The 56,649-nt window shown below is 29.2% G+C and carries 68 protein-coding genes and 3 pseudogenes (1 of these 71 only partly in view); 12 read left to right on the top strand and 59 right to left on the bottom strand.

Translation table 11 applies throughout. The annotated features are described in order from the left end of the window. Positions 1-242: the 3' portion of a glutamine--tRNA ligase/YqeY domain fusion protein gene (locus tag HUU89_RS08495; protein ID WP_032091229.1), read on the top strand. Its footprint begins 1,429 nt before the window's first position; 242 of the gene's 1,671 nt are visible here — the last part of the coding sequence; its start codon lies off the left edge, out of view; the stop codon is at positions 240-242. 68 nt (positions 243-310) lie between these two features. Here the strand turns inward: HUU89_RS08495 and HUU89_RS08490 are convergent, their stop codons facing one another. The 19 genes and pseudogenes from HUU89_RS08490 to HUU89_RS08400 all read right to left on the bottom strand — a co-directional run bounded on the left by HUU89_RS08490 (position 311) and on the right by HUU89_RS08400 (position 16,690). Further along, complete coding sequence (locus HUU89_RS08490) at positions 311-1,915, bottom strand: CTP synthase (RefSeq protein ID WP_032090771.1); 1,605 nt, start codon at positions 1,913-1,915, stop codon at positions 311-313. Between the two features lie 301 nt (positions 1,916-2,216). Next, positions 2,217-4,862 (bottom strand): bifunctional acetaldehyde-CoA/alcohol dehydrogenase, encoded by a 2,646-nt coding sequence (adhE, locus tag HUU89_RS08485; RefSeq protein WP_175301526.1) that lies wholly within the window; start codon positions 4,860-4,862, stop codon positions 2,217-2,219. 116 nt (positions 4,863-4,978) lie between these two features. Beyond that, entirely contained in the window at positions 4,979-5,674 is a 696-nt protein-coding gene (locus HUU89_RS08480; RefSeq protein ID WP_032090773.1) for a glycerophosphodiester phosphodiesterase family protein, read from the bottom strand. Between the two features lie 318 nt (positions 5,675-5,992). Next, a pseudogene (locus HUU89_RS08475) lies at positions 5,993-6,385 on the bottom strand (RNA-guided endonuclease TnpB family protein); the annotation flags it as partial. Between the two features lie 44 nt (positions 6,386-6,429). Further along, the gene (locus tag HUU89_RS08470) at positions 6,430-7,221 is read right to left on the bottom strand and encodes a Cof-type HAD-IIB family hydrolase (protein WP_175301524.1); all 792 of its coding nucleotides are present in this window, start codon (positions 7,219-7,221) and stop codon (positions 6,430-6,432) included. A gap of 42 nt (positions 7,222-7,263) precedes the next feature. Next, positions 7,264-7,818 (bottom strand): transcription termination/antitermination protein NusG, encoded by a 555-nt coding sequence (nusG, locus tag HUU89_RS08465; RefSeq protein ID WP_175301523.1) that lies wholly within the window; start codon positions 7,816-7,818, stop codon positions 7,264-7,266. Positions 7,819-7,820: 2 nt separating this feature from the next. Further along, positions 7,821-8,060, bottom strand: coding sequence for a preprotein translocase subunit SecE (gene secE, locus HUU89_RS15310; RefSeq protein WP_175301522.1), 240 nt, complete (start codon positions 8,058-8,060; stop codon positions 7,821-7,823). 12 nt (positions 8,061-8,072) lie between these two features. After that, on the bottom strand, positions 8,073-8,222 hold the full coding sequence (gene rpmG, locus HUU89_RS08455; protein ID WP_022002628.1) for a 50S ribosomal protein L33: 150 nt from the start codon (positions 8,220-8,222) through the stop codon (positions 8,073-8,075). A gap of 58 nt (positions 8,223-8,280) precedes the next feature. Then, on the bottom strand, positions 8,281-8,868 hold the full coding sequence (locus HUU89_RS08450) for a LuxR C-terminal-related transcriptional regulator (RefSeq protein ID WP_022002629.1): 588 nt from the start codon (positions 8,866-8,868) through the stop codon (positions 8,281-8,283). Between the two features lie 20 nt (positions 8,869-8,888). Next, the gene (rlmB, locus tag HUU89_RS08445; protein ID WP_032090775.1) at positions 8,889-9,611 is read right to left on the bottom strand and encodes a 23S rRNA (guanosine(2251)-2'-O)-methyltransferase RlmB; all 723 of its coding nucleotides are present in this window, start codon (positions 9,609-9,611) and stop codon (positions 8,889-8,891) included. 20 nt (positions 9,612-9,631) lie between these two features. Next, positions 9,632-10,024, bottom strand: coding sequence for a Mini-ribonuclease 3 (locus tag HUU89_RS08440; protein WP_119364007.1), 393 nt, complete (start codon positions 10,022-10,024; stop codon positions 9,632-9,634). Continuing rightward, positions 10,024-11,361, bottom strand: a complete 1,338-nt coding sequence (cysS, locus tag HUU89_RS08435) for a cysteine--tRNA ligase (RefSeq protein ID WP_147580611.1) — start codon at positions 11,359-11,361, stop codon at positions 10,024-10,026. Before cysS ends, HUU89_RS08440 begins: the two co-directional genes overlap by 1 nt. A gap of 249 nt (positions 11,362-11,610) precedes the next feature. After that, positions 11,611-12,132 (bottom strand): hypothetical protein, encoded by a 522-nt coding sequence (locus tag HUU89_RS08430; protein ID WP_175301521.1) that lies wholly within the window; start codon positions 12,130-12,132, stop codon positions 11,611-11,613. Positions 12,133-12,238: 106 nt separating this feature from the next. Beyond that, positions 12,239-12,601, bottom strand: coding sequence for a hypothetical protein (locus HUU89_RS08425; RefSeq protein ID WP_175301520.1), 363 nt, complete (start codon positions 12,599-12,601; stop codon positions 12,239-12,241). Beyond that, positions 12,598-12,753, bottom strand: a complete 156-nt coding sequence (locus HUU89_RS08420; RefSeq protein WP_175301519.1) for a hypothetical protein — start codon at positions 12,751-12,753, stop codon at positions 12,598-12,600. The genes HUU89_RS08425 and HUU89_RS08420 overlap by 4 nt, the downstream gene beginning before the upstream one ends. 45 nt (positions 12,754-12,798) lie before the next feature. After that, positions 12,799-12,897 (bottom strand): annotated as a pseudogene (locus HUU89_RS08415) (type IV pilin protein); the annotation flags it as partial. Positions 12,898-13,007: 110 nt separating this feature from the next. Further along, a complete protein-coding gene (gene glgA / locus HUU89_RS08410) occupies positions 13,008-14,435 on the bottom strand; it encodes a glycogen synthase GlgA (protein WP_032090779.1) in 1,428 nt (475 codons plus the stop codon). After that, positions 14,435-15,547 (bottom strand): glucose-1-phosphate adenylyltransferase subunit GlgD, encoded by a 1,113-nt coding sequence (gene glgD, locus HUU89_RS08405; RefSeq protein WP_032090780.1) that lies wholly within the window; start codon positions 15,545-15,547, stop codon positions 14,435-14,437. Before glgD ends, glgA begins: the two co-directional genes overlap by 1 nt. A 15-nt stretch (positions 15,548-15,562) precedes the next feature. Then, the gene (locus HUU89_RS08400; protein ID WP_117826327.1) at positions 15,563-16,690 is read right to left on the bottom strand and encodes a glucose-1-phosphate adenylyltransferase; all 1,128 of its coding nucleotides are present in this window, start codon (positions 16,688-16,690) and stop codon (positions 15,563-15,565) included. A gap of 189 nt (positions 16,691-16,879) precedes the next feature. Here HUU89_RS08400 and HUU89_RS08395 point away from each other — a divergent pair, with 189 nt between their 5' ends. Then, positions 16,880-17,299, top strand: a complete 420-nt coding sequence (locus HUU89_RS08395; RefSeq protein WP_119364011.1) for a cell wall hydrolase — start codon at positions 16,880-16,882, stop codon at positions 17,297-17,299. Positions 17,300-17,308: 9 nt separating this feature from the next. Then, on the top strand, positions 17,309-17,644 hold the full coding sequence (locus HUU89_RS08390) for a spore coat protein GerQ (RefSeq protein ID WP_022002639.1): 336 nt from the start codon (positions 17,309-17,311) through the stop codon (positions 17,642-17,644). 4 nt (positions 17,645-17,648) lie between these two features. Here HUU89_RS08390 and HUU89_RS08385 read toward each other — a convergent pair whose 3' ends face one another. The 14 genes from HUU89_RS08385 to HUU89_RS08320 all read right to left on the bottom strand — a co-directional run bounded on the left by HUU89_RS08385 (position 17,649) and on the right by HUU89_RS08320 (position 28,327). After that, entirely contained in the window at positions 17,649-18,797 is a 1,149-nt protein-coding gene (locus HUU89_RS08385) for a bifunctional folylpolyglutamate synthase/dihydrofolate synthase (protein ID WP_175301518.1), read from the bottom strand. Next, positions 18,790-19,449: a uracil-DNA glycosylase gene (locus HUU89_RS08380; protein ID WP_175301517.1), complete on the bottom strand. Its 660-nt coding sequence runs from the start codon at positions 19,447-19,449 to the stop codon at positions 18,790-18,792. Before HUU89_RS08380 ends, HUU89_RS08385 begins: the two co-directional genes overlap by 8 nt. Beyond that, positions 19,442-20,269, bottom strand: coding sequence for an HAD family hydrolase (locus HUU89_RS08375; RefSeq protein WP_032090785.1), 828 nt, complete (start codon positions 20,267-20,269; stop codon positions 19,442-19,444). Before HUU89_RS08375 ends, HUU89_RS08380 begins: the two co-directional genes overlap by 8 nt. Positions 20,270-20,271: 2 nt before the next feature. Further along, positions 20,272-21,027, bottom strand: coding sequence for an alpha/beta hydrolase (locus tag HUU89_RS08370; protein WP_032090786.1), 756 nt, complete (start codon positions 21,025-21,027; stop codon positions 20,272-20,274). Positions 21,028-21,063: 36 nt separating this feature from the next. Next, complete coding sequence (locus HUU89_RS08365) at positions 21,064-21,357, bottom strand: FtsB family cell division protein (protein ID WP_032090787.1); 294 nt, start codon at positions 21,355-21,357, stop codon at positions 21,064-21,066. Then, complete coding sequence (gene yabQ, locus HUU89_RS08360) at positions 21,354-21,740, bottom strand: spore cortex biosynthesis protein YabQ (protein WP_032090788.1); 387 nt, start codon at positions 21,738-21,740, stop codon at positions 21,354-21,356. Before yabQ ends, HUU89_RS08365 begins: the two co-directional genes overlap by 4 nt. Continuing rightward, the gene (gene yabP, locus HUU89_RS08355) at positions 21,740-22,033 is read right to left on the bottom strand and encodes a sporulation protein YabP (RefSeq protein ID WP_022002646.1); all 294 of its coding nucleotides are present in this window, start codon (positions 22,031-22,033) and stop codon (positions 21,740-21,742) included. Before yabP ends, yabQ begins: the two co-directional genes overlap by 1 nt. Positions 22,034-22,085: 52 nt before the next feature. Next, a complete protein-coding gene (locus HUU89_RS08350) occupies positions 22,086-22,352 on the bottom strand; it encodes an RNA-binding S4 domain-containing protein (protein ID WP_022002647.1) in 267 nt (88 codons plus the stop codon). Position 22,353: 1 nt separating this feature from the next. Then, entirely contained in the window at positions 22,354-23,994 is a 1,641-nt protein-coding gene (locus HUU89_RS08345) for a putative manganese-dependent inorganic diphosphatase (protein ID WP_175301516.1), read from the bottom strand. Between the two features lie 12 nt (positions 23,995-24,006). Then, positions 24,007-24,669 (bottom strand): transcriptional regulator, encoded by a 663-nt coding sequence (locus HUU89_RS08340; RefSeq protein ID WP_032090790.1) that lies wholly within the window; start codon positions 24,667-24,669, stop codon positions 24,007-24,009. Between the two features lie 129 nt (positions 24,670-24,798). Beyond that, positions 24,799-25,815 carry an alpha-hydroxy-acid oxidizing protein gene (locus HUU89_RS08335; RefSeq protein WP_175301515.1) on the bottom strand — a complete coding sequence of 339 codons (1,017 nt, stop codon included), beginning with the start codon at positions 25,813-25,815 and terminating at the stop codon, positions 24,799-24,801. Between the two features lie 114 nt (positions 25,816-25,929). Further along, positions 25,930-26,253 carry a hypothetical protein gene (locus tag HUU89_RS08330; RefSeq protein WP_175301514.1) on the bottom strand — a complete coding sequence of 108 codons (324 nt, stop codon included), beginning with the start codon at positions 26,251-26,253 and terminating at the stop codon, positions 25,930-25,932. A 29-nt stretch (positions 26,254-26,282) separates the two neighbouring features. Beyond that, complete coding sequence (locus HUU89_RS08325; protein ID WP_147580622.1) at positions 26,283-27,044, bottom strand: ABC transporter ATP-binding protein; 762 nt, start codon at positions 27,042-27,044, stop codon at positions 26,283-26,285. A 5-nt stretch (positions 27,045-27,049) separates the two neighbouring features. Beyond that, entirely contained in the window at positions 27,050-28,327 is a 1,278-nt protein-coding gene (locus HUU89_RS08320; RefSeq protein WP_175301513.1) for an FtsX-like permease family protein, read from the bottom strand. Between the two features lie 136 nt (positions 28,328-28,463). Between HUU89_RS08320 and HUU89_RS08315 the strand changes: the two genes are divergently transcribed. Both HUU89_RS08315 and HUU89_RS08310 read left to right on the top strand, forming a co-directional pair. After that, entirely contained in the window at positions 28,464-29,045 is a 582-nt protein-coding gene (locus HUU89_RS08315; protein ID WP_175301512.1) for a hypothetical protein, read from the top strand. Next, complete coding sequence (locus tag HUU89_RS08310) at positions 29,042-29,662, top strand: LytTR family DNA-binding domain-containing protein (RefSeq protein ID WP_175301511.1); 621 nt, start codon at positions 29,042-29,044, stop codon at positions 29,660-29,662. The genes HUU89_RS08315 and HUU89_RS08310 overlap by 4 nt, the downstream gene beginning before the upstream one ends. A 36-nt stretch (positions 29,663-29,698) precedes the next feature. Here the strand turns inward: HUU89_RS08310 and HUU89_RS08305 are convergent, their stop codons facing one another. The 13 genes and pseudogenes from HUU89_RS08305 to HUU89_RS08250 all read right to left on the bottom strand — a co-directional run bounded on the left by HUU89_RS08305 (position 29,699) and on the right by HUU89_RS08250 (position 42,025). Continuing rightward, complete coding sequence (locus HUU89_RS08305; protein ID WP_175301510.1) at positions 29,699-31,018, bottom strand: replication-associated recombination protein A; 1,320 nt, start codon at positions 31,016-31,018, stop codon at positions 29,699-29,701. Positions 31,019-31,110: 92 nt separating this feature from the next. Further along, on the bottom strand, positions 31,111-31,746 hold the full coding sequence (locus HUU89_RS08300; protein WP_119364021.1) for an SdpI family protein: 636 nt from the start codon (positions 31,744-31,746) through the stop codon (positions 31,111-31,113). After that, positions 31,739-32,008, bottom strand: coding sequence for an autorepressor SdpR family transcription factor (locus HUU89_RS08295; RefSeq protein ID WP_254697736.1), 270 nt, complete (start codon positions 32,006-32,008; stop codon positions 31,739-31,741). The genes HUU89_RS08300 and HUU89_RS08295 overlap by 8 nt, the downstream gene beginning before the upstream one ends. A gap of 92 nt (positions 32,009-32,100) precedes the next feature. Further along, a complete protein-coding gene (locus tag HUU89_RS08290; RefSeq protein WP_147580627.1) occupies positions 32,101-32,526 on the bottom strand; it encodes a helix-turn-helix domain-containing protein in 426 nt (141 codons plus the stop codon). A 79-nt stretch (positions 32,527-32,605) separates the two neighbouring features. Beyond that, the gene (locus HUU89_RS08285; RefSeq protein WP_119364029.1) at positions 32,606-33,478 is read right to left on the bottom strand and encodes a ribokinase; all 873 of its coding nucleotides are present in this window, start codon (positions 33,476-33,478) and stop codon (positions 32,606-32,608) included. 229 nt (positions 33,479-33,707) lie between these two features. Continuing rightward, the gene (locus HUU89_RS08280; protein WP_175301509.1) at positions 33,708-34,187 is read right to left on the bottom strand and encodes an SMI1/KNR4 family protein; all 480 of its coding nucleotides are present in this window, start codon (positions 34,185-34,187) and stop codon (positions 33,708-33,710) included. A 13-nt stretch (positions 34,188-34,200) separates the two neighbouring features. Next, the gene (locus HUU89_RS08275) at positions 34,201-34,785 is read right to left on the bottom strand and encodes an L-2-amino-thiazoline-4-carboxylic acid hydrolase (RefSeq protein WP_175301508.1); all 585 of its coding nucleotides are present in this window, start codon (positions 34,783-34,785) and stop codon (positions 34,201-34,203) included. A 327-nt stretch (positions 34,786-35,112) separates the two neighbouring features. Then, complete coding sequence (locus HUU89_RS08270) at positions 35,113-36,543, bottom strand: 6-phospho-beta-glucosidase (protein WP_032090805.1); 1,431 nt, start codon at positions 36,541-36,543, stop codon at positions 35,113-35,115. Position 36,544: 1 nt separating this feature from the next. Next, a pseudogene (locus tag HUU89_RS08265) lies at positions 36,545-37,660 on the bottom strand (PTS sugar transporter subunit IIC); the annotation flags it as partial. Positions 37,661-37,672: 12 nt separating this feature from the next. Beyond that, positions 37,673-37,879, bottom strand: a complete 207-nt coding sequence (locus HUU89_RS15005) for a hypothetical protein (RefSeq protein WP_254697734.1) — start codon at positions 37,877-37,879, stop codon at positions 37,673-37,675. After that, positions 37,880-38,185, bottom strand: coding sequence for a PTS sugar transporter subunit IIB (locus HUU89_RS08260; RefSeq protein WP_032090807.1), 306 nt, complete (start codon positions 38,183-38,185; stop codon positions 37,880-37,882). A 324-nt stretch (positions 38,186-38,509) separates the two neighbouring features. Continuing rightward, positions 38,510-41,110, bottom strand: coding sequence for a PRD domain-containing protein (locus tag HUU89_RS08255; RefSeq protein ID WP_175301507.1), 2,601 nt, complete (start codon positions 41,108-41,110; stop codon positions 38,510-38,512). 102 nt (positions 41,111-41,212) lie between these two features. Then, a complete protein-coding gene (locus tag HUU89_RS08250; RefSeq protein WP_175301506.1) occupies positions 41,213-42,025 on the bottom strand; it encodes a MerR family transcriptional regulator in 813 nt (270 codons plus the stop codon). 194 nt (positions 42,026-42,219) lie between these two features. Here HUU89_RS08250 and HUU89_RS08245 point away from each other — a divergent pair, with 194 nt between their 5' ends. Then, positions 42,220-42,972 (top strand): SDR family NAD(P)-dependent oxidoreductase, encoded by a 753-nt coding sequence (locus HUU89_RS08245; protein ID WP_117459894.1) that lies wholly within the window; start codon positions 42,220-42,222, stop codon positions 42,970-42,972. A 288-nt stretch (positions 42,973-43,260) separates the two neighbouring features. Here HUU89_RS08245 and rpsI read toward each other — a convergent pair whose 3' ends face one another. From rpsI to HUU89_RS08205, 8 genes are all read right to left on the bottom strand, one after another. Further along, positions 43,261-43,653 (bottom strand): 30S ribosomal protein S9, encoded by a 393-nt coding sequence (gene rpsI, locus HUU89_RS08240; RefSeq protein ID WP_022002675.1) that lies wholly within the window; start codon positions 43,651-43,653, stop codon positions 43,261-43,263. A gap of 11 nt (positions 43,654-43,664) precedes the next feature. Beyond that, on the bottom strand, positions 43,665-44,102 hold the full coding sequence (rplM, locus tag HUU89_RS08235; RefSeq protein ID WP_022002676.1) for a 50S ribosomal protein L13: 438 nt from the start codon (positions 44,100-44,102) through the stop codon (positions 43,665-43,667). A gap of 138 nt (positions 44,103-44,240) precedes the next feature. Next, a complete protein-coding gene (locus tag HUU89_RS08230) occupies positions 44,241-44,429 on the bottom strand; it encodes a PspC domain-containing protein (protein ID WP_022002677.1) in 189 nt (62 codons plus the stop codon). Between the two features lie 2 nt (positions 44,430-44,431). Next, positions 44,432-45,190 (bottom strand): DUF4097 family beta strand repeat-containing protein, encoded by a 759-nt coding sequence (locus HUU89_RS08225; protein WP_175301505.1) that lies wholly within the window; start codon positions 45,188-45,190, stop codon positions 44,432-44,434. Between the two features lies 1 nt (position 45,191). Further along, the gene (locus tag HUU89_RS08220; protein WP_022002679.1) at positions 45,192-45,791 is read right to left on the bottom strand and encodes a DUF1700 domain-containing protein; all 600 of its coding nucleotides are present in this window, start codon (positions 45,789-45,791) and stop codon (positions 45,192-45,194) included. Then, complete coding sequence (locus HUU89_RS08215; protein WP_022002680.1) at positions 45,784-46,110, bottom strand: PadR family transcriptional regulator; 327 nt, start codon at positions 46,108-46,110, stop codon at positions 45,784-45,786. The genes HUU89_RS08220 and HUU89_RS08215 overlap by 8 nt, the downstream gene beginning before the upstream one ends. 94 nt (positions 46,111-46,204) lie before the next feature. Next, entirely contained in the window at positions 46,205-46,936 is a 732-nt protein-coding gene (locus tag HUU89_RS08210) for an alpha/beta hydrolase family protein (protein WP_175301504.1), read from the bottom strand. A 1-nt stretch (position 46,937) separates the two neighbouring features. Then, the gene (locus HUU89_RS08205; RefSeq protein WP_032090821.1) at positions 46,938-47,177 is read right to left on the bottom strand and encodes a hypothetical protein; all 240 of its coding nucleotides are present in this window, start codon (positions 47,175-47,177) and stop codon (positions 46,938-46,940) included. Between the two features lie 190 nt (positions 47,178-47,367). On the opposite strand from HUU89_RS08205, the gene HUU89_RS08200 reads away from it, so the two are divergent. Beyond that, on the top strand, positions 47,368-47,601 hold the full coding sequence (locus HUU89_RS08200) for a helix-turn-helix domain-containing protein (protein ID WP_022002683.1): 234 nt from the start codon (positions 47,368-47,370) through the stop codon (positions 47,599-47,601). Between the two features lie 14 nt (positions 47,602-47,615). Here HUU89_RS08200 and thrB read toward each other — a convergent pair whose 3' ends face one another. Then, the gene (gene thrB, locus HUU89_RS08195; RefSeq protein WP_147580897.1) at positions 47,616-48,509 is read right to left on the bottom strand and encodes a homoserine kinase; all 894 of its coding nucleotides are present in this window, start codon (positions 48,507-48,509) and stop codon (positions 47,616-47,618) included. 3 nt (positions 48,510-48,512) lie between these two features. Then, positions 48,513-49,997, bottom strand: coding sequence for a threonine synthase (thrC, locus tag HUU89_RS08190; protein WP_175301503.1), 1,485 nt, complete (start codon positions 49,995-49,997; stop codon positions 48,513-48,515). A gap of 289 nt (positions 49,998-50,286) precedes the next feature. On the opposite strand from thrC, the gene HUU89_RS08185 reads away from it, so the two are divergent. Beyond that, on the top strand, positions 50,287-51,441 hold the full coding sequence (locus tag HUU89_RS08185; protein WP_175301502.1) for a homoserine dehydrogenase: 1,155 nt from the start codon (positions 50,287-50,289) through the stop codon (positions 51,439-51,441). 13 nt (positions 51,442-51,454) lie between these two features. After that, the gene (locus tag HUU89_RS08180; protein WP_217498463.1) at positions 51,455-52,492 is read left to right on the top strand and encodes an aspartate-semialdehyde dehydrogenase; all 1,038 of its coding nucleotides are present in this window, start codon (positions 51,455-51,457) and stop codon (positions 52,490-52,492) included. Between the two features lie 29 nt (positions 52,493-52,521). On the opposite strand, the gene HUU89_RS08175 is transcribed toward HUU89_RS08180, so the two are convergent. The 3 genes from HUU89_RS08175 to HUU89_RS08165 form a co-directional block, all read right to left on the bottom strand. Beyond that, positions 52,522-53,079, bottom strand: a complete 558-nt coding sequence (locus HUU89_RS08175; protein WP_175301501.1) for a sugar O-acetyltransferase — start codon at positions 53,077-53,079, stop codon at positions 52,522-52,524. Then, positions 53,072-53,536 (bottom strand): RbsD/FucU domain-containing protein, encoded by a 465-nt coding sequence (locus HUU89_RS08170; RefSeq protein WP_175301500.1) that lies wholly within the window; start codon positions 53,534-53,536, stop codon positions 53,072-53,074. Before HUU89_RS08170 ends, HUU89_RS08175 begins: the two co-directional genes overlap by 8 nt. Positions 53,537-53,610: 74 nt before the next feature. Then, on the bottom strand, positions 53,611-54,570 hold the full coding sequence (locus tag HUU89_RS08165) for an ROK family protein (protein WP_175301499.1): 960 nt from the start codon (positions 54,568-54,570) through the stop codon (positions 53,611-53,613). Between the two features lie 112 nt (positions 54,571-54,682). On the opposite strand from HUU89_RS08165, the gene HUU89_RS08160 reads away from it, so the two are divergent. From HUU89_RS08160 to HUU89_RS08150, 3 genes are read left to right on the top strand one after another with little or no spacing between them, the layout of a single operon-like run. Then, positions 54,683-55,054, top strand: coding sequence for a GntR family transcriptional regulator (locus HUU89_RS08160; protein WP_032090829.1), 372 nt, complete (start codon positions 54,683-54,685; stop codon positions 55,052-55,054). 1 nt (position 55,055) lies between these two features. Next, on the top strand, positions 55,056-55,892 hold the full coding sequence (locus HUU89_RS08155) for an ABC transporter ATP-binding protein (protein WP_175301498.1): 837 nt from the start codon (positions 55,056-55,058) through the stop codon (positions 55,890-55,892). A 1-nt stretch (position 55,893) separates the two neighbouring features. Then, on the top strand, positions 55,894-56,556 hold the full coding sequence (locus HUU89_RS08150) for an ABC-2 transporter permease (protein ID WP_175301497.1): 663 nt from the start codon (positions 55,894-55,896) through the stop codon (positions 56,554-56,556). Positions 56,557-56,649: the final 93 nt, after the last annotated feature.

Below are 56,649 nucleotides of genomic sequence, written 5' to 3'. Positions count from 1 at the left end.
TAGTTGATGAAGAAAAAGGTGTTTATAATGAAGATGGATCTTTAAACTTAAATCCTAATTCATTAACTGTTATTGAAGATTGTTATGTTGAACCAGCTATTGAAAAATATAAACCTGGTGATTCATTCCAATTTGTAAGAAATGGATATTTCTGTATTGATACAAAAGATTCTACAGATGATCATTTTGTATTTAATAGAATCGTTTCATTAAAGAGCTCATTTAAATTACCTAAGAAATAAAAATTTGGAGATTGCCTCGACAATCTCCTTTTTTGTATAAGAAAACAATATCTTTCGATATTGCTTTTTTATTTATTATATTTACGATCATGTGCTGCAGAAATTAAACCTTGGAATAAAGGTTGTGCACGGTTTGGTCTTGAAGTAAATTCTGGATGGAATTGACATCCTACATAGTAAGGATGATCTTCTAACTCAACAATTTCTACAAGGTTTCTTTCTGGGTTAAATCCTGCAACTTTTAAACCATTTTCAACTAAAACATCTTTATAGTTATTATTAAATTCATATCTATGACGATGTCTTTCTTTAATCATTTCTTTTCCATAAAGACGATAAGCATGTGTCCCTGGATTTAATTGACATTCATAATCACCTAATCTTTGTGTACCTCCCATATCTTCTAAAGATTGGTCAGACATTAAGTTGATGACTGGATTTTTACATAATTCATCAAATTCTAATGAGTTTGCATCTTTAATACCACAAACATTTCTAGCATATTCAATGGTAATTAATTGCATACCTAAACAAATACCTAAAAGTGGAACTTTATTAGTACGTGCATATTCAATGGCATCAATCATACCAGCAATACCACGATCACCAAATCCACCTGGAACGATAATACCATCAGCATCTTTTAATCTTTCTGCTACATTTTCTTTATTTAATTCTTCTGAATTAATAAAATCAATATTAACTACACTGTTTACATAATATCCTGCATGTCTTAAAGCTTCGTTAACTGATAAATAAGCATCCGGTAATTGAACATATTTTCCAACTAACGCAATATTTAATTCTTGATTTAAGTTTTTAACACGGTTAACTAATGCATCCCATTCATCCATATGAGCCGCTGGTGCATTGATTTGTAAATGTTGTAATACTAAATCATCCATTTTTTGATCTAATAACATACGTGGTAATTCATATAAGTTTTCTACATCATAGTTTGAAATAACATTTTGTGTTGGTACATTACAGAATAATGAAATCTTATCTTTTAATTCTTTTTCAATATGATGTTCACTACGACAAACAATAAAGTCTGGTTGAATACCTAAACCTCTTAATTCTTTAACACTATGTTGTGTTGGTTTTGTTTTTACTTCATGACTTGCTCCAATGTATGGAAGTAAAGTTGTATGAATATAAACGGTATTTTCATATCCTAAATCTAATCTTACTTGGCGGATAGCTTCAATGAAAGGTAAACTTTCGATATCTCCTGTTGTTCCACCAATTTCAGTAATGACGATATCTGCTTTAGAACTACGTGCCGCTGCATAAATTCTTTCTTTAATTTCATTTGTAATATGAGGAACAACTTGTACAGTAGCTCCTAAATAATCTCCACGTCTTTCTTTTGAAATAACGTTACTATAAATTCTACCTGTTGTAATTGATGAGTTTTTATTTAATTGTTCATCAATAAATCTTTCATAATGTCCTAAGTCTAAGTCTGTTTCTGCCCCATCTGCAGTAACAAATACTTCCCCATGTTGATAAGGTGACATTGTTCCTGGATCAACGTTAATATATGGATCTAATTTTTGCATGAAGACTTTTTGTCCTCTTTGTTTTAAAATTCTTCCTAAAGATGCAGCTGTTAACCCTTTACCAAGACCAGACACAACTCCACCTGTTACAAATATGTATTTAGCCATTTTTTATCCTCCTCTAGTATCTATAAAAATAAAAAGTGCCTTCCTATGGAAGACACTGTATTGCCCTTTCTTATTCTAACAATATTAAATATTTATTGCAATAATAAATTTATTATTTTTACACAAAAAAAGGAACACCGTTCCTTTCCTTGCGTATAAGTGATTTTTTGGGAGAGGGGTCACTTATACTTGTTTATTATATTGTCTTCATCTGACATGATTAATATAACAATTCTATATGAATTCATTATGAACTTTCTCTTAAGGTAAAAGAAAAGGTAGGACATGCCTACCTTAACTATTATTTATCAAATTTATTTTTGTAATCGTAAATTTTACGTAAGATATCTTCCATATCTTTAACCATAGGCATTCTAGGGTTAGCTGGTGTACATTGATCTTCGTAAGCATTCATAGCAATTCTATGAACTGATTCTTCCCAAGCTTCTCTTGAGATACCTTGAGATTCTACGTTAGATGCAACACCTACTTTGTGACATAATTCTTCACAAGCATCAGCGAACATTTCAACACCTTCAGCTGGAGTTTTAGGATTTAATCCAATTAATTGAGCTAATTCCATGAATTTAACATCAGCTTTATAGTTTTCAATTTTTGGCCAGATATTTAATTTAGTTGGAATAGTTCCGTTATATCTAATTACGTGTGGTAATAAGATACCATTTGTTCTACCATGAGGAATATGCCATTCTCCACCAATCTTATGAGCTAATGAGTGGTTCATTCCTAAGAATGCATTTGCGAATGCCATACCTGCGATAGTTGCAGCATTATGCATTTTTTCTCTAGCAATTGGAGTACCTTTCTTAACTGATTCTTCTAAGTATTCAAATACTAATTTAACAGCTTGTTTAGCCCATCCATCAGTAAAGTCAGATGCTAAGATTGAAACATAAGCTTCAACCGCATGAGTTAATACGTCGATACCTGTATCAGCAGCGATTGCTCCTGGTAATGACATTACGAATTCAGGGTCAACGATAGCGATAGTTGGTGTTAAAGCATAGTCAGTTAATGGATATTTTTTGTTTTCTTTCTTATCAGTGATAACTGCGAAAGGAGTAACTTCTGATCCAGTTCCTGATGTAGTTGGGATACAGATCATTTTTGCTTTTTTACCTAATTCAGGGAATTTGAAAGCACGTTTTCTGATATCCATGAATTTTTGTTTGATATCATCAAAGTTAACTTCTGGGTTTTCATACATTAACCACATAACTTTAGCAGCATCCATTGATGATCCCCCACCTAAAGCAATGATACAATCAGGTTCGAATTTTCTCATTAATTCTACCCCTTCTCTTACAGTATCAATACTTGGATCTGGTTCAACATCAAAGAATAATTCGATATCTACATGATTACGTCTTCTTCTAATAACGTCTTCGATTTTTTCAACATAACCAAGATTTACCATACTTCTATCAGTAACGATCATGGCTTTTTCCATATGTTTCATATCTCTTAAGTATCTAATTGAATTCTTTTCAAAGTATACTTTTGGAGGAAGTTTAACCCATTGCATATTGTTATTACGTCTCCCTATTCTCTTAATATTGATTAAGTTAACAGCACTTACGTTGTTAGATACTGAGTTATGTCCGTAAGAACCACAACCTAATGTTAATGATGGAATGAATGCATTATATACTGATCCAATACCACCGAATGTTGATGGAGCGTTTTCAATGATACGGATTGCTTTACATGCATGACCGAATTTTTTAGAAATTTCATGATCTTCTGTATGAATTGCAGCAGAGTGACCTAAACCATTAAATTCAACCATTGCAGCTGCTTTAGCGATACCATCATCAGTGCTTTTAGCTTTTAAGATAGCTAATACTGGAGATAATTTTTCTCTAGTTAATGGTTCATTTGGTCCTACTTCTTTACATTCAGCACAGATAATTTGTGTTTCAGCAGGCACTTTGAATCCAGCTTGTTCAGCAATCCATTCAGCAGGTTTACCTACAACATTTGGATTTAATTTAGCTTGAGCAACATTTTCTGAATAAGCTTCTGCACCAAACATGAATTTTTCAAGTTTAGCTTTTTCTTCTTTATTTACAAAGTAAACATGGAATCTTTTAATTTCTTTCATGAAATCACTGTAGATTTCTTGGTCAACGATTGCTGCTTGTTCAGAAGCACAAATCATACCATTGTCGAAAGATTTTGATAATACGATATCATTTACAGCTCTTGGTAATACACATGTTTTTTCAACATATGCAGGTACGTTACCAGCACCTACACCTAAAGCAGGTTTTCCACATGAATATGCAGCTTTAACCATTGCGTTACCACCAGTTGCTAAGATAGTTGCAATACCTGGGTGATTCATTAATGCATTAGTAGCATACATAGATTTAATTGATAACCATTGGATACAGTTTTCTGGTGCACCAGCAGCAATAGCAGCATCTCTAATTACGATAGCAGCTTGTTTTGAACTTTCATGAGCGCTTGGGTGGAACGAGAAAATGATTGGGTTTCTTGTTTTTAAAGCGATTAATGATTTGAAAATTACTGTTGAAGTTGGGTTAGTTGTTGGAACGATACCACAAACAACACCCACTGGTTCAGCAATTTCAGTAATACCAGTTAATGGATCTTCATTGATGATCCCTACTGTTTTTAAATGACGTAAATTGTTAGTAACATATTCACATGCAAATAAGTTTTTAACAGCTTTATCTTCAAATACTCCACGTCCTGTTTCGTTAACTGCAGCTTCAGCTAAAATACCATGATGGTCTAGTCCAGCTACAGAACATTTAGCAACGATGTAGTCTACTTGTTCTTGTGTAAAATCTTCAAATTCTTCTAAAGCTTTTAAAGCTTTGTTTACAAGGTCATCAACATGAGCATCAGTTTCTGCTTCAGTTGGGACAGCTTGTTGTACAGGTTTTTTTTCTGCCATTTTATTTCCTCCATAACTATTGTGAAATTTTTCATTTGTACACAACCATATTACATGAAAAACATACAAAAAACAAGCATTATCGCTCGTTTGATGTAAAAAAATAACGTAGGTGATTACATTTTTAATTTCTTAAAATTTTTATTTGCAATAACAATATTGACACCTTTTTCCTTAAAATAAGCATATCTAAAACGGTTCTTTACACCCCATGTATTGATGTCTAATCCAGCTTTTAAAAAGAGTGCAATTTCATCTTCATCTAGAAAATCTTCACGTGCATGTACATGAAATTTTTGTGTTAAACATAATTGTTTATTTTTTTCATAATCATCTTCAAAAAGATAACCTAAATATAAAGATGAATCGATTGCTCTTAATTTATAAAGAGAATCAACATAAAAACTTGAAAAGAGAACTTGATCTAACATCCCCATTTCTTTGATCATTTGATAGCTTTCTAGTTCTATTCCTGGATATTGAATTTTATTTGTTTTAATTTCTAAGTTGATCTTTACATTTTTTCCTTTACATAATTCCAATAATTCTTTCAACAAAGGAATTCTTTGAGGATTTTCTTTTGTTCCAAAATTATATGCACAAAGCTCTTCATAAGTCATATCTTTAATATAACCTTTTCCATCACTTGTTCGATTGATTTTTTCATCATGACATAAAACAAGAACACCATCTTTTGTTTTATGCACATCTGTTTCAATACCATCAAATCCACTTTCAATAGCTTTTGAAAAAGCTAACATTGTATTTTCAGAATATTGATCACTATAACCTCTATGTCCAAACAACAACATAGTCTCACCTCCAAAGCCTATTTTACTCTTTTTATTGTTAAGAATACACCAAAAAAATGTAATTTAAAAAGCAGACTTTTATAAAGAGTCTACTTTTCATGTACTATTTTAAAAGAATCTAAATAATAAAGTTCAAGATCTTTATTACATTCTAACATACTACATTCACTAAATATTCTTGTTTTGACACTCCCCATGTCTAAGACAGGGGATTCTTACTACCTGCCAACATTGTTGGCTGACCAGTTCATTTCTGATAGGTCGCAGTGCAAGTTAGAGGTATGCCATTGCCCTTCCTAGGGCAGAACCTATAGTTCTCTAGGCAGTATATCTGTTACCAATATACTCAGTTGAGTTGCATATATTTATTGCTCCCAATAAATCCCTATGTGTATGAAATCCACATCTGCACGTATAATTTCTGTCATTTGCATGATGAACACTTCCACATATCGGACAGATCTGACTTGTATATGCTGGATCTACATACTCAACTTCTATGCCTGCAAGTTTTGCTTTGTATTCTATAAATGTAGCTAGTCTATAGAACGACCATGTATGCAGGCTATGATTGTTTTTTCGACTTGTTCTTGTCGTTGAGCGGATGTTTTGAAGTTGCTCTAATTTGATTACGGATACATCATGAGCTTTTGCCGTATTTACGATTTCACGACTTAGCTTATGATCTATATCTTTCATTGTTAATTTTTTTCTTTCATATAATCACCTTTGTCATTATAACAAAAAAATTCACTTTAAATAAAGTCACGTTCCTTCAACCATGTTGTAATTCCATCATCATTGACATCTGGACATATTTCATCAGCCACAAATTTTGCTTCAGGAACCGCATTATCCATTGCAACACCTGTTCCAACAGTTTCTAACATTTCTAAATCATTGCGTCCATCTCCAAAAGCAATCGTATCTTTGATATCTTTATGAAGTGCATCTACTAATTTTTGGATTCCTACAGCTTTAGAAACACCTTTTAATGTTAAATCAAACGAACATCCTGTTTGATGTCTTTGAATATCAAAATATGGAGATAATGTTTCAACTAAAAGAGGAATATCTTCTTTTGAATTGATAACGATCATTCCAATATATGTTTCAATTTCTTGTGGATCAAAATCATCAACAATTGTTTCATCTTTCATTCCCCATACTCTAGCAAATTCTTTATGTTGTGGGTCATTTTTATCTAAGACATAAATATAATCGCTACTTTCAAAATAGAAACTAAAATGATGTTCTTTAGATAATTTAATTGTTTCTTCTATTGCTTTTGCTGGAACAACAGCTTTATAAATAGCATCTCCTTTATATTCTACATAGCCCCCATTACAAGTGACATATCCACTAAAAGGATAATCCATAACACCTTCTGTAATAAAGCATTTGCATCTACCTGTAGCTAGAAATACATCATGACCTTTTTGTTTTAACTGATCAAAGGAATTTCTATTTATTGTTGATATACCATAAAGCCCTTTATTACAATCGATCAATGTACCATCTATATCAAAGAAAAATAATTTAGACATCTTTACCTCCATAATATAAAAGACAAATGTGAATACATTTGTCTAGAATGTTTTTTCTAATGCTACTAAATCAATTTCCATAGGTGTTTGATTACCTAAGAAATCAATAAGTACTTTAGCTGTTTCTTTTTCAAAATCAACCGATTCAACAGTTCCACTTTTACCAGCAAATGGACCTGAAATAACATTTACTTCATCTCCAACAGCATAGTCAATTTCGATTGCTGAAGTACTAATACCCATATTCTTTAAGATTGGATCTAATTCATGTTTTTGAAGTGGGAAAGGTTTTGCTCCTCCACCAGAAGAACCAATGAATCCTGAAACCCCTGAAGTATTACGTACAACATACCAAGCTTCATCTGTCATAACCATTTCTACAAGAACATATCCAGGAAACATATTTGTTACTTTGTTGATTTTTTTACCATCTTTAATAACTGTTTCTACATGTTCTGGAATTATGATATTATATAAGCAATCTTGTAATCCCATTGATTCAATACGTTTTTCTAAGTTTTCTTTTACTTTATTTTCATGACCATTGTATGTACAAACAACATACCATTGTCTTCCTTCATCATTCATTCCTGCCATAATTAATCCATCCCCAATGCTTTCAATATAAATGCAACAACGGCATCTCCACCAAAGAAGAATAACCCCATTACAAAAGTAAACACTAATACAGTTAAAGAATTATTAAATAATTCTTTTTTTGTTAACCAATGAATATTTTTAATTTCAGCTCTGATTCCTTTTAAATTGAACCACTCTTTAAATTTTAATTCATGTTCTACTTCTTCAACGACTTCTGTTTCCGCCTTTTTACCAAACACGACATAGCCTCCTTATTTTGTTTCTTTATGTAACGTATGCTTTCCACAACGTTTACAATATTTATTTAATTCTAATCTTTTTACATTTAATCGTTTATTTTTAGTCATTGTATAGTTTCTCGATAAACATTCACTACACACTAAAATGATTTTCTCTTTCATCTTATCAACTCATTTCTATGCCACTATAATTTAGCATAAAAGCTAGCTATAGTCAATCTTATTTAGATTTGTCCATCTTTTTTTGTAAGCGATATTTCGCATTATAGACACAACGAATATCAATATTCAACAATTCAGCAATTTCTTTACTCTTATATCCTTTCATAAAACAATCAAATATTTTTCTTTCAAGTGAAGAGCTTGCTTTTTCTATTTTATTTAAATAATAACTTTTGTTTTCATTTAACCGTAATTGATATTCCGGTCTATTATAACTTTTTTGATCTGCAATAATATTTTCAATACGCATATTACTTCCATAGATTTCTTGATCTAAAGAAATCGTAGAAATTTTATTACCTCTATTAAGTATTCTTTTTTGTAATTTTAATACATCATTAATCGCATATGAAAAATATGTATTTATAGAAGCATTCTTATCATAGCGATAGCGATCAAAAATTCCAATCAAAACAAGTAACGCCTCTTGACTATAATCTTCTGCAGAAGTTAATGCTGTTTCTCTACAATAACGTTTCACAAAAATTTCAATTTTATTTTTATACTCATCTAACAACAATTTATACGCTATTGAAGAACCTAAATGATATAAATACAATAATTCTTGTTCATTATACGCTATCATAGTTTGTCTCTCCTTTCTTACTATAAAGGATGACGTGAGTTATAGACTTGATATAAAAGAACAGATGCAGCTACTGATGCATTTAATGAATTCACATGTCCTACCATTGGTAAAACAACATTAATATCACAACTTTTCTTTACCAATCTTGACATTCCAAATCCCTCTGAACCAATAACTAATACTGTAGGCATATTGTAATCAACACTTCTATAATCTTGACTGTTTTCTAATTCACAACCAACGATCCAAAATGCCTTCTTTTTTAAATCTTCTAATGTTCTTGTTAAATTTGTTACCTGTGCTACTTTTACATGATGAATAGCTCCTGTTGAAACTTTCGCAACCGTTCCATTCAATCCAACACTTCTATTTTTTCCAATAATAACACCATCAACACCAACAGCATCACATGTTCTCAAAATAGCACCTAGATTATGAGGATCTTCCAAACCATCTAACATAAGTAATAGAGGTTGTTTATTTTCAGGAATATCTTTTAAAATTTCATCAATTGTATAATAGCGATAATTTTCAATATAGGCCATTACTCCTTGATGAACAACCTTTCCTACCTTCTTATCAAATTCTTTTTTATCAACAAATTCTAATGGAATTTGATTTCTTTTACAAATATCAAAAATTTTAGGATCCTTATGCCCATTTAACATATAAATCTTATAAACACTTGCACCCTTTAACGCCTCCATGATAGGGTTCTTTCCATATATATATTGTTTCATATTTTTCTCCATTTTTCGTCTCAAATTTGTCTCAAATTTGTCTCATTTACATATCTTTTGAATTCATCAAATATCTCATAAATTCTATCTTTACATTCATTTAAATATAAATGTCCTATTAAACATTCAAATCCTGTTGAATAACGATGTTCCTTAGTATCTCTTTTAGAAGTTTTTGTATTTCTCCCTCTTTTAAAAATACCAACTTCTTCTTCAGTTAAAAAATCAGTTTCTAATAAATGTAAAATAAATTTTTCATGGGACAAACTACTAACAAAATGAGTTGCTTCTTGGCACAACTCATTTACTTTTTTTAGTTCACTTTCTTTTACTAAATAATCTCTAACTAAAAGTTCTAAAACACTATCTCCTAAATAAGCAAGAACTAATGGATTGATAAAATCTGGATTCATTAAATAATCCCCTTTTGAATTAATTCTGCACGATATTGATCAGCTTTTTCAAAATCTTTAACAACTTTAGCGTCTAACCATTTTGAATATAATTCTAATTCATCTTCATCTAATTGTTTTGGTTTAAAAACAAATCCAATGACATCTGTCATCTTAAGTAAAGTATTATATTCTTTTAAAATTAAAGTATTGTCTTTTTCTTTAACACGCATTGCTTGATTTAATACTTTAACTTGATTTAAAATTTCAGTTAAAGCTAAAGAAGTATTCAAATCATCAGCTAAAGCATCTACCATATGATCAACAGTGTCTTTATTAAAGTCATCACCATCAAGATGATTTACTTGTACATAAAGAGATGTTTGTTTTAAAACGTTTTCTACTTTAGCTACTTCTTTTTTTACACCTTCAATAATCTCATTTGTCATATTTAAAGGATTTCTATAATGGCTTGATAACATAAACCATTTATAAACATTGCATCCAAGTTCTACAATTAAATCTTTAGCCCAAACAACATTACCTAAAGATTTAGACATCTTTTCATTATTAATATTGATCATTTGATTATGCATCCATGTATCTGCAATAGGATGCCCATTTAAAGCTCTTGATTGAGCAATTTCATTTTCATGATGTGGAAATTTTAAATCTTGACCTCCACCATGGATATCAATACGCCCATTTTCAAAAATATCATTGATCATAACAACACATTCTGTATGCCATCCTGGTCTACCTTTTGACCAAGGACTATCAAATTGAATACCTTCATCTGTCTTCTTCCATAAAGCAAAATCAGTTGTTTCTTCTTTAACACCTTTATCTTCAACACGTTCACTTGCACCTGCTACAAGGTCTTCAATTTTAATACCCGATAATTCGCCATATTCCTTTACTTTAGAAACTCTAAAATAAACATCTCCATCAACAACATATGCATAACCTTTATCTACTAATTTTTGAATAAAAGAAATAATTTGATCCATTGTTTCTGTAACTCTAGGTGCATAAGTAGGAAATTCTAAGTTTAATCCTCTTCTAACATCTTCATAAGCCTTAATATATTTATCAGTTAATTGTTTTTCAGTAATACCTTCTTGTTTAGCTGCTTTAATAATTTTATCATCTACATCAGTAAAGTTTGAAACAAAAGTCACTTTATTCCCTAAATATTCAAATGTTCTTCTTAAAACATCAAAAACAATCATTGGTCTTGTATTTCCAATATGAACATAGTTATAAACTGTAGGTCCACATACATAAATACTTACTTCACCTTCTTTTAAAGGTTTAAATTCTTCTTTTTTATTTGTAAGTGTATTAAATAATTTCATAATGTTCCTCCTCTAATAAAAAAAGCATACACTATCTAGACACTGTCGTGTTCTTCCACCAGATAGACGATGCTTATCATGACCTTAACGCAATCAACGTTCTTTCTTTTCAAAAGACTCAAGTAAGTGCATTTCTATTCAATCATTTAGACAATTTCCACCAGCATGCCCTCTCTATAAAATATCATCAATATACTTCTCTTACCTATAATTTTTTTATTGACCTTATTCTATCACAAAATATTTATTTTACAATCCAGAAGACTTCGTAAAAGACTCTAAATAAACAATCATTTTCTTTAAATTCTTTCTAAAATCTTTTTGATTTGCTTCATAACCATAAACATACGTATTCTTATCATCAAAATATACTAAATGAATAAACTTCAATCCAGTTTTTACATAACTTCCCTTATATTCATAACATTTAAGTCCACTTTCTAAAGCTGGCCTTTTAACTTTTAATGATGAAACTTCTGAAGCCTCTAATTCACCTTTATAAAGTTCAGATAATTGATCAGTATCATTATCATATTCATTTTCTTCTACTTTATAAAATAATATTTGATTTTCTTTAGTAAAACGTGTAACTCCATCATTTGGATTACCCTCACTTAATTTAAAATCAGAAGGATAATAAAAAGAAACACCTACACCTGCCTCATATAAAACACCATCTCTATTTGCTGAAACAGTTGTATCTTTTTTCCCACAAGCAACTAATGAAACAACACAAACAAAAACCACCATTAATTTTATTATGCTTTTCATATCATCACCTCGTCTTCTTATTATTCTACACGACTTTATTGATTTTGACAACTCTATGGAAAAGACCATTTTGTTCTTAAAGAAAAAATGCCAGTTTAAACTGACATTAATTGCTTTTATTTCTTATATCATTCCAAAAACCAGGAACATCATCAGAAGCATTAGATTCACCTTTAATATAAGCACAATACAATTGTACTTTAACATCTTGTTTGGTAGAATCCTTTACACCTTTCATACGATTATAGTTAATGCCATTTTCAGCCTTTGTATACATTGCACGCCCCGCTTCTTCTTTAGTATTTGCTCCTCCGCTTTTAGACCATAAGTATTTATGAGACCATATTTTACCATCATAAAACCATGGCTTACTATCTTTTGTTTCTTGATAGATAGCACAGTAAACATGATACATTTTTTCTTCATCTGCACTTCCTTTATAAGAAGTATGGCCCGCTCCAAAAATCAATATATATGGACTTTTCCCAATCCTGCTTTTGATTTTAAATCAGCAGCCTGTTCTTTAGTTAATTTTTTATTTCCATTTTTAGAGCCATTATCATTACCAAATTCACCATCAGTCCCATAAGTTCTAATCAAAGTTGTTTGTGATGCAATCAATGCATCTCTTACTTTATATAATTGTTCAGAATATAATTGTTCAGCTTATTTTGCTTGTTCAACATATCCCAATACTGATGGAACTGCAATAGCTGCAAGTATGACAAGTACAACAATAATTTCTACTAATGTAAACCCTTTTTGTTTCCTTTTTTATTCATGTCAACAACTCCCTTATATTTCATATAATACCCTTATTATCAATACTTTTAAAGATAATAAAAGAAGTACCACCAAGTGATACTCCTCTATTTTTAAAGTAATGACGCAAATAAACGAATGTATTGTTCTGCACTTGCATCCCAATCTAATTTTTCAGCCATTGCACGTTGCACTATTGCATCCCATGCATCTGGATAATCATAGAAAGTATGCAATGCATAATCAATTGTATCCATCATCTCATGTGCATTATAGTTAGAAAAACTGAATCCTGTACCAGTTTGTTCAAATTCATTATATGGTTGAACACTGTCAGCTAAACCACCTGTTTCTCTAACAATAGGAATTGTTCCATATTTTAATGACATCATTTGTGACAAACCACAAGGTTCAAATAATGATGGCATTAAGAACATATCACATCCTGCATAAATACGATTTGACAATACAAAGTCATATTTACATTGGAATGATACTTTATCTTGATGAGCCCATGCTGCACCTTTTAAAGCATCTTCATACATATGATCTCCTGAACCTAAGATAATAATTTGAACTCTTCTTTGGCACATCGCTTCAAATTGATTAATAATCAAATCTAATCCTTTTTGTTCAGTCAATCTTGTTACGATACCGATTAAAGCAACTTTTGGATCTTCTGGTAATCCAACTTGTCTTTGCAATGCTAATTTATTTTCCAACTTACCATTTTTAACTGAACGAGCTGAATATTTTTTAACGATTGTTTGATCTTTACTTGGATTGATAACATCATAATCAACACCATTTAAAATACCATATAAATCATGTTTTCTCATTTCAAGAATAGATTGTAATCCTTCACCATATTGATCAGTTAAAATTTCTTTAGCGTAAGTCGGAGACACTGTCGTAATAACATCACTGTAGAAAATTGCCGCTTTCATCATATTTAAACATCCATCATTACGACAGTTCCCGTTATAATATAAATAACTATCTAACGCAAAGTATTCTTCCAATAATTTTGGATCAGCTTTTCCTTGGAACAAAATATTATGAATTGTGAATACAATTTTAATATTTTGATAATAATCATAATAACAATACCTTTCTTTATAAAGCATTGCAATCATTGCTGTTTGCCAATCATTTAATTGTAAAACATCAGGTTTAATATTTAAATGACTAATTAATTCTAGAACCGCAAAATCAAAGAATGCAAATCTTTCATAATCATCATCATAACCATATAATCCTGGTCTACCAAAATATTGTTCATTATCAATGAAATAGAAAGTTACACCATCTACTTCAGCTTTAAATATACCACAATAGCGTTTTCTCCATCCCATATAGATATCAAAATTTGTTACATATTCAATTTGATCAACAAATTTCATATCTTGATATTTAGGAATAACAACAATACTTTCAACATCTTTTTTTGCTGTTTCTTTTGGTAATGAACCAATAACGTCAGCTAAACCACCCGATTTGATAAAAGGAGTCGCTTCACTGGCAACATACATAACTCTCATTAAACACGGTCTCCTTCTTTAATATAAAGTGGACTTGTTTCTGTTCCTTTTAATTCTAATTTCTTTTCAACTTTTGCACGTTTGTCAATAATTACGTTTTCTAATACTGCTCCAGGAGCAATCTTAGATCCAGAGAAGATAACACAGTTTTTAATAACTGCACCTTTTCCAATTGTAACTTCACGTCCAAGAATACTATTTTCAACAGTTCCATCAATTACTGCACCATTGGCTACGAACGATTTTTTAACATTAGCGTTTTCTAAATATTTTGTTGGAGGTGTGTCGTTTGTATTTGTATAAATTGGCCAATTTGATTTAAATACACGTGATGAAATATCAATATCTAACATTTCCAATGAATATTTGAAGTATGCTTCTGTAGAATCTAAGCATCTAGCATATCCTTTATATTCATAAGTATGAATTTGTTTTTCATCACATAAATATCCTAGAATATCTTTTAAATCATAGAAAGCAGAAATCTTATGTGCCTTTTTCATGATTTCTAATAATTCTTTTCTATTGATTACATAAGTTTCTAATGAAATATTTTGTCTTTTTCTTGTACCTTTGTTAATTGTTTTACCAGTTAATAAACCATCTTTATCTATTTCTAAAACATCACAACCAACCCAAGCAACATCTGCATCTTTTGCTTTACGATAAGTCATTGTGATTGATGCTCCTGATTTTTCATGAGCTGTAATCACATCATTATAATCCATTGTTGTAACGATATGAGCAGGTGCAATCACAACATAATCTGCATTACTTGTTTCTAAGAAATGAATATTTTCAACTAAGTTGTTAATATCATGATTGTATTTAGGATCGTTAGCGTATTTTTCATTATAAAGTAATGAAACACCACCAGCTTTTTGGTTAAAGTTCCAAGAATTACCATTTCCTAAATGTTTAAATAAAGAACGTGGTTTCTTTTGAATCATAACCCCAATTGCATCTATTTTAGAATTTGACATATTTGATAAAACAAAGTCAATAATTCCATAACGACCAAGGAAGCTTACAGAGGCCACTGGTCTTCTTTCTGTTAATCCCGTAAATTCTATATCTGAATGTAAGTTTACTAAACCAATAACTTTTGCCATCTTTACTTCCCCCTCTTATCTACTATTATCGCTCACTAATTCAACTTCTTTAGCTTCTGAATTAATGACAGTTCCAGCTTTAACAACTACATTTTCATCAATAATGGCTTTATAGATTTCTGCCCCTTCTTCTACAAGAACACCAGGCATCAATACAGAGTCAACAACTTTTGCGCCTTCTCCAACATTGACATTATTGAATAAAACAGATCCTTCAACAGTTCCGTTAACCATACATCCTTGAGTAACAAGAGAGTTTTTAACTTCTGCTTTTTCACCGATAATTTGAGGTTTTCCTAAAGTGTCTTCAGTATAGATTTTCCAATCTTTTTTGATATTATATAAATCTAAATCTTTATCTTTAAGTAAATCCATGTTAGCTTCCCATAAACTATCTACAGTACCAACATCTTTCCAATATCCATCAAATTCCCAAGCATAAAGCTTTTTATTATCATTTAACATTGCTGGAATGATATTCATACCAAAGTCATGTTTACTATCTTTATCTTTTGCATCAGCTACTAGATATTTACGTAATTGTTTATAAGTAAAGATATAAATACCCATAGATGCAAGAGTTGATTTTGGGTGTTCTGGTTTTTCTTCGAATTCATAAATAGTTCCATCTTCATGAGCATTCATAATACCAAAACGACTCGCTTCTTTAAGTGATACATTTAATACTGCAATTGTAGCATCTGCACCACGTTGTTTATGAGCTTCTAACATTTGATCGTATTCCATTTTATAAATATGATCTCCTGATAAAATCAAAACATATTCTGGATCATAACGATCTAAGAAATCTAAGTTTTGATAAATGGCATCTGCAGTACCTGCATACCAAGTGGCTCCTACTTCGTCTCTTTCACGTGCTGGTAAAATAGCAGCCAAAGAATTAGCTCCATCTAATCCCCATTTAGTTCCAGCTCCAACATAAGTTCCAAGTAAAACTGATTCATATTGTGTAAGTACACCTACGATATCAATACCTGAATTTGCGCAGTTACTTAGTGGAAAGTCGATGATACGATATTTCCCCCCAAAGTGAACTGCCGGTTTTGCGACTTTTGCTGTAAGTTCTTTTAATCGTGTTCCACGCCCTCCAGCTAAAATCATAGCGACAATTTCTTTTCCCATTTTTAACTCCTCCTATACAAAATGTAAGCGCTTTAATCTACATCTTTATCTTATCATATTTCACTTTATAATTCACGGAATTATTTAAGTTTTTAAGCAATAATAGATCAAATACTTAGGGTAATATTATTGTACTCCTTTTTTGACATAAATTTAAAGGATAATCATAAATTATTTTGAGGTGAAAACATGGCTCGAATTTCATATACCGAAAAAGAAGTCGAATTATTGGCGAGATTGATAAAATCTGAAGCTTTAGGAGAGGGCGAAGAAGGCATGCTCCTTGTAGGAAATGTCATTGTCAATCGTGTTGTCGCAAATTGTGACATTTTTAGAAATGTCAGAACTATTAGTGAAGTTGTCTATCAGACAAATCAATTTGCTGGAGTAGGACAACCGCTATTTAATGAACCTGTGAGTCAAAATGAAAAAGACATTGCCTTAAGATGTATTAATGGCTATCGAAATGAACCCGCCACGAACGCCTTATGGTTTAAAAATCCTGGCACAAATGTTGATTGTCCAGAAACGTTTTATGGAAGACTATCTGGAAGATATAAAAAACATTGTTTTTATAACCCAGGGTTAAAAGATAATTGTGACTTATAGGAGGTCTCTATGGATTATTTTGATGATTTAAACCCTTACTTAGTAAAAGAAGATGATAATGAAAATCTTACCAGGCAACAAACTGTTCCCCCTACTCAACCCGTAGAACAAACATACGTTGAAAACATCTTACGTGTTAACGTTGGTAAAAAAGGAACATTCTATTTTAGTTATACCGGTTCTAAAACATGGAATGATAAGATTTATACAGGAACATTGCAACAAGCTGGTAGAGATCATTTTATTATCGTAACTGATACTGGTAAAACAGTAATGTTATTACTTGTTTATTTATTATGGGCAGAATTTGATGAGCCTTTAGATTATCAATATAAAGTAAAATAAGTGCTTACGCACTTATTACATATTTTCGTACTGTTGATACAAAATGTAATGATCCTGTTACAACAATATTTTGATGTTTAGCCTTCATTATTTCAATAGCTTTTTGATAGGGAATATGTCCTCCTTGACTTCTTTCATCATCAAAATCAGCAATCACAACATCAAATTCTTTCAACATATCTAACATCTTTTGACAATCTTTATCCATCAAAGCACTAAAAACAATTCCAACATCTTCTAACTTTCTTTCTTTGATTGTTTGAATCAATGCCTCTATTCCACTGATATTATGAGCACCATCTAAATAAAGATGTCCAAATTGTTCAAAACGACAAGGCCATTTAAAATCATCGATCACCGCTTGAATATCTTCATCATTTAAATCACATAGATAATCAACAACATTTAAAGCAAGCGTTAAATTACTTACTTGATATGTTGGTAAATGTAATACATATTTTTTTTGATGAAAATGTAGATGATAAGGATACTGATATTGTTTTTCTACTTGTAAAGGATAAAAAGTACTTTGATGTTTTGTACAATAATCTTTAAAATAACTTAATATTTCTTTATTTTGTTCAGTTGTAAATAAAGGGACCCCTTCTTTAACAATACCTACTTTATGCCCGGCTATTTCTAACAAAGTATCTCCTAACATAAATTGATGATCATAACCAATATTACTAATAACAGCTACCTGACTTTGAATGACATTTGTCTTATCATTCAAACCACCAATCCCACATTCAATCACATGATAATCTAAATCTAATTCATGAAAATAATTAAGCATGATTATTGTATCTATTTCAAACATCGAAAGATGTTCTTTTTCTATTATTGGATATAAATCATTGACTAATCGTAACAACTCTTCATCAGAAATAGGTTTTCCATCTACCGAAATTCTTTCATTATGTTTAATAATATAAGGTGATGTAAACGTTCCTACATGATAGCCTTGTTTTACTAGTAAATCTTTAATAAAAGTCACTGTTGAGCCTTTTCCATTTGTTCCTGCTACATGAATAACATTTTTTAAATCAACAGGTAGATGATACCTTTTTATAATTTCTTGAAACTCTTTAAAAGAACGTTTCATTCTTTGTGATTCAATAAAATTCAAAGCTTCATCAATTGTTTTAAACATTGGGAATACTCCAATCAATAGGTGTCATTCCATTTTTAATTAAAAACTCATTTGTTTTAGAAAATGGTCTTGAACCAAAGAAACCTCTATATGCTGAAAGTGGTGAAGGATGCACACTTGTAAGTACTAAATGTCTAGAATCAATGTATTTTTTCTTTTCGATTGCGTTCTTTCCCCAAAGAATAAAAACGAGTGGTTTTTCTCTTTCATTTAAATAACGTACAATATTCAATGTAAAAGTTTCCCAACCTAATCCCTTGTGAGAATTTGCTTTTCCTCTTTCAACAGTCAAAACATTATTAAGTAACAAAACACCTTGTTTAGCCCAATAAGTTAAATCACCATGGTTAGGAATAGGAAGTCCTAAATCATCATGAATTTCTTTATAAATATTCACAAGACTTGGTGGTATACGCACATCTTTGGTAACTGAAAAGGCAAGTCCATTGGCTTGATGAGGTTCATGATAAGGATCTTGTCCTAAAATAACAACCTTTACATCATCAAAGTCACATAAATTAAGGGCTCTAAAGATTTGTTTTTTAGGTGGATAAATCGTTTTGGTTTCATATTCTTTTTCAATAACTTGATGTAGTTTTTGATAATATTCTTTTTGTGATTCTATTTCAACAATGGTCTTAAATCTATTCATGATTTTCTCCTAATACAAATTTTTCAATAACTTCTTTAACAGCCCCTTCATCATAATCTTTTTGTGTCACATATTGAGCAAGTTCTTTAATATCATCACTTGCACAAGCCACTGCACAACCAAGTTTAGCTGTTTTAATCATTTCTACATCATTATAATTATCTCCAATACCAATCGTTTCATCCATATCATATCCTAGATAATTTACTAACCAACGCATCCCATAACCTTTATCAACACCTTTGGTATTCATTTCTAAATAACGTCCACTAGAAAATGCAATACTACATGTTTCTTGAATACTTTCAGGTAATTTTTTAGCAAGTTGTTTTAAATAATCCATGTCTCTTTTTTCATATAGAATCTTTGCAATTTTTTCATCCTTTAGAAAATCAATATCATAATCTTCGATTACTTTAAATTTTGCTTTTTGTGCAATTTTTCTTTGAATTTCATCTTCATCTGCATGAAAAATATAACAACAATCTAAAGTAAAAACTAAAACACAAACATCTAAATTTCTTGCATTTTCAAATATTTCCTTTGCTTGTTTAAAATCTAATCCTTTAAAATGAAGAACTTTATTATCTTTATTTTCAACAATAAGACCTCCATTAAAACAAAGTGAATATTCTCCTGCTTTATCATATGTACCTATTTCTTTTAAAATATCTGGAATCATATTAAAAGCTCTTCCTGTACAAGGAACAAACTTTAAACCTTGTTCTCTTGCTTTTAAAATAGCTTCTTGATTCATTTTTGGTACATGATGATTTACTAATAAAGTTTCATCTAAATCTGAAAACATTAAACGATACATACTTATTCTCCTTTATAAAACATCTTTAAAAAAAGTGGCACTCTTTGTGACCAATCATATTCACTATGTCTTCCCTCTGGAAAGAAATGATATTGAAAATGATCAATTTTTTCTTCAATACATTCCTTTAAATGAAGATTACTTGGAATATATCTTTCATCTTCTTCTTGACCACCAACGTCCATATACAACATATTATGACTTATTGAACTAACTTTCAATAACTTTACAAACTCTTCTTCATAAATCCAAAAAGCTGTTGAAAGAATAGCACATTTTTTAAAAATCGTTGGATATTTTAAAAAAGCATAAAATGAAATCAAAGCTCCCATTGAACTTCCTACAATACCATAATCATCTATTTTAGTAGGGAAGTTTTGATCTAGATAAGGTTTTAATTGCGTTGTCAAAAAAGTAACATAAGCATTTCCTTCTCCTCCTACGAGTCTATGAGTATCATATTCTCTTGAAAATTCTTGATTCATGACCCAAGGACCATATTCATCTTCTCTTTTTAAAGGTTCAAAATTACAGTAGATAGCTACTAAAATCACATCTAATTTCAGCTCCCGTACACTTTCTAAAAATCCCCAACTTTTTCCTATATAAGATTGTTCATCAAAAAAAGCATTTTGGCCATCATTGATTATTAACACAGGATATCTTTTTTTAGCTGATTGATAATCATCAGGTACATAAATATCAATATGTCTTTTTCTTTTCAATGAACGAATATACATTTCTTCTTTAATAATCATAAAAAATCTCCTAAAACAAAAATAAGCAATCTCTGCTTATTTTTCTTGATCTATATCTGGTAAGATGACAACTTGTTCCCCATCTTTTGTGAAAACATAGTTTTCTCTTGCATAACGTGTCACATAATCATCATCATTTAAAAGACTTACTTCATTTTGTAAATCTTTCTTTTCTTTTTTTACTATTGCGACTTCTTTTTCGAGTTTGTCAATTTCTGCTGTTCTTGAAAAAACAGACATGGCTTGAGATAATAAGATGTATATTAAAAAGCATCCAATAAAAAGATAAGCCATTGGTTTATACACTTTTTTTAGTCTTTTTTTTGTCATCTTTTCACCCTCTTTTTTATAGACCCTATTATACCATCAAACTTCAAAAAAACAAAGCGCACAGGTTTAAATAGTCGTGTTAATTTTTGGTTTATTTTAACGATCATAATATACATTTTTTCATGCATCAAATTTTGATAAACAACATATCCCGCCAAAACACTCACTAAAAAATACGCTCTTAAAATACCTTCATTGATTTTTAATAAGCCTATAAAATAGATTGCAGCAAAAATAATACCAAAACAACATTGCATAATAAAATAAATAAATTTGATTTTAATTTTGATGAGATGACTATAAATAAAATGATATACAAAGGTAAAGATAATTCCGTATACAAAAGAATACCCTATTCCTTGTATTTGTGTAATTAAATCCATTATTTCAATAATTTATTTAAAACACTATCTTTACTCTTTGTTGTTCTTTTATTCGATAAGTAAGAAATCGCATCAATATTTCCTTTAATACTGACCTCTTTTTTCTCTTGATCAAAACGCACAAGTGCTAAATCGCTACCTTTAATATTTAAATATCCTAAAGATGTTTCAATTAAAAATTCTAAAGAATCAAAACTTTCAATTTTTTTAATGCCTGTAAGTTCCAATGTCTTACGATCTTTTAAATACACATGATGATAAGGTGTTTGTTCAAAATGTATTTGATTATCCATAATATCCCTCCTCTACATCATATGAAAAAAAGAGAATGTTCATGACATTCTCTTATTCATTTACTTCTTTTCTTTTTTCATCAACAATATCATAAAGCATTGTACTTTCATCTTTTAAAACATGTTCCTTAAGAAGTTTAACTTTAACCGTTAATATCGTTCTTCCAAATTCAATTTCAATCAAATCTCCAACATTTAACTTTGTTGAAGGTTTAGCTACTTTACCATTGACTTTAACACGTTCACTTTGAGAAATTTCTTTGGATAAAGTACGTCTTTTAATAATTCTAGATACCTTTAAAAATTTATCTAATCTCATCTTATTCACTCATAACAGCAGTAATTGCTGGAACTACTTGTTTTTTACGAGAAATAACACCAGCTAATGTTCCTTGACATTCTGTTAATTGAACATTAAATGCTTTTTCTACTAATTCAGGACGTGGTCCACCAACAAAGATTTCACTGTTAGCGTTGATAATATCTGTAAGTAATAATAATGTGAATTCTAAATTATTATCTTCCGCAAATTTATTCATATAATCTAACATATCTTTTTTGTATGGTAAGAATCCTTCAATATCCATTGAGTTTACTTGTGCAACCCCTACTTGTAAGTTATCAAAACTGAATTTTTTGAAGTCTTGGTTAAAGATTTCATCTACAGTTTTACCAACTAAAGATGTTCCTGCTTTAAACATTTCCATTGCAAATTCTTGAATATCAACACCTGCAATTTCAGCTAGTTTCTTAGCAATCTTAGTATCAACTGGTGTACAAGTTGGTGATTTGAATAATAATGTATCAGAAACAACCGCACCTAATAATAAACCAGCAATATGACTTGGCATTTCAACATCTAATTCATCAAAAATTTTAGTTACAATTGTAGCTGTTGAACCTAATGGTTCTCCTCTAAATAATAATGGTCCTACTGTTTGAATATCAGCCACTCTATGGTGATCGACGATTTCCAAAATATCAGCTTCTTCAACACCAGGAATAGATTGACCTCTTTCATTGTGGTCTACTAAAATAACTTTTTTTCTTAATCCTTTTAATAAAGCAAAACGAGAAATACTTCCTACACAACGATTATTTAAATCAATAACTGGATATCCACGATATCTTGTTTCAGACATAACTTCTTTCATATAATCTAAAGTATCATCTGTAGAGAAAGTTTTAATATCTCCTTTGATCATGACATATTCAACAGGAATTGCTTGAACAATTTGTTGAGATGTTTGATAAGTATTAAATGGTGTAGAAATAATTGAAATTCCTTGTTCTTCACATTTTTTTACAACATTTTCATCAGCAGTTAAAGAACCAGTTAATACAATTAAAGATGGTTTAACTGAAATAAGTTCTTCTAAATCATCACTTCTATCTCCACCTACAATCACAACATCATTTTCATGAATACGTTTTTTAGCTTCACTACCTGACATTGCTGCAATGTGAATATCACCTTCAACAACTTTTAAAGATTCATTTAAATAAATCACATTAGCTTCTAATGTATCAATAACATTTTCAACAGGAGTTTTAGCTTTCTTTAAAACTTCACTATCCCATTGATCCATGTATCCTTCAATAATATTAGATGTAGATAAAAGCCCTAATAATTGACCATGTTCATCTAAAATAGGAGCAGATTTTAAATTTTGTTGTTTTAATAAAAACCATGCAGTTTTTAAAGTTAAATCTTTAGAAAAAACAGTTACTTTATCATAATTTAAATCTTCTACCTTTTGTTTAACAGTTTTAAGTAAAACAGGATGTTCTACTCCAAAACGTTTTAAAACATATTCAGTTTCTCTATTAATTTCTCCTAAACGTACAGGAACTGCATTATATTTATTTGTTGCATTTAATAAATAACTATAAGCAATTGCTGAACAAATACTATCTGTATCTGGATTTCTATGTCCACTTACATAAACTAAATCACTCATTCATTTTCTCCTTTAAACATTTTTCTTTAAATAACGATATACAGTTGGTTCAGATACCGCTAATTTTTCAGCCACTAATACAATAGCACCTTTTACCTTAAATGTCCCTTTTTCTTGTAAATATTTTACAACCTTGATCTTTTCATCAACATTTAATCTTTCAGCTAAGAAATAACTTGGGAATCCCATCTTTTCTAAACATTCTTTAATATACATATCAATCATTTCATCTAATGGTGATGATAAGATTTCAACTGGGTTATCCATTTTAAATTCGATATCTTTTTCTTCTTTAATTCCCAAAATCTTTTTAATTGTAGAAGTTAAATATTCTAAATCAGAAATATTAACATTAATACATAACATACCAACTGGCATTTCACGGCCTTCTTCTTTAATAAAATAAGTTGCCGCTCTCATTAATTTACCATCATTTCCTACTGTTTTATAGTTCATAACATAATCATGATTTAAATATTGTTTTTCTTCTAGATAATGTAATGATAAATTTGATAACTTCGCACCAACTTCTCTTCCTGAAATTGGATTATTTGAAATAGCTACGATTTCTTGATCTTTAGATGTTAAATCATGTAAAGCTATTTCACAATTGTCACCTAATGCAGCACTTAAAAAATAAACTAACTTTGCATAAGGCTCTAAACTTTTGTACATACTTTTTTCTTCCTCATTTCCTTATTATTATGATAATAATTCATATCTATATATTATCACGATAATAATTCATAAACAACAATTATTATTATAATAAAAAAAGAAGTCTATAGTTTTTTACAAAGACTTCTATTTATAAATATTCTTTTTAGAAATTTCTTTTAAAGAAGAAACACCTGTCATCATCATCGTATTTTCTAATTCTTGACCTAATTGTTGGACATATGCTTCTATACCTTGTTCACCATTACCATAAATCATATTAACAAATGGTCTTGCTATAATGACTGCATCCGCCCCTAAAGCAAGGGCTTTAAAAACATCTAAACCACTACGAATACCACCATCAACAATAATTTTAACTTGTCCTTTAAATTGATCAGCAATTTCTTCTAAAACAGAAGCTGTTGCAGGAGTCCCATCTAAAACTCTTCCTCCATGATTGGAAACAACAATCCCTTGAGCACCTGCATTAATCGCTTTTTGCGCTCCTTCAACTGACATAATTCCTTTAACAATAAAAGGAACTTTGGCATAATCAATGATTTTTTTAAGTTCAGCAACACTTTTTCTACCTGCTGGAGGTATTCTTCCTTGTAAAAAAGGAAGTCCGGCAGCATCAACATCCATTGCTATCGCAAAAGCCTTTGAAGCTTTTGCCAACTCTAATTTTTTAAAACATGTTTCTTTATCCCAAGGTTTAATCGTTGGAACACCAATGCCATTATTTTCTTTAATATAATGTGTTGCATGCACCATGATTTCTTCATTTAAACCATCCCCTGTAAAAGCAGCAATCCCACTTTTTGCACAAGCACGTACATAAATTTCATTAAACGTATTATCATTATATAAATCACTATAATGTTGACTTACTGCTCCTACCGGTCCAGCAAAAATAGGATACTTAAATGTTTTTCCAAACATTTCAAAAGTTGTATCAATTTCTTTATTTTCAGCAAGAGTATCCATTTTAACTTCTATCTTTTGCCAAGCCTCATAATTTTTAATAGCTACTGTTCCTGTTCCTTTAGAGCCTGGTCCAGGTATTTTATTCGAACAAGCTTTTCCATTACATACTGGACATGACTTACAATAAGGTCCAATAACACTTCTACTTTTTTCTCTTATTTCATTAACATTCATTTTCCTTCATCCTTTATTATTCATTCTCCAAAAGCTTACACCTGTCCTTTAATAAAAATCAAGTTTTTCATAAAAAAACTTGTTTGTATAAATTATACAAACAAGTAATCCTTTCTATGAAGGTACATACAATTCCGGATCTCCATTAATCACTTCAAAATCATCTTTTTCTAAAGCTAGTTCTTGAATAATCGTTCCTTCTAACTCTTCTTTTGTTTGTAAACAAAAACCTCTAAATCCTTTTTTAGAATAATAACTCCAGTTTGCTAGTTGGTTAAGAGATTCATTATTTCTAATATCTGTATATTTTTCTTCCTTAAAGATAACAATCAAATCATATCTTTTCTCTTCATGTTTCTTTTCTTTATTTTTATTCATATAAAAATAAAGACCTACAATAATAACAGCAATGATAAAAATATAAATATTAAAACCCATATAAATCATCTCCTTTTATTTATTATATCTTAGTCCAACATCTTTTGCATTTCTTTTGAATTAATGCTTACAATTTCTTTAAAATATTCTTGTTGAGTCTTATCTCCTTTAAATAATTCTTTTTCAATTTTACCATCTTTTAAATAAAGAAGTCTTGAAGAATAAGAAGCAATCAATGGATCATGGCTTACCATAATGATCGTAATATGATTTTCATTCATCTTTTTAAAGATAGATAATATTTCATGTGAATTTTGACTATCTAAGTTTCCTGTTGGTTCATCTGCAATAATGATTTTAGGATTTCCAATTAATGCTCTTGCAATAGCGACTCTTTGTTGTTGTCCACCAGAACATTCATGAGGATATTTATTGAGTAGTGATTCAATATCTAATTCTTTTGTAATTTGATGGACTTTTTCATCAATAACTTTTTTATCTTCGCCAATGAGTTTTAAAGGAATCATAATATTTTCATAGATTGTTAAGGAATTTAATAAATTATAATTTTGAAAAATAAAACCTAAATATTGATATCTAAATTTCCCTAATTGATTTTCAGACATTTGTTTCACTTCTTGATTTAAAATATACAAACTCCCATTAGTAGGAATATCTATTGTTGAAATATTATTTACTAAAGTAGATTTACCGGAACCTGACGGTCCCATAACAACAATAAACTCTCCTGTTTTAATTTCTAAATCTATATTTTCTAAAGCTGTAAATGGTTGTTTACTTCCCATACCATAAATCTTTGTCATATTTTTTGCTTGTAAAACTGTTTCCATAGTTGTTACTCTCCTTTTAATAATTGTATTTTCCCTGCATGATAATTTAATAAAAGACAAATCAATAATGTCACTACATAATAGATAAATAATCCACTATAGAAAAATAACATTGTTGAATTCATTAAAATAAACTCTCTCGCCATAAAGATTAAATAAGGTACTGGAATTACTAAAACACAAATAAAATAAAGGATATTTTCTTTCAAAAGTATCTGCTTTAAATCACTATAAACATAACCTACTTTATTTAAAATAGAAAACTCTCTCATTTTATTTTTCTTTTCCATATTCATCTTATATAAAATAGAAATAATTACCATCGCTACAATAAACAAATAACTAATCATTCCTGTCACAAATTCATTACTTTCAATATTTTGTGACGCTAAAACAGGTAATAAAACTGTTATCAGTAATGTAAGTAAGCCAATTAACGAAGCTGTTGATTTAATCATCAATCCCACATGTGATAAACAAATATAAATTTGTTTTCCTTTTAAATTCTTTTTATTCTTTAAAAAGAGTTGTGGCAATAGATACTTATACAAACCATACATTCCTATCACCCCTAAAGCTGTTGGCGGAATATAATTTATTAAATTTCCTTCAACCGTTATAATTGAACAAAATCCTATCAAATAAATAAGTAAATACATCATCATTTTTTTAAAACTTACAAAATGAATAGCTTGTACCTTATTTTCATCATTAATCAAAGTATAAATATCACTTTTATGAAGTTGCCCTATTAAAAAGATGATCACAATAACAACTAATACACATAAAGCTGAAATCGTTGTAAAAAAGGTACTTGGCATAATGGTATAAATTGAATAATTGATTTGTAGATAAGGATATATCTTTGAATGAATGAAAAATAAGCTAAGAACACCTAAAATAAATGAAATCGGTAAAACAAAGATAAAAACGATTCCCATTTGAATAAGTGTATATTTAATAAAATCTAACAAGTTAAAACCACAAGTAAATAAAATTCCAAATTCTTGATGTTTTTTATTGAAATTATATTGACTGGCATAAATAATCATAAACCAACAAAATAAAATAATTAAAAAGGGTAATCCCATTGATAATGGTATATCCGCTCCAAGAGGATCATCTATTCCTCTAGCCCTATCTGCTTCTATTAAATAGGGATTGTTGATAAATTCTGAAAAGATCAAATGAATGACAATTGCAAAAATAAGTGTGAGTCCATAAATCATATATTGTTTTTTATTTCTTTTTAATGTTAACGTAGCTAGTGAAAAAACCTTCATTGCTTCCACCTCCTAACTCCATCATAAACTTTCCATCACACCTTACAATAAAAGTGGCACCAACAACCTAGAAATGACACAAACAACATCTTTAACTAAATAACTTATGATACAATACAGTTAAAGGAGGGATAACATGAAATATAAAGTAGGCAAACCCAACTATAAATCAAGTTTTATTTATTCAGCTTTAATTATTGCTTGGGCTGTTTTTTTAATCATTTATAGTCCATTTTCAGGAATGAATATTTGCGGATTTATGCTTATTTTTTTGATTATCTTTATCTTTCTTCCTAGTATGGCATTTTGTAAAAATATTTGGGAAGTTGATGAACATTATCTTAAATACACTTTTTATGATAGTGTAGTAGAAAAATCCCGTGCTTTTTTTCATAGTCTTTTTACAAGAAATATAGATTATCAAATGAAAATAAAGCTGGATAAAATCATGTGTATCCAAGTTACTTATGAAGCAGTTCCGATGCTTTTTTATGGCACTAATGGTTATAATGTTATTTTTAAAGTATTAATGAAGGATGGATCTTCTTTTTCTTTTCAACCCATTGTTACAAGGAAAAGAAAAGAAGTAATAGATGCAATTGAATTTTTAAAAGAAAAAGGAATTATCTTTAAAGATCGTTATCATATTCTTGATCAATTAGATAAAAAAGAGCCTTTAGCTTATTATTTAGAAAAGATAGCTGGTGATAGAAAATGATTCGTATCGCCTGTCATGTACAAGATTATTATTTTGAGATAATCAAAAAATATTTTGCAGCAAAAGATTACTATTTAGAAAAATTCAATCCAGCATCTTATGATGATATCTATTTTATTGAAATAAATTCACTTAATGATTTAGACAAAATCCATCAAATCAATAAATATCCAGAAACTTTGATTTACATTATTGGTCCTAAAGATTTTCATTTACTCAATGAATGTTTAACCTTAGGGGTACATTTATATTTTGAAAATGATGATTTAGAAAATAGTCTTTATTCCAAATCAGAAACCATTCACCAACAAATATTTTCAAGATTTAAGACTTATCATTATAAAAACAAACAAATGTCTTTTGAATTAAGACTTGCTCAAATCATGTATGTAGAATCAATGAATCATAAACTTATTATTCATCATGATAATGGTGACTTTATTGAAAGAAAAAACTTATCTTCTTTTATTAAAGAAATTGATTCTAATAATTTTATTCAAATTCATAAATCATTTGTTATTAATAAAAACTTTATCAAAGAAATCAAAGCAAAAGAATTGATTTTAAAAGATTATACGATTCTACCAATTGGTAGAAACTTTAAAAAAAGTATTTAAAAAGTAAAGATTGCCAATCATCTTTACTTTTTTCATTTAATTATTTCTATTTTCACGTAAATAATCTAAAAACTTTTGAATACTCTTTTCATTTCCCATTTGTGTCAATTGAAAATAATGTCTATTTGATAATTCTTTTGGCATACATTTTTTACCCGAATAATGATTTTTAAAAGCATGAATATTATCTAGACCAACACCTCTACCAAGTTTTTGGGCATTTTTATAACTTGCATCTTGTAAAAAAGGAGGGATAGGTACATTGGTTGTTTGCTTAGCATCTGCCATTGCCTGTGTGATCCCTCGAGATACCGTATCTGATTTAGGAGAACAACAAACATAAAGTGCTGCATGAGCTAAGATCTTAGCCGCTTCGGGCATTCCTATTCTTTCTACTGCCAAAAAGGCATTTGTAGCCACAACTAGAGCTTGTGAATTAGCAAGACCAATATCTTCACTTGCACATACACATATTCTTCTTGCAATATATTTGACATCTTCTCCAGCAATCAACATTCTAGCAAGATAATATAAAGTTGCATCTGGTTCTGTATGTTTCATAGATTCAATAAAAGCAGAAATCGCATCATAATGATTATCGCCACTTTTATCATAGCGAATTGCTTTTTTTTGAATACATTCTTCTGCGACTTCAAGACTGATGTGAATTTTTCCTTCTTTGTTTTTATCTGTAGTAAGATAAGCAAGTTCTAAGGCATTTAAAACACTTCTTGCATCACCACTAGCCATGTCAGCTAAAAAGTTTTTAGCATCTTCATCAATTATGATTTTTTCATTTCCTAAACCACGTTTTTGATCAGTAAGCGTTCTATCAATTAAACGGATTAGATCTTGTTTTTCTAAAGGTTTTAATTCAAAGATACGGCATCTTGAAAGTAAGGCATTATTGACTTCAAAATATGGATTTTCAGTAGTAGCTCCAATGAGAATAACAATACCATCTTCTACATAAGGAAGAAGATAATCTTGTTGTGTTTTATTAAAACGATGAATTTCATCGATAAATAAAATCGTTCCTTTATGATAAGCATTTTGATTAAATTTAGCTTCTTCTATTATCTTTTCCACATCTTTAATTCCTGCATTCGTCGCATTTAATTTACAAAAATGTGAATTTGTTGTATTAGCAATAACTCTCGCAATCGTTGTTTTTCCAACCCCTGGAGGTCCATATAAAATAATAGAACCTAAACGATCTGCTTTAATAGCACGATAGAGTAATTTATCTTTTCCAATAATATGTTGTTGGCCTACAATTTCATCTATACTTACAGGGCGCATTCTACTGGCAAGTGGTAGTTTTCTTATATCTTCATCCATATCAAATAAATTCATTTTCTTTCCTCATTTCTTATTTATTCACATTATAAACTTTCTCTAAAAGAAAAAGAAGTATTTAAACTTCTTACAAAACCAGAATACTCCTTTTAAACACTTTTCTTTCGAAAATATAAATACGAATAAATAATTGGCAAAAGTACCGGAATAAAAACAAAAATAAAGAAAATAAATAAATTCATAAATGGTGATAAAACAATAAGAAGAATACCACCAATAACCATGCATTTTCCACCAAAACGGTGTGTATGATACCAATTGTCTGGATCATCTAATGCCCACGAAGTACGAATTCCTACTGTATAATTTGGTTTGACTGTTGGTATATAATTACCTAAAACAATAAACAATACCCCTATCATCAATTCTGTAAGAAAACTAATATTTGTGATATAACCTAATGCATAACCATATATACAACTACAAACAAGCAATGAAATCAACGGACTGATCCATAATACGATTGAAAATATCTTCTTATTAATATTCTTAGACTTTGGATCAATACTTGTTCCTATCACACAAAAAAGATGAATAACCAGTAAAATCAATGGTAAGACAAATACGGTAAAAGTTTTAGAAGAATAACCATTTGGTTGACCATTAAAATTAAAATGTGTAGCCATTAATTGTGGTAGTTGATTCCATAAAAGTAATCCAATAACTATAGGAAGCAATGTCACAATAGATGTTAATATTATCATTTTTTTATTTTGTTTAATCATTTTTAGTATCTCCTTTTAACTCACTGATCCACAACATAATTTCCTCAAGCACTGTTGCATTAAGTTCATAATAAATAAACTTTCCTTCTCGCTCATCTCGAATCAAACCCGCTTCTTTTAAAACCGATAGATGTCTTGAAATAGCAGCTCCCGAAATTGAAAAATACTTAACAATATCACCCGCAGACATTCTTGACTGTTTCAATAAATTAAGTATTTCTCGCCTTGTTGGATCCGCTAAAGCATGTAGCGTATTTTGCATTGCCATCTTTATCACCTCATTATCATTTAACATTTAACTTAAATGTTAAATATAGTATATCATATTTATAAAAAAAAACAAGTATTAAATTTTTATCTAACTACTTCTTTAATCATTGTTTCTACAGTTGTTGTCGTTTCACTATTAGAAATACTTATAAAAGTTCCTATATTTAGGATGACTAATAAAATACCAAAAATAACGATTATCAATAAAATGATAGCTATTGTCTTCATTATTTTTTTATAACGTCTATTTTTTATTGTTAGTTGTTCATTTATTTTAGCTAATTGTTTAACAATCTCACTTTGATCTGTTGTTGTAATTTGACCATCAAGAAGAATATTCACATCTGTTTCTAATACGTTTGCTATTTTAGAAAGCATATCTACATCAGGCAATGAAAGTCCCTTTTCCCATTTACTAACAGTCTGTCTAACAACATTCAATTTTTCAGCGAGTATTTCTTGCGTATAACCTTTATCTTTTCTTATTTTCTTTAGGTTTTCAGCAAACATTCCTCTATCCTCCTTTATTAAGATAAACACATCTTATATAAAAGTAGTTGTTGCTTCAAGCAACACATATTAACATTCTTTATTTTACTTCATCATAACTTGGAATTGAGTCAACTGCACCAAATCTTGTCACCGCAATTGCACTTGCTTTTGTTGCTAAGTTTGCTGATTCAACTAAAGAGAATCCTTCAAGAATTCCTTTTACAAAATAACCAATATAAGTATCTCCTGCACCTGTTGTATCTATTGCATTAACTTTCATTGCTTCTACTTTGACATCTTCATTGTTTGTTAAAACTCTGCTTCCGTCTTTTCCCATTGTAAAAAGAATATTTGTATGTGGATATTTTTGTTTTAACACTTGTAGCATCTTTTCATAATTTTCTTCACCGCTTAAAGCAGCACTTTCTGTCTCATTGACTACAAGCCATGTTACTTTTTCAATTGGATAATTTTGAATTGATTCATCATAAGGAGCTGCATTGAAAAAAATCTTCATTTCTTTTTCATAACAGCGATCAATAATATAAGGTACATTATTGATTTCATTTTGTAAAACAACCACATCACCCGTTGAAAAATGAGATAAAACCTCATCAATATATTCAAAATCAATCTCTTTATTTGTTCCACCATATAAAAGAATATGATTTTGACCACTTTGATCAACTTCAATAATAGCATGTCCTGTTGGCTTATTTGAAATTTTTAAATAATCAATATTCACATTCTTTCCTACAAGCGCATCTTTTAATAGAGTGCCATCATTTCCAATAATTCCTGCAAAATACGTTTCATTTCCTGCAAGAGACATTGCAATTGCTTGATTAACGCCTTTTCCACCACATTTAACTGTATATTCAAGACATCCTTGTGTTTCTCCTGGTACTGTAAAATGATTGACTTTATATACATGATCCAAATTAGCGGATCCAAAACATAATACTTTCATAAATCCTCCATAACTTCTTATTTTTGTTTATATTATAAACATTCTCTTCTTTTTATAAAAGAAAAAGAAGTATTTAGATTTTTATATAAATACTTCTTTTAATCATTTCTAAATTCATAACATTCTGGAAAAGATGTTTGTTCAATATATGTATCCGCTTTTGAAATATAAATATCTTTCATTATTACATAAGGTAGAGTATTGACCTTTTTATAAAGAAGACCTGTACTTATGAAAATATTCTTTTAGTTTCAGCTAAAAATTTTAATTTTTCTTTTGGTAATTTTATAATATATACTTTCCCTAAATAACTATTATCATCTTCTTCAAACATCTTACATCCCTCATTTATCCATAATCTAAAATCAAACCATTCATCAGGATCAGAAATACCAATTGATCCTGCATCTAAAAAGCCACACAATGTAGCATCTTTTGTTGCCTTTATAACAAGTTCCCAGTCTCCATTATCATTACCAATACTTATATATTCTGGCATATTATTAGAAAAATCATGACATTTGTACATTTCTATCATTTCTTTTGTACTATAAAAAACATATTCATTTAATACCGCACCATTTGTTATTTTTAAAAATTCTTTATAGACATCTGGCAATATACCCTTTATTTGATTATTTAATAAATGAATATCTTCATCAATTGCTGGTTTATTTTTTTCAATGAATTCAATATTTTTTAAATCCATAAAATCACATCATCTATTTCTTAAAGAAATGAAAATTACAACAATCTCCACCATAACCTAAAGTCTTTGTGCGCGTAAATCCAATCTTTTTTAAACCACCATAAGTCACATCATCCACATCACAAAACAAATGACACAACTCTTCACAGCCATTTTCCTTGCATGCTGTATGCCATAAACATTTAGTAATCGTAACATCATAATGATCTTTACCATAGCTTTGAGTGTTTTCTTGTAAATCTGTTGTACGCATGATTTTTAAAAAAATAAAACTATAAATTTTATAAAACCCAGGCACTAATTCCATTTTAGCTGTAGATGCATGTTTTTTGGCTGCAATTTTATCAATCATATATTTTCTCATATATTGATAGACATCTTCTTTTGAAAATTCTTCGTTCAATAAGACTTTATATAAAGCAATTCGTGGTAGAATTGTTTGAATAAGTGTTTTCATTTGATTTTCTGTTTTATCTTTTGTTTTTTTAATAATTTTATAAAGTTCTTTTTCTTGTTTATCAAATATTTCATTTCCTTTATTTGGACCAAATTCTTCGATTAAATATGATTTTACTTGTTTTTGTTGTTTGATTTTCATTATAAATACACCTCTTTTATACAATCATATTATAACGTCATTATAAAAGAAAAAGAAGTATTCAAACTTTTTACAAAGTTCAAATACTTCTCTAGATATCTCATAAAAAGTTATTACTAACGTTTTGAGAACTCCAATTCCTTATAAAATGAGGGTATTTAGATGATTTTGTTGCATACAAGTTTCGTTACAAAAGCTACTCAAATATACTATTTAAAACTTATCCTGTAAATTAAATGCTTTTATATAAAGAAAATATCATACTTATTCGTATGATATCCTCTATTATTCAGTTTTATATATTATTAAGGAAGAAAAATTATAAAACTAATCTAGATCTTCGCCATTTGTTTCAATGACTTTTTTATACCAATAAAACGATTTTTTTCGATATCTATTCATCGTTCCATGGCCTTCATCATCTAAATCTACATAAATAAATCCATATCTTTTTGACATTTGACAAGATGAAGCACTTAATAAATCAATGCATCCCCATGTTGTATATCCCATTAAATCAACGCCATCTATAATAACAGCATCCTTTAATGCTTTAATATGTTCTCGATAATACTCAATATGTCTTTCATCATTGATTTCTTTACCTTCGACATATACTTCATTTGTTCCTGTACCATTTTCAACAATAAATAATGGTTTTTGATAACGATCATAATACATATTCAATGTATTACGTAAACCCATTGGATCATCTTGTCTTTTATATAAAATTTCACCTAAGTACGGATTTTTTAAAGTAGCAAGGGGATTATTTTTAATCTCTTCATTGAGTTTTTCGTCACCACTAACAACATGTGTTGCATAATATGAAAATGAAAGAAAATCAATCGTATTATTTTTAAGAATTTCTTTATCATCATCTTCAAATGGAATAGTTATTCCTTTTCTTTCTAATTCTCTTAATTTATATGATGGATAGTACCCTCTCGCCTGTACATCACAGAAAAAGAACGCATCTCTATTTTTTGTAATTGTTGCAAATACATCTTGAGGATGACATGTATATGGATACCATGTACCTCCTGCAAACATATTCCCAATTTTATTTGTTGGATCAATTTCATGACCAATTTTTACTGCCCACGCACTTGCTAATAAAATATGATGAGCTGCATTATATAACTGTTGTTCTTTATCTTCATTTGGATCAATAACAACACCTGCTGATAAATAAGGCAAAATTAATGTATCATTAATTTCATTAAAGGTAAGCCAATAATGTACAATACCTTTATATCTTTTAAATAAAACTGTTGCATATTTCTTATAGAAATCAACCATTTTTCTACTTTTAAAACCACCATATTCTTTTACTAAATAAAGTGGAAAATCGTAATGAGAAATCGTTACTAAAGGTTCAATGTGATATTTTTTTAATTCTTTAAAAACATCATCATAAAATTGTAATCCTTTTTCATTCGGTCTTTCTTCATCCCCTCGAGGAAATATTCTTGACCATGAAATAGATAATCTTAAAACCTTAAATCCCATTTCCGCAAATAATGCAATATCTTCTTTATAACGATGATAGAAATCTATCCCATTTAAAACCGGATATTTTTCATCTTCTTTAAAAGATAAATCTTGTACATTTCCAAACATATATTGAAAACGATTTTTTCCATTTGGAACTACATCCATGTTAGCAAGACCTCTACCATCTTCATTATAGCCACCTTCTACTTGATTAGCAGCTATTGCTCCACCCCATAAGAAATCTTTTGGTAAGGTTCTCACTTTATGCTTCCTCCTCAGCTAATTTTGTAGCTTCTTCTTTCTTGCATAAAGAATGATCATAAGCTACAAAGAATGGATACCAAATAGCTAATGTTAATGGAATCATTAGAGCAATAAAAATGAATACTCTCCAATCTAAACAATAAACAAATAGACTTAGGAAAACAGGATAAGTCCCACTAATTAATAAATAAGGTGCTGTCAATAAACCAAACGAACATGCTAACCAGTAAAGAATGGCTACGATTAATCCATTAGCGATGAAAGGAAGCATTAATACAGGATTAAACATAATTGGTGCTCCAAATAATGCTGGTTCTGAAATTCTAAAAATACTAGGCACAATTGTTGCTTTCCCAAAAGCTTTTAATTGTTGTGATTTTGCTTTCCAACAAGATAAAATACATAGTCCAAGAGTATTTCCTGTTCCTCCTAAAAAACCAATACCTAATGTCATAAAGATAGGATGAAAAATTGGTGCTTGTCCTTTTGCAACTAATGCTGCATTTGCTGTAAAAGCTGCTGTTGTAATTGGAGCAGTAAGTGCCATGGTAACCATTTGTCCATGCACTCCACAACACCATAATAACAACATAAATGCACATAAGAATATTGAACCAGGAACAGAGTTAACTGCTGCAACTGGTGTTGCTAAAACTTTTTCAATAAGCGCTGGAATTGACATTCCTAAATAATTACTACTTAATAAACTTAAAATATAGAATATAGAAACATTGATAACCATAGGTACAATTGTTCTAAACGAATTTGTTAATGCTGGAGGACAAATTTCTGGTAAACGAATTGTAATATTGTGTATTTCACAAAATCTTGTGATTTCTACTGTTAATAAAGCAACAATAATAGCAGTAAATAATCCTTGTGCACCTAAATATGTACAATTCATTAATAATGGAGTTGTTCCATCCGCTAAAGCTAAATAATTTGCTGGTGCTGCAACTAATAGAAAAACAACAAGTGCAGTTAAACCATTAGTAATACCTTTCATTGAATATGAAGTTGCTAAATTATCAGCAATAACAAAGGTAACTGCTAATGCTAATAATCCCATTGACATATTGTATGGAACTAAAATAGCCATTTTATACTTAGTAGCAAAATTAAACCATCAAGAAAAAATTGACCAAACACCACCAGATTTAACCATGTCTGCAGTTACTGGTGGATTAGCAATAACCATAAATACCGCCCCAACAAAGATTAATGGTAATACTGTCATAAAACCTTTTTGCATTGCAGATAAATGTCTTTGTTCACCTAACTTATCAGCGATTGGAGACATTTTATCTTCAACAAAGTGCATAAACTTATCCATTTACTTCCCCTCCTTTATCATTCTTTTTACTTCTTTTATAATATTTTCAACATTCCCTAAAGCATAATCTGAAGGATTAATAACAGCTGAAGGTCGATCAGTTACTGCTTTTTGAACATCTTTAATTTTATATCTCATTTGTGGTCCCACTAATAAGACATCATAATCTTTATAAACACTTAAATAATCATCAATTGGAATTGCTTTAACTTCTAAATCTTCGTTATTTTGTTCTGCCCATTGATTCATCTTATTCATTAAAATACCAGTTGATAAACCATTAGCACACATTAATAATATTTTCATAAATCTTCCCTCTCTTTAAATTTGCTAATATCAAGTAAATTAAATATTTGATCGATCATTTGTTCCTTTTTACTTAGCAACTGTAGTATAAAATGTAACCGCTTTTTATTCAAATAGCATATTTTATTTCTTTTCCTTTCATTTATACACTATTTTTTTAATTTATACACTTTTTCTTCTTTATCATTTATTTTCTTCGTTAAACTGTTTATTTACAAGCAATAAAATTATTTATCTTTTTATTACTCTTAAATATTTTTTATACACTTTATACACTAATAAATAAAAAATAGCTTACTTTACAATAAGCTATTAAAATAAGTATTAAATTTCTTTAATAATCGTAATTAAACTTGCAATATCAGAATCAGAAAATTGAATATGAAAAGGTTCTTCTATCATTTCTACTAAATCATATAAATATTCGTATGTTTTTTTATGTGTTGAAATTATATTTTTATAATTATATTTTTTAGGAATCGGTGCATTATCAACCAAGCTACAGATAACACCACTAAGATGCATAATAAGACCTATCTTTTTATCATAGGATAATTGATATTGACAATCTAATTCTTGAATAAATTCTGGTAATACTTTTTTCAAGATATCAATATCAATATTCGGTGCTTGTTTTTCAATATTTTTAAATATTAATGAATATTTTATTTTCTTTTTAATGACAATGTCTTGATTAGAACTTGAAATTAATAGTGATAATTTATCTAATGGTGTATTAAATAATTGAGTTACAGATATAAATTTAATGCCATATAATTGAGGATCAAATGATCCCATTGTACATAAAATATTATACGATTTTCTCAATTCATTAATTTTAAACAATAATTCTTTATGATTATTCATTGATAATGGAACAATATCAATATCTTGTAATTCTAATGAATCTTCTAGGTATTTTTTTATTTGTATAGCACCACCTTCGCCATTCATACATAAAGTGATAATAACATTTTTCTTTTTTTGTCGATGATAGTTTTCAACAATTGATGGAAAATAATGTTGATAACTTTGTTCTAATTCAGACATAATATCATCTAAATCATCATTGCTGCTCATCTTTTTTACGGTTTCTAAAGCAATCATTGTGGAAGGTGCAGCAATAAAGCGGATATCTATACCTGTTTCTTTAGAAATCAATTTACCCATAATTTTTACAGAACCCATGTCATAGATAAGTAATACACCTTTACCTCTATTAATTTTTTCAATCAATGATTTCATTTCTTCATAAGCCATTTGCATTTTCTTTTCTAATAAAAGATCATATGAATAAACACTATCACTATTTGACATTTGTTTAACAACACCAGTAAGCGAACTTGCTACATTTTTTCCATGCATAGCAATTAACAATACAGGTTTATTTTCGCTTTCTTTTAATTGATTCAAAAGTAAAATCAAAACAATAGTTATTGCTTCATCTAACGGTATATCTATTTTATATTTCTTTTCTAAATGTTCTATTAATTTTAAACTTAGTATATATTCTTCTTGATATTTATTTACTATTTGATTTAAATCAAAATTAATTTGTTCATTTTGCTTATTATTTATTATTTTTGTTAAATGAAGAGATAAAACAATAAAGACTTCTTGCGGGAAAACTCGTTTTAATTTTTGTGATGAACTATCTAAGAATTCTTTTACAATATTTATAATTTCTTGTGGAATATATTTACTAATATTCAATTCATTTATTTTCTCTTTATCAATGTATTGTCTATAACTTGATATTAATTGATTGTATTTATTTTTTAACAAAAGGGATTTATCAACTAATGATGTATCTTGTTTTTCAAGATGTTCATAAACAGCAGAAGTACTTTCCTTTATTTTTATTTTTTCAATAGAATCTTTTGAATAATAATATAAAAAATCATGTGAAATAAGTCTATTTATCTCTGTCGATTTTTTTTTATAAAAAATAAAGCCTTTTTTTACATAGATTGGAAAATCATCAAGATAGACATAGATATTTGAATTATTATCAAAATTTTTCAAAAAAGCATGTGAACATGCACTAGAAATATCGTTTACAAGTTGTTTTATATTATTTTTACAATGATAAAGTAATAAGCATTCTAATGTTTCAGGTTCTATAACAATCGACTTATCTATTTTTCTTGCTTCTTTTTTAAAACATCCCTGAACTAATTCCATCCTTTCAACCAATCCTCTTTTATCTAAAGAAGGCAAATCAATTTTTATTGATATATTATCGAGAGCATTACTTTTTAAATCATTTTCATTAAAGCAATCCGATGACAAAACAACCATAAAGTTATTTTCTTTTAGTGAACTCATTTCAATTAAATCATATATAATTGATTTATATTTTTCTGGTATTAAATGAACATTATCAAAATAAACCATTCCGTTTTTCGCCTTTTCTAAAGCAGCTTTTCCATAATCAATAAATAAATTCTTAATCATAGTTTCATCATTCATAAAGTATTTACAATTTAGTTTCACTAATTGACCATTTTCATTAATTAGGCCTTTTTCTTTAGAAAATTCATATATTTTTTTAGCAAGTAAACTTTTACCTGTACCACTTTCCCCTGACAATAAAATAACCGGTTTTTTACCAGGATATAAAAGTGTTGATTTAATATCTTGAATAGACTTAGCAAGGCTTCCATTAAATCCTATTAGTTGATTAAATATAGAATCGTCTTCATCTAATTTATTATGTATTTTATAAAGTACCGGTCTCCCAGCTATTTTTTCTAATTTATTTTCTCTAACTAATTCATTCAAAATAGCTGATAAATTAGAACGTTGAATATTTAAATGACTTGCTAATTCTTTTGTTGAAAACACCATTTTAGAGGGATCGTTTTGATCTTTTTTTGTAGATAATTTATCAATATAAAAAAGAACCTCATATTTCTTTTTCATAAAATTTCTCCTTTTCTAAATATATTCATATTATAAAACAAAAAAAGAAATATGCACACTTTTATAAAGTCTACATATTTTTCATATTCTCTATTCAACTATTTATTTCAATTCTATAGGTACTTTAACTTTTGCATAACGTACTTTTTTACCGTTCTCTTGAAAATAGTAATTTGGATAAGTTGCTGTCGCAATTCCACAAGATTTAATATTACGTTTTTTTAAATAAATCGATAGATCTTTAAAAATCTCAGTATTTGGATATTCCCAGTTCTCATTAATAACAACTGTATTTAAACAATGTTGTCTTGGCATAACTCTTGCATCTTTTAAAAATTCTTGAGGAAGTTGATTATAAATAATTTCGGGTATCACAAAAAACCACTCTGTTACACTTTGTGAAGGATCATATTGTTTTACATCTGTTACTTGTGCTTGACTAATGAATGGGAGATATTCAAATAATTTTGCATAATATCTTGGATCATCTTTAGTAAAACAAAATTCTGATTGAGAAATTTTCGCATAAGGTAATAAATAACATTTAGGTTCAACAGTGATCCAATAGTTCCCAATATTATAAAAATCTGTTTCTGACTCAACCTTTAAAGTTGTTAAATAATCTATAAGATTTTTAGTTTCCTTTACTTCTGATTCTAATTCACAAATTTTATTATTTAAAATATCCGTTACTTTAGAAACAGGTATACCTTCAACATACTCTACTGATTCTTTCATAGAATACCCTATCTTTCGATTATATAAACATGCTAATAATGAAATAACATCTTTATTATCTAAATCACGATAGTTGTTTTGACTTATTCTTTTTGGATAAATCACTCCTTCTTTTTCATAATAACGTATTGTATCTGTAGATATGCCTAACAATTTAGCAGCTTCACTAATTTTCATAATATGATCTCCTTAACATTAAAGTTAGTCCAATGTTTTATTGATATAAAATTATATCATACAAGATTTATTTCTTCAATTTTGTGTATTTTTAGAAGATAATGTACCTAAATTAGATAAATAAGCCATCCTTGACTATAGAGTTACTCCATAAATTATAATTTATATATAATCAAATATTTGGAGGTAGAAAAATGGAAAATCGTGTTGTATTAGTTACTGGTGGAGCAAGTGGAATTGGAAAAGGTATGGTTCGTATGTTTGCTGATAGAGGTTGCCAAGTTATTATTTTTGATGTTCAGGATGATAAAGGAGAAACTTTAGCAAAAGAATTATGTGATCAAGGAAAAAAGGTTGTTTATAAACATGTAAATTTATTTGATATTGATGAAATCAAAAATGCCTATGTATGGATAAAAGAACAATTTGGAAAATTAGATTATGCTATGAATAATGCAGGATTTGGTATTCCAGCAAAGCCACTTGATGAATGTACCAGTGAAGAAGTTAATAAAGTAATTGGAATTTGTTTAATTGCTGTTACAAATTGTATGATTGAAGAAATAAAAATAATGAAAGAAAATGGTTTTGGGCGTATTGTCAATACGACATCTGGTGCTGGATTATTAGGAATCAAAGGAAACTCAGTTTATTGTGCAGCTAAGCATGGTGTTGTGGGTGTTACAAAAGCAGCTGCTCTTGATTACGCAACATCTAATATTACTATTAATGCTATCGCACCAGGAACTATCGAAACTGAATTAGTAAATTCACTCAAAGAAATCGCTCCCGATGCTTATAAACAAGCAGAAGAATCAAATCCAAGTGGTCATTTAGGAAAGCCAGAAGATATTGCTAATGCTGCAGTATTCTTATGTGAAGATGCATCATCTTTTATAAACGGTGTTGTACTTCCTGTTGATAGTGGTTGCGTAGCTGGAAAATAATAAAACTAAATTCGCACAAAGGTATTGAATTATATTATATTCATAAATGCTTTGTTTTTCAAAACAACTAACTCTAAAAGTTAGAAAAGGTAAGGATCTCTCTCATCCTTACCTTTTCGTTTTGATGCAATTGTTCTCTAATTTGCGATCAAATTAGAGCATTACATATTTTAATATGCAAGTTCATTTCAAAGCATAGTAAACATTGTACTCATTTTCATTTTACAAAAAAACCCAAATCGAAATATCGATTTGAGTTTTTTGAATTTCTCTGAATAAACGTATAAATTAACGTTTTGAGAATTGTGGAGCACGACGTGCTTTTTTAAGACCATATTTTTTACGTTCTTTAACACGTGAATCACGAGTTAAGAATCCTGCAGCTTTTAATGTTGGTCTGTAATCGTCACCAGCTTGTAATAAAGCTCTAGCAACACCATGACGGATTGCACCAGCTTGTCCTGAGTACCCTCCACCATAAACATTAACAGTTACATCAAATTTGTCTTTAGTGTTTGTTAATTCTAATGGTTGATTAACGATCATGTTTAATACGTCTGATGCTAAATATTCTCTAGCTTCTTTTCCATTAATAACGAAGTTTCCTGTACCTGGTGTTAAGATAACACGTGCTACAGAAGATTTTCTTCTACCTGTTCCTCTATATTGTACGTTTGCCATTATCTTTCACCTTACCCTTTCACTTTCATTTCTACTGGATTTTGTGCTGCATGAGGATGTTTATCACCAGCATAAACAAATAATTTCATTCCTTGTTTTCTACCTAAAGTGTTATGTGGTAACATACCTTTAACTGCTGCTTCAACAAATCCTGTTGGATTTTGTTCTAAGAATTGTTTAGCTGTCTTAACTTTAAGACCACCTAACCATCCTGAGTGACGGTAATATTTAGTGTTTTCTAATTTTTTACCTGTCATAACTACTTTGTCAGCATTGATAATGATTACATAATCACCAGTATCAACATGTGGTGTGTAAGTAGGTTTATTTTTCCCTCTTAACACTGTAGCAACTTCTGAAGCTAAACGACCTAATGTTTGTCCAGCTGCGTCAACTACATACCATTTTCTTTCGATTGTGGCAGCATTTGCCATTGTTGTTTGTCTCATCTTTTTCTTTTCTCCTTTGTTTATCCTTACCGGGGACTTTAAAAGGTTTTTGCCTATGAAACCTTTTTAATTATATGAAATCACAATATCAATGTCAACAAAATAATGCGACAAAATCGAATATTTTTTATTCTAAAACTATCTTGGATCTACAGGTATAATACACGCTGCAACAACATAGGCAAGAAGTCCTGTTCCTGCATATAAACAAAGCAAACCACAAGCAAGTCTTACAAGTGTTGGATCTACATCAAAATATTCTCCAAGTCCTCCGCATACCCCTGCTAATACCTTATCTTTAGTTGAACGATATAACTTTTTATTCATTATTATTCCCCCTTAAAATGAATTGTTACATTTCCCATATCTGTATCGATATCAATATTTTTATTTCCTATAACTTGACTTGCATCACTTACATGAACAGAACTCATACTACCATCTTTTGTCACTTTATATTGATCTCTTGTATCTGCCATCACTAAAGATACATTTCCCATATCATTTTCTAAATCTAAGTTATACGTATCTAAATTAGAAATTTCTAAATCACCCATATCATTAGAAATATCCGCATTTTCTTTAACAAGTAAATGTTTGATTGTTACTTTACTTGTATCACTTTCCATTTCTAATTGATTGCATTGTAAATCTTCAATTGTAACCTTTGAGGCATCAATATCTAAATCAATGTGATTAAATTGAATATTTCTTGGAATATATAAAGTAAGTTTGCTTGTTTCTTTTTTATGAGTTACACCCGTAAAAGAAATATCTGCAACTTGTCCATTATATTTAAAATCATAATCTTTATTAACATGACTTCCTTCTACTTTAATTGTATTTCCATCATAATAAACGATTTTACCATTTAATGCTGATAATTCTAAATCAAGGTTACAATGAGCATCAACACCTAATTCCAAATTAACATCTTTTGCTTTACCAAAAGATTTAAATTTAACATAATTCGTTACTTTTTGTGCTTCATCAGGTAATTGATCTAAGCCATTCATCAAAACACCACCAACGCATAAAGCGAGACCAAGAATTAATGTTACAAGTGCAATACATTTATAAATTTTCATATTAACCCACCACCTTATTATAAATATCTTTACCTAAATCAATGAGTGCTCTAAATGCTTGTGGTAAATATTTAAAAATACTGACTGTCATTAAAGAAGTTAAATAACTTAAAGAAAATAATAATAAACCAACACCTAAACAAATAAGACCACCAGCAATTAAACCATCCATAAACATTTTAATAGCAACAACAACTAAAGCAACTAAAGCACATAACAATCCAAATGTACCAAATATACCGATACATACAATTGAAAGAAATAAACCAAACGCTGCTACTACTAAACCACCAACACCACCAATTGTTGGTAAAATAAGTAAAACTAATAAAACAACAATGATTCCTCTTAATATACGTGTATTTCTTTCATTATAATGATGAATTACTTCTTCATTTTCTTGCTCATTTATATCAAGTCCCTCTTTAATTGTTTGTGCAACTTTTTCAGGTGTTCCTAATTCATCTATAACTTCTTGTTCATGTTCACTTCCTGCATCTTCAAAGTAATCACGATAATAATTAAGTGCTTCATCTCTTTCTATTGAATCTATATCTTGTAATAATTTTTCCAATTCATCTAAAAATTGTTCCTTATTCATTATTATCCCCTCCTTTTAATAATGAATTAATTTTTTCTGTATAACTTATCCATTCATTTCTATACATCTCTAATTTATTCTTTCCATTATCTGTAATTCTATAATATCTTCGATTTCTACCATCAATTTGTTTATCATATGTCTCTAAACAATCATCTTTTTGTAATCTTCTAAGGACAGGATAGAGTGTCGATTCTGAAACATCGATTCCTTTTCTCACATCTTGGGTAATTTTATAACCATACGTTCCCTCTTCTTTTTTAGCGACAACACTTAAAACAATGGCGTCTAACAAAGCAGCCCCTGTATTAAATATCATATTTGCCCTCCTATTCTTTTTACAATAATATTATACAACGTATAGTATTATATTACAACGAATTTGTTGATAAAAAAATAATGTGCTAAACACATTATTCAAAAAAATCTAAAGTTAATTTTAAAACCTGTTTAATATCTGAAAGTTTATCAAAGTTATGATTGCCATCTTCTATAGATATAAATTTTGTTCCCTTATGAAATAATTTCATGTATTTGTTACTGATTTCATAAGGAACTGTTGTATCTTTTGTTCCATGAATCACAAGTAAATCATTTTGATAAGTATCTAATTCTTGATAAAAATCTCTTTTTAAAATATCTTCTACAAAATCATCTGATATTTCATACCCACCATGATCATAAGTTTTCGCTCTTTCAACTTGTCCTGTTAAATAATGAAGCGCATCTGGTAAATTAAAAGCTGGCGCCCATAAAACCATTTTTTTAATTACATCTGGATAAAGCTTAGCAAGTTCACTAGCAATAGCTCCTCCCATCGAATGTCCTAAAACATAGATTTCTGTACAATTTTCCATTTTTAAACATTCTTCTAAAATCACTCTGGCACAAGAAAGTTCATCTTGAAAAGTCATATCCACAAAATTCCCATCACTTTCTCCACTTCCTAAAAAATCAAAGCGAAAAGAAGCAATTCCTTTAGCTTCTAACATACGTGATAATTGTACATAAGAAAACTTTGTTCCCGTTTTTTGTCCTGTAAAACCATGGAAAATCAAACAAACAGGATGTTTGTCTTGATTAGGTTTATGAAAAAATCCTCTAAGTGTTCCTTTAGGTGTAGGAATTTCACAATAATGTTGCATTTTAAATACCCTCATGTGCTTTCTTGATTCTTCGAATACCACCCATTGTGACATATTGTTTTGTAATATCTATAATATTTTCTTTTTTAAAATCTCCACCTATAAAAAGACACGTATCCATAATTTCATTTGTTACAATTGTAAGCATTTCATCAGATAATTCCTCTGGTATTTCATTTCTTACAATTTCTTTACACTCATCTATATATTTAGTTTTATCAATTTCTGTAATACCTTCCATATTAATACCTCCATGTATTTTTCATTATAACAAATAATATGTCTAAATGATGAATTTATCAAAAAAAGACCAAATTGTTCCATTACAACAATTCTAATTAATCTTTCCATATAATGAAAATAAGAACATTCCATACTCTATTGATACTATGATTATAGCGTGTTAGTAGAGAAATAAAGAAAGGTAAAAAATGACTAAAAAGAAGAAATATATTTATATTAATTTAAAAAATACCAGGGAGGATAAAGATTTAAAACAAAAAGACATAGCCAAATTGATCCATGTATCTCCGCGTACATACTCTCACTATGAGAATAACGAAAGAGAAATGTCCCTCGATACTTGGAAATTACTTTCTAAACTTTTAGAAAAAAGTATTGATTATCTAAGCATTATTGAAGAAAAAAAGAAAGATAAGGAGTAAAATCTCCTTATCCCTTATTCATAATCACAAGTATAACCTTTATGATCTAATTCTAATTTAATAACTTCCCAATCATTTAATAATGATCCAAGTTCTTCTTTTAAACGAACAACACCCATTTTATCTTCTTCACGAATAACTGCCATTAAAGTAGGTCCTGCTCCTGATAAATAACATCCTAAAACATTTTCATCGTTTTCTAAAACATTCATAATTTCATCATAATTATGAATCAACTTACCACGATAAGGTTGATGTAAACGATCTTTAAATCCTAATTTTAAACCATCATCATAACCATTAATCAAAGAAGCAACGACGAGAGCTAAATGGGAAACATTTTTGATGGCATCTTGACGACCTAATGTTTGTGGTAACACTTTACGTGATTCTTCAGTAGATAAAGTAAATGGTGGAATTAAAGCTACAAAACGATATTCATGTTTTACAGGAATATTTAATGTAAGCACTTGTTCTTCTTCCATGACTGAAACTGTTAAACCACCAAAAATAGCTGGTGCAACGTTGTCTGGATGTCCTTCAATCTTTGTCGCAAGTTCAAGAATTTCTTGACGATCATCTGTTTTGTCTTTAAAAGCAAAAGCTCCAACGATTCCTGCCACAATACATGTTGAACTACTTCCAAGACCTCTTGTATAAGGAACTTGACTTTCACAATGAATATTGACACCTTTAAAATCTAAACCACAGCTTTGAGCTGCTTGGCTAAAAGCTTGATATGTTAAGTTTTCTTCATTACAAAATTGTGTTGGACAACCTGTAATATTTAATCCACCTTCATTTAATTCAAAAGTAAAGGTATTATATAAAGTTAACGCTAATCCAGCAACGTCAAATCCTGGTCCTAAATTGGCACTTGTTGCTGGTACTTTGACTTTGACTTTCATTCTTTAAAGTCCTTCCATTTCTGATTTAATAAAATTAATAATTTCTGTTTTATCAATATGTGTTTTATGTAGCACTTCTCTATCCTTAATTCCAACTAATGGTTTAGGTACTGCTACACCTGTTTTTTTATTTAATTTTTCAATTGCATCATAAACATTTAATTCTTCATTGAATAATGCTTTATAAACAGATTCAGGGAATTTATATGGTGAAGCTGTTGAAAGTAAGATTGTTTTAGTTTGATCTCCAGTTTCCTTTTGATATTGTTTTAATACACCATAACCACATGCTGTATGTGTATCTAAAACATAACCATTATCTTCATAACAATCTTTAATTGTTTTTAAAACTTCTTCTTCATTTAAATATCCTGCTTTAAATTGATCTTGAATACGTGCAAATGTTTCATCATCAACTTCATAAATACCATCTGCTTTTAATTTTTCCATGTATTCTTTAACCTTATCACCATCTTTTCCAGACATATACCATACAAGTCTTTCTAAGTTACTTGATACTAAAATATCCATTGCTGGTGCATTTGTTTTAAAGAATTCCCTATTAGCATCATATTTACCTGTTGTAAAGAAATCAGTTAAAATATTATTCTTATTAGATGCGGCAATAAATTTATTAACAGGAAGACCCATATTTTTTGCAAACCATCCTGCTAAACAGTTTCCAAAGTTTCCACTAGGTACACAGAAGTTTACTTGATCTCCCATTTCAATTTCTTTACTTCTTACAAGTTCAAAATAACTATGGAAATAATAAACGATTTGTGGAATCAAACGTCCTACATTAATTGAGTTAGCTGAAGATAAGAAAACATGATGTTGATCACTTACTTCTTTTAACATTTTATCTCCAAACGCTACTTTTACAGCACTTTGAGCATCATCAAAGTTACCATGAATTCCAACTACTTTAACATTTTTTCCTTCTTGAGAAACCATTTGTTGTTGTTGAATCGCACTTACTCCATCTAATGGATAAAATACTTTAATACATGTTCCTTCAACATCTTTAAATCCTTCTAAAGCAGCTTTACCAGTATCACCACTTGTTGCTGCTAAAATCATGACTTCACGATCTTCTTTTAATTGTTTTAAAGATAAAGTCATTAAATGTGGTAATAAAGATAATGCCATATCTTTAAAAGCAGCGGTTTGTCCATGGAATAATTCAGCTACATAAACATCTCCTGCTTTTTTTACAGGAACAACAATTTCTGGAAATAAACCTTTTCCATATGCATTTAAACATGCTTGATGGATAAGTTCTTTACCATCTTCAGGAACAAAAGTTGAAATCACCTCTGTTGCTAAATCTACATAATTTAATTGAACTAATTTATTTAAATCTAATTTTTGAAAATCAAAATTAGGAACTAACAATCCCCCGTCATCACCAATTCCTTGTACAATTGCTTGATAGAAATTGATTTGGTCTTGATGATTACGCGTACTTACATATGTCTTATTCATCGCTATATCCTCCAATAATTGAATTTATTATATTGAATATTGTATACAAAGTCAACAATCCAAGATTTTATTATTAATATAATATAAGGAAAGAAACTATGAGAAAAAATTGACTACTGTATACAATCATGCTATTATATCAAAAAAGTAAAGAAAGTGAGGCTTAACTATGATAACCATTAAAACTATTATTGATGCATTTAAAAAATAAAGCTCAAGAATAATGGTTTGTTTATGTTAAGTTTTCAATAGACCATTTGGTCTATTTTTTATTATAAGGGGGACTATCATGAAAATAGGTGTTATTGGACTTGGTACTGTAGGATATGGGGTCATTGAAATTCTTACAAATGAAAAAACACGTTTAGAAAAAGAAATGAAACAAGAAATTGTTGTTAAATACGGGTGTGGTCTTGAAGAAGTAGACTTACCTAAGGGAATTATTTATACAAAAGATTATCATGATGTTATTAATGATGAGGAAATTGATGTCGTTGTTGAACTTATTGGGGGAACAACAATTGCGAAAAACATTATCTTAGAAGCATTAAATAACAAAAAACATGTAGTTACAGCTAATAAAGCTTTATTAGCTCATTATGGAAAAGAAATTTTCCAAACTGCTAAAGCAAATGATGTACATATTTTCTATGAAGCTTCTGTAGGAGGAGGTATTCCTGTTCTAGCAAGTCAAAAAGAAAGTTTGATTGCAAATAATACCAAAGAAATTGTTGGTATTTTAAATGGAACAACCAACTTTATTTTAACTTTAATGGAAAATGAAAATCTTGATTTTGATGAAGCATTATCAATTGCAGATGGTTTAGGATATGTTGAAGCTAATCCTGCTTTAGACTTAGATGGAATTGATGCTGCTCATAAAATTTGTATTTTAGCACAAAATGGTTATCAAAAATTTGTTGACTTTGAGCAAATTCAAGCTAGTGGTATCCGTAATGTCTCTAAATTAGATATGGATTACGCTAAAAAATTAGGTTATCGTTTTAAAATGATTGCTCAAGCAAAACCTGTTAAAGATGGTTTAGGAATTGATGTTTCAGCAACACTTGTAAACCTAAATGAACTTGTAGCCAATGTTATGGATTCTTACAACGTTGTTGAAATCGATAACGATTATGTTAATAACATTATTTATTATGGTCGTGGTGCTGGACGTTATGTCACTGCTTCAGCTGTTGTCAGTGATATCATGAAAACACACCAAGTAGAAAGATGGTCACATGATTATGAAGATTGTAAACATGTTTACCCTATTTCTTCTTCACGCTATTATGTAAGAGCATCTAAACCTGTAGATATTCCTTATGAAACATACTATAGTGAAAAAGATGATCATATTTATATAACAGAAGAAATTGAATTAGCTGATTTAAAAAATAAATTAAATGATGAAAATGCTGTTATTTTCAAAGTAAGAGGATAAGGAGATTATAAAAATGAAAAAATTTAAAATTGCTATTGTTGGTGCTACTGGTGCCGTTGGTCGTGAAATGTTAAGATGTGTTTTCCAATTTAACTTTCCTTTTGAAAGTATTAAATTATTAGCTTCTGCAAGAAGTGCTGGAAAAGAAATCGAATTTGAAGGACATAAATTTATTGTTGAAGAATTAACTGAAAATAGTTTTGAAGGTGTAGAAGTTGCTTTCTGGTCTGCTGGTGGAAGTATTTCAGAAAAATATATGAAATATGCCGTAGAAGCTGGATGTGTCAATATTGATAATACTTCACATTTTAGAATGGATCCTAATGTTCCTTTAGTTGTTCCTGAAGTAAATGGTGAAGCCTTAAAAGACCATCATGGAATTATTTCTTGTCCAAACTGTACAACAATTATGATGTGTAGTGCTCTTACAAGATTAAATGATGAATTTGATATTGAAAGAATCGTTGTTTCTACTTACCAAGCTGTATCTGGTGCTGGTGTTGCTGGTATGGAAGAACTTTATCGTCAAAGCCAAGAAGTTTTAGATGGTAAAGAACCTGTTGCTAAAACATTACCTTGTGCTGGTGATAAAAAACATTTTCCAATTGCTTTCAACTGTATTCCTCAAGTAGATAAATTTGATTTATCAAATGGATATAGTAAAGAAGAAATGAAAATGGTAAATGAAACTAAAAAAATCTTCAATAAAGATATTGAAGTCAATGCAACTTGTGTACGTGTTCCTGTTTTACGTGGACATAGTGAATCAATCTATATTGAAACTAAAAAACCAATCGATATGGATAAAGTTTTTGAATTATTAGGAAATAGTACTGGTATTGATTTATGCGATGATTTAGCTAATCAAGTTTATCCAATGCCAACAAGCTTTATCGGTGATGAATTAACTCACGTTGGACGTGTAAGAAAAGATTTATATAAAGATAATGCTTTAAGTTTATGGATTACAGGTGACCAATTAATGAAAGGTGCTGCTTATAACTCTGTAGACATCGGATTAAAAATGATTGAATTAGGTTTATTAAAATAAAAGGTAATGACCTCCATTGGAGGTCATTTTTATTGTTCAATTGTTTTAATAACTTTTGCTGGAACACCTGCAATTAAACTATTTGCTGGCATATCTTTGGTCACCACTGCTCCTGCTGCAATCACACACCCCGCACCAATTGTAACTCCTGGCATCACAGAAACATTAGCTCCAAACCAACAATTATCTCCTATCTTGATTGGTAAGGCTTTTTCTAATCCTTGATTTCTATTTGTATAATCTAAAGGATGATTTGCTGTATAAAAGCCACATGAAGGACCAATAAAAACATTGTCACCTATTTCAATAGTTGCTCCATCCATAAAATAGTTATTAATGTTCACAAAAACATTCTTTCCTAACTTAATATTTTTTCCATAATCCGCTGTAAAAGGACTTAATAAAACTAAATCATCTGGAAAATATCCCAAAATATTTTCAATTACTTCATTTCTTTTTTCATCACTTGGTTTCAGTTGATTTAATGCAAAACATAAATCTTGGCATATAAGTCTTTGATCTATGAGTTCTTGATCATTATTGGCATCATACCATAAACCAGCTTTCATCTTTTCTTTTTCAGTCATGTTTTAATCCTTCCTTTAACCATTCCATAGGAATATCATCACTTGGATATCCTGCAATTAAAATTGCTTGAGCATGTACACCATAATCTCCCGTTTGTACCACCGCTTTACAACGATCTCTCATTTGATAATATTCAGGAATATAATGCATGACATGTATATTCTCTTTCCCAAATAATTTTTCAACGGTTTGATAATCCTTTTGATTTAATTCTAACATATCTTCTGTCACAATAGCACCTTCAAAATCACCACATTCTTTTAATGTTGTGAAAATATCATGAAAACTTGGTGATCCTGTTACTGCTTCTAAATCAATATATTGCACACTTGAATCTAGTGGATAGATTGCTTTAGGACTTGTACCACTTCCTGCATCTGCAATAAAAATCATTTCTCCATGTCTTATTTGTGCTACAAGTGCTGCAAGTTCTTTATTGAGTATTCTTCTTTTCATATTTTTCATCCCCCTTTGTTTATATATTAAAAGTCTTTTAATAAACAGTCAATATAAAAGAAGATTTTCATCTTCTAGAATTGAATTCTTTGAATAATTTGACCTTCTAATCCTTGAAAATAATAATCTTCACAATTCTCTTGATATTTTAAAGAAGGCATAAAATGGTTAGGAACATAATTTAAACATCCTTTTTGAATAGCATCTAAATCATCTTCTTTTATATTTTCTCCTGTTAAAATAAGTAAATGAGGATTATACATCACAATTGTGGTCGCAACCACTTGAATAATCTTTTCAAGCGAATTATCAAATTCTCTTTTCTTTAAAAAATCAAATAAGGGTAAATATGCAATTTCTCCAGCAATTCCATTATTTCCATCAATTAATTGATTATCTAAAATCATGCTACAACCTGGACCCGAATCCTTTGGAAAAGTAAGAAAACAAACATTTTGATGATGCATTTGATTATATCCATAAGCAATACATTTAATATCATTCATCAAAATAATTTCTTTTTGAATCTTCTTATCAAAAGGGAATCCTTTTAATGAAGCAATATCTGATTCAATAACTTGATTATTTGAAATAATGGCTGGTAATCCTAAAGAAATATATTGAAGAGATTTGTCTTCTTCAATAATTTGATTTAAACATTCAACAATATCTTCCCCTACTAATTCCTTTTTCTTTATTTCTTTAGATTCAATTAATTCACCCAAAGCATTTTTTAAACAATAAATAATAGAACAACAATCATATTCCTTTTTGACAAACATCATGCACTTATGATAATAACCTGGATTTAATTTATATTGATGTGTAGGGCGTCCTTTTTCAACATAAATAAGTTCATTTTCCACAATAATCCCTCTTGATAAAAAATCATTTAAGATAGTTCCTATTGTCATAATAGAAACATTTGTTTTTTGTGCTATTTCCTTTTTAGTTCCCCTTTTTTCATTTATAAAATAATCAAATACTTTTTGATCATTAATAACTCTTAATTTTCCTGTTCCTTTTCTTTCCATACACTTCACCTTGTTTTTATCATCTTAACATAAAAACAAATGATAAAAAAGGGAAGTGTTGACAAACTGTTTTATGCTGTTATATACTGTTTATAGATGAAGGAGGAACTATATGCGCATAATTATTAATCACTCATCTATGATTCCAATTTATGAACAAATTGTCGATCAGATAAAGAAACAAATCAATAACCACACTTTAAAAGAAAATGATGCTTTGCCTTCTGTAAGAAGTCTTGCTAAAGAATTACAAATCAGTGCTCTTACCGTAAAAAAAGCCTATGACTTTTTAGAAAACGAAGGTCTTACTAAAACGATTCATGGTAAAGGAACTTTTATTCTTGCTGTTAATGAAGAAACACTTCTAGAAGAAGCACGAAAAGAGATTGAAGTTCATTTAGAAAAAGCCATTCAAAAAGGAAAACAAGCTGGTGTGAGTTATGAAGAAATTAAAGAAATGCTAGAACTATTAATGGAGGAGTAATATGTTAAAAGTTAATCATGTTCAAAAAACTTATTCACATTTTCATTTAGATTGTTCATTAGAAATAAAACCCGGTTCCATTACTGGAATAATAGGAAAAAATGGTTCAGGAAAAACTACACTTTTTAAAGCCATTTTAAATCTCATTCATATCGATTCTGGTGATATTACACTTTTAGATAAAGATTATAAAGATGTTGATAAAAATAAAATTGGTTGTACACTAGCTAATATTTCTTTATGTGAATATCTTAAATTGAAAGATTTAATGAATCTTTTAAATAACACCTATAAAGATTTTGATTTAGATTACTTTCTACAAAAATGTAAACAATATCAATTTCCTTTAGATAAAAAAATCAATGTATTCTCTACCGGTATGAAAACAAAACTCAATGTTTTAATTGCCTTATCACATCATGCCTCATTTCTTATTCTCGACGAACCAACAAATGGTTTAGATGTTCTTGCTCGAGAAGAAATCATTGACTTAATTCGAGAATTTATGGAGGAAGATGAAAACCGTTCAGTTTTAATTAGTTCTCATATTTCTTCTGATTTAGAAGGTCTATGTGATGATATTTATATGATTGATGATGGCAAGTTTATATTCCATGAAACAACGGATTGTTTATTAGATCAATATGGTTTATTAAAATTAACAGAAGAACAATTTTATCAAGTAGATCATAATTACTTTATAAAGACGAGAAAAGAAAATTATGGTTATACTGCTTTAACGAATCAAAAACAATTCTATCAAGAAAACTATCCAGAAATTATTATTGAAAAGAATAATTTTGATACTTTATTTTCTATGATGTTAAGGGGTGAATAAGATGAAAGGACTATTTATTAAAGATTTTTCATATATCAAAGAAAGCAAATTACTCTTTCTCATTCTTGTTTTATTTGGTTTTGGCTCTTCTTATTTCTATAAGAAACCCACCTTTGTTTTAGGTTATTTCAGTGTATTTCCAGGTATCATTTTAATGAGTACAATTAGTTATGATAGTATCAATCATGGCTTTATATCTTTATTTACTTTGCCTATAAAAAAAGAAGATTATCTTAAACAAAAATATAGCTTAGGTATTTTATTAGGATTACTTTTTCTATTCTTTGCGATTTGTATTTCAAGTATAGGTTACTATCGTATTCAACAATCATTTCATTTTCTAAATAGTGATTTTCTACAAGGTTGCCTACTAACACTTATGTTTTCTTATTTTGTGATTGCGATCATAACTCCTGTAGGAGTCTACTTTGAAGCTCAAAGAAGTCAACTTGCAATGATCATTGTTTTTGGTGGTATCTTCTTATTTGTAGCTCTAATTTATTTTCTTACAAAATTCATTGGTTTTGATTTAGAAACAATTATTGATTCACTTATAGAAAATCATTTATCTATTACAACACTTGCAACTGTTATATTCACATTCATCTGTAATATAATTTCTTATCACATTAGTTTAAAACTTTTAAACAAAAAAGAATATTAAAAAATGCTCTGTTCAAATGAACATGAGCATTTCTTTTATTATAAATCACAAATACCTTTACCTTCTCCATAAACATCATACCAATCACTATTG

Source organism: Faecalibacillus sp. H12, assembly GCF_013361255.1.
In the GTDB taxonomy this organism is placed as follows: domain Bacteria; phylum Bacillota_I; class Bacilli_A; order Erysipelotrichales; family Coprobacillaceae; genus Faecalibacillus; species Faecalibacillus intestinalis.
This window is presented reverse-complemented; position numbering and strand designations above follow the sequence as displayed.

What these genes read in the sequence shown, in the direction of transcription:
- HUU89_RS08275 (WP_175301508.1), bottom strand. Translation starts at nt 34,785, where the DNA reads ATGAAAATCAAACAACAAAAACAAGTAAAATCATATTTAATCGAAGAA.
- HUU89_RS08310 (WP_175301511.1), top strand. Translation starts at nt 29,042, where the DNA reads ATGATTCGTATCGCCTGTCATGTACAAGATTATTATTTTGAGATAATC.
- yabP (WP_022002646.1), bottom strand. Translation starts at nt 22,033, where the DNA reads ATGGATAATCAAATACATTTTGAACAAACACCTTATCATCATGTGTAT.
- HUU89_RS08280 (WP_175301509.1), bottom strand. Translation starts at nt 34,187, where the DNA reads ATGGATTTAAAAAATATTGAATTCATTGAAAAAAATAAACCAGCAATT.
- glgA (WP_032090779.1), bottom strand. Translation starts at nt 14,435, where the DNA reads ATGAGAGTTATGTATGTTGCCAGTGAAGCGACTCCTTTTATCAAATCG.
- HUU89_RS08340 (WP_032090790.1), bottom strand. Translation starts at nt 24,669, where the DNA reads ATGTACAAAAGTTTAGAGCCTTATGCAAAGTTAGTTTATTTTTTAAGT.
- HUU89_RS08295 (WP_254697736.1), bottom strand. Translation starts at nt 32,008, where the DNA reads ATGCAAAATACGCTACATGCTTTAGCGGATCCAACAAGGCGAGAAATA.
- HUU89_RS08390 (WP_022002639.1), top strand. Translation starts at nt 17,309, where the DNA reads ATGGATTATTTTGATGATTTAAACCCTTACTTAGTAAAAGAAGATGAT.
- cysS (WP_147580611.1), bottom strand. Translation starts at nt 11,361, where the DNA reads ATGAAATTATTTAATACACTTACAAATAAAAAAGAAGAATTTAAACCT.
- HUU89_RS08480 (WP_032090773.1), bottom strand. Translation starts at nt 5,674, where the DNA reads ATGTTGTTGTTTGGACATAGAGGTTATAGTGATCAATATTCTGAAAAT.
- HUU89_RS08315 (WP_175301512.1), top strand. Translation starts at nt 28,464, where the DNA reads ATGAAATATAAAGTAGGCAAACCCAACTATAAATCAAGTTTTATTTAT.
- HUU89_RS08200 (WP_022002683.1), top strand. Translation starts at nt 47,368, where the DNA reads ATGACTAAAAAGAAGAAATATATTTATATTAATTTAAAAAATACCAGG.
- HUU89_RS08375 (WP_032090785.1), bottom strand. Translation starts at nt 20,269, where the DNA reads ATGTATCGTTTAATGTTTTCAGATTTAGATGAAACTTTATTAGTAAAT.
- HUU89_RS08365 (WP_032090787.1), bottom strand. Translation starts at nt 21,357, where the DNA reads ATGACAAAAAAAAGACTAAAAAAAGTGTATAAACCAATGGCTTATCTT.
- HUU89_RS08470 (WP_175301524.1), bottom strand. Translation starts at nt 7,221, where the DNA reads ATGTCTAAATTATTTTTCTTTGATATAGATGGTACATTGATCGATTGT.
- HUU89_RS08220 (WP_022002679.1), bottom strand. Translation starts at nt 45,791, where the DNA reads ATGAATAAGGAACAATTTTTAGATGAATTGGAAAAATTATTACAAGAT.
- HUU89_RS15005 (WP_254697734.1), bottom strand. Translation starts at nt 37,879, where the DNA reads ATGGATAAGTTTATGCACTTTGTTGAAGATAAAATGTCTCCAATCGCT.
- HUU89_RS08330 (WP_175301514.1), bottom strand. Translation starts at nt 26,253, where the DNA reads ATGGGTTTTAATATTTATATTTTTATCATTGCTGTTATTATTGTAGGT.
- HUU89_RS08175 (WP_175301501.1), bottom strand. Translation starts at nt 53,079, where the DNA reads ATGACTGAAAAAGAAAAGATGAAAGCTGGTTTATGGTATGATGCCAAT.
- rpmG (WP_022002628.1), bottom strand. Translation starts at nt 8,222, where the DNA reads ATGAAAGAGAAAATCATTTTAGTGTGTAGTGAATGTTTATCGAGAAAC.
- glgD (WP_032090780.1), bottom strand. Translation starts at nt 15,547, where the DNA reads ATGGCAAAAGTTATTGGTTTAGTAAACTTACATTCAGATATAGAATTT.
- HUU89_RS08205 (WP_032090821.1), bottom strand. Translation starts at nt 47,177, where the DNA reads ATGGAAGGTATTACAGAAATTGATAAAACTAAATATATAGATGAGTGT.
- HUU89_RS08155 (WP_175301498.1), top strand. Translation starts at nt 55,056, where the DNA reads ATGTTAAAAGTTAATCATGTTCAAAAAACTTATTCACATTTTCATTTA.
- HUU89_RS08160 (WP_032090829.1), top strand. Translation starts at nt 54,683, where the DNA reads ATGCGCATAATTATTAATCACTCATCTATGATTCCAATTTATGAACAA.
- HUU89_RS08210 (WP_175301504.1), bottom strand. Translation starts at nt 46,936, where the DNA reads ATGCAACATTATTGTGAAATTCCTACACCTAAAGGAACACTTAGAGGA.
- HUU89_RS08345 (WP_175301516.1), bottom strand. Translation starts at nt 23,994, where the DNA reads ATGAGTGATTTAGTTTATGTAAGTGGACATAGAAATCCAGATACAGAT.
- HUU89_RS08430 (WP_175301521.1), bottom strand. Translation starts at nt 12,132, where the DNA reads ATGAAAAGCATAATAAAATTAATGGTGGTTTTTGTTTGTGTTGTTTCA.
- HUU89_RS08260 (WP_032090807.1), bottom strand. Translation starts at nt 38,185, where the DNA reads ATGAAAATATTATTAATGTGTGCTAATGGTTTATCAACTGGTATTTTA.
- thrC (WP_175301503.1), bottom strand. Translation starts at nt 49,997, where the DNA reads ATGAATAAGACATATGTAAGTACGCGTAATCATCAAGACCAAATCAAT.
- HUU89_RS08380 (WP_175301517.1), bottom strand. Translation starts at nt 19,449, where the DNA reads ATGAATAGATTTAAGACCATTGTTGAAATAGAATCACAAAAAGAATAT.
- rplM (WP_022002676.1), bottom strand. Translation starts at nt 44,102, where the DNA reads ATGAGACAAACAACAATGGCAAATGCTGCCACAATCGAAAGAAAATGG.
- HUU89_RS08350 (WP_022002647.1), bottom strand. Translation starts at nt 22,352, where the DNA reads ATGAGATTAGATAAATTTTTAAAGGTATCTAGAATTATTAAAAGACGT.
- HUU89_RS08215 (WP_022002680.1), bottom strand. Translation starts at nt 46,110, where the DNA reads ATGATATTTAATACAGGGGCTGCTTTGTTAGACGCCATTGTTTTAAGT.
- adhE (WP_175301526.1), bottom strand. Translation starts at nt 4,862, where the DNA reads ATGGCAGAAAAAAAACCTGTACAACAAGCTGTCCCAACTGAAGCAGAA.
- HUU89_RS08490 (WP_032090771.1), bottom strand. Translation starts at nt 1,915, where the DNA reads ATGGCTAAATACATATTTGTAACAGGTGGAGTTGTGTCTGGTCTTGGT.
- HUU89_RS08450 (WP_022002629.1), bottom strand. Translation starts at nt 8,868, where the DNA reads ATGATAGCGTATAATGAACAAGAATTATTGTATTTATATCATTTAGGT.
- HUU89_RS08305 (WP_175301510.1), bottom strand. Translation starts at nt 31,018, where the DNA reads ATGAATTTATTTGATATGGATGAAGATATAAGAAAACTACCACTTGCC.
- HUU89_RS08370 (WP_032090786.1), bottom strand. Translation starts at nt 21,027, where the DNA reads ATGATTATTAAAGAAGAAATGTATATTCGTTCATTGAAAAGAAAAAGA.
- HUU89_RS08180 (WP_217498463.1), top strand. Translation starts at nt 51,455, where the DNA reads ATGAAAAAATTTAAAATTGCTATTGTTGGTGCTACTGGTGCCGTTGGT.
- HUU89_RS08225 (WP_175301505.1), bottom strand. Translation starts at nt 45,190, where the DNA reads ATGAAAATTTATAAATGTATTGCACTTGTAACATTAATTCTTGGTCTC.
- rpsI (WP_022002675.1), bottom strand. Translation starts at nt 43,653, where the DNA reads ATGGCAAACGTACAATATAGAGGAACAGGTAGAAGAAAATCTTCTGTA.
- HUU89_RS08185 (WP_175301502.1), top strand. Translation starts at nt 50,287, where the DNA reads ATGAAAATAGGTGTTATTGGACTTGGTACTGTAGGATATGGGGTCATT.
- HUU89_RS08285 (WP_119364029.1), bottom strand. Translation starts at nt 33,478, where the DNA reads ATGAAAGTATTATGTTTTGGATCCGCTAATTTGGATCATGTATATAAA.
- HUU89_RS08250 (WP_175301506.1), bottom strand. Translation starts at nt 42,025, where the DNA reads ATGAAAATTAGTGAAGCTGCTAAATTGTTAGGCATATCTACAGATACA.
- HUU89_RS08300 (WP_119364021.1), bottom strand. Translation starts at nt 31,746, where the DNA reads ATGATTAAACAAAATAAAAAAATGATAATATTAACATCTATTGTGACA.
- HUU89_RS08400 (WP_117826327.1), bottom strand. Translation starts at nt 16,690, where the DNA reads ATGGGAAAAGAAATTGTCGCTATGATTTTAGCTGGAGGGCGTGGAACA.
- HUU89_RS08150 (WP_175301497.1), top strand. Translation starts at nt 55,894, where the DNA reads ATGAAAGGACTATTTATTAAAGATTTTTCATATATCAAAGAAAGCAAA.
- HUU89_RS08335 (WP_175301515.1), bottom strand. Translation starts at nt 25,815, where the DNA reads ATGAATGTTAATGAAATAAGAGAAAAAAGTAGAAGTGTTATTGGACCT.
- yabQ (WP_032090788.1), bottom strand. Translation starts at nt 21,740, where the DNA reads ATGGATTTAATTACACAAATACAAGGAATAGGGTATTCTTTTGTATAC.
- HUU89_RS08230 (WP_022002677.1), bottom strand. Translation starts at nt 44,429, where the DNA reads ATGAATAAAAAGTTATATCGTTCAACTAAAGATAAGGTATTAGCAGGG.
- HUU89_RS08170 (WP_175301500.1), bottom strand. Translation starts at nt 53,536, where the DNA reads ATGAAAAGAAGAATACTCAATAAAGAACTTGCAGCACTTGTAGCACAA.
- HUU89_RS08320 (WP_175301513.1), bottom strand. Translation starts at nt 28,327, where the DNA reads ATGAAGGTTTTTTCACTAGCTACGTTAACATTAAAAAGAAATAAAAAA.
- HUU89_RS08290 (WP_147580627.1), bottom strand. Translation starts at nt 32,526, where the DNA reads ATGTTTGCTGAAAACCTAAAGAAAATAAGAAAAGATAAAGGTTATACG.
- HUU89_RS08440 (WP_119364007.1), bottom strand. Translation starts at nt 10,024, where the DNA reads ATGAATCCAGATTTTATCAATCCATTAGTTCTTGCTTATTTAGGAGAT.
- nusG (WP_175301523.1), bottom strand. Translation starts at nt 7,818, where the DNA reads ATGGCAGGAATGAATGATGAAGGAAGACAATGGTATGTTGTTTGTACA.
- HUU89_RS08165 (WP_175301499.1), bottom strand. Translation starts at nt 54,570, where the DNA reads ATGGAAAGAAAAGGAACAGGAAAATTAAGAGTTATTAATGATCAAAAA.
- HUU89_RS08255 (WP_175301507.1), bottom strand. Translation starts at nt 41,110, where the DNA reads ATGAAAAAGAAATATGAGGTTCTTTTTTATATTGATAAATTATCTACA.
- HUU89_RS08325 (WP_147580622.1), bottom strand. Translation starts at nt 27,044, where the DNA reads ATGGAAACAGTTTTACAAGCAAAAAATATGACAAAGATTTATGGTATG.
- thrB (WP_147580897.1), bottom strand. Translation starts at nt 48,509, where the DNA reads ATGAAAGTCAAAGTCAAAGTACCAGCAACAAGTGCCAATTTAGGACCA.
- rlmB (WP_032090775.1), bottom strand. Translation starts at nt 9,611, where the DNA reads ATGAAACAATATATATATGGAAAGAACCCTATCATGGAGGCGTTAAAG.
- HUU89_RS08395 (WP_119364011.1), top strand. Translation starts at nt 16,880, where the DNA reads ATGGCTCGAATTTCATATACCGAAAAAGAAGTCGAATTATTGGCGAGA.
- HUU89_RS08385 (WP_175301518.1), bottom strand. Translation starts at nt 18,797, where the DNA reads ATGTTTAAAACAATTGATGAAGCTTTGAATTTTATTGAATCACAAAGA.
- HUU89_RS08245 (WP_117459894.1), top strand. Translation starts at nt 42,220, where the DNA reads ATGGAAAATCGTGTTGTATTAGTTACTGGTGGAGCAAGTGGAATTGGA.